This is a genomic window from Hungatella hominis (genome assembly GCF_014288005.1).
Lineage (GTDB): Bacteria > Bacillota > Clostridia > Lachnospirales > Lachnospiraceae > Hungatella > Hungatella effluvii.
Window position 1 is genome coordinate 57,672 of sequence record NZ_JACOPB010000021.1, and the last position, 49,332, is coordinate 107,003.

General features: G+C 43.9%; 48 protein-coding genes and 1 tRNA gene (1 of these 49 cut by a window edge). 24 read left to right on the top strand and 25 right to left on the bottom strand.

Going from position 1 to position 49,332, the window contains the following annotated elements:
• Both H8S75_RS27795 and nudC read left to right on the top strand, forming a co-directional pair.
• A protein-coding gene (locus H8S75_RS27795) for a biotin transporter BioY (RefSeq protein WP_243005010.1) crosses the window boundary here: on the top strand, nt 1-418 show its 3' portion. The gene continues 173 nt to the left of window position 1, outside the view; 418 of the gene's 591 nt are visible here — the last part of the coding sequence; its start codon lies off the left edge, out of view; it ends in the stop codon at nt 416-418.
• A gap of 113 nt (nt 419-531) precedes the next feature.
• Complete coding sequence (gene nudC, locus H8S75_RS27800; protein WP_187024306.1) at nt 532-1,374, top strand: NAD(+) diphosphatase; 843 nt, start codon at nt 532-534, stop codon at nt 1,372-1,374.
• On the opposite strand, the gene H8S75_RS27805 is transcribed toward nudC, so the two are convergent.
• From H8S75_RS27805 to H8S75_RS27825, 5 genes are all read right to left on the bottom strand, one after another.
• On the bottom strand, nt 1,371-2,480 hold the full coding sequence (locus tag H8S75_RS27805; RefSeq protein ID WP_187024307.1) for a Gfo/Idh/MocA family protein: 1,110 nt from the start codon (nt 2,478-2,480) through the stop codon (nt 1,371-1,373). The genes nudC and H8S75_RS27805 overlap by 4 nt on opposite strands.
• 50 nt (nt 2,481-2,530) lie before the next feature.
• Entirely contained in the window at nt 2,531-3,379 is an 849-nt protein-coding gene (locus H8S75_RS27810) for a carbohydrate ABC transporter permease (protein WP_349769004.1), read from the bottom strand.
• Nucleotides 3,376-4,272 (bottom strand): carbohydrate ABC transporter permease, encoded by an 897-nt coding sequence (locus H8S75_RS27815; RefSeq protein ID WP_187024308.1) that lies wholly within the window; start codon nt 4,270-4,272, stop codon nt 3,376-3,378. Before H8S75_RS27815 ends, H8S75_RS27810 begins: the two co-directional genes overlap by 4 nt.
• Before the next feature lie 61 nt (nt 4,273-4,333).
• Nucleotides 4,334-5,722: an ABC transporter substrate-binding protein gene (locus H8S75_RS27820; protein WP_187024309.1), complete on the bottom strand. Its 1,389-nt coding sequence runs from the start codon at nt 5,720-5,722 to the stop codon at nt 4,334-4,336.
• 130 nt (nt 5,723-5,852) lie between these two features.
• On the bottom strand, nt 5,853-6,761 hold the full coding sequence (locus H8S75_RS27825; RefSeq protein ID WP_187024310.1) for a helix-turn-helix domain-containing protein: 909 nt from the start codon (nt 6,759-6,761) through the stop codon (nt 5,853-5,855).
• A gap of 118 nt (nt 6,762-6,879) precedes the next feature.
• Between H8S75_RS27825 and H8S75_RS27830 the strand changes: the two genes are divergently transcribed.
• Nucleotides 6,880-7,818: an acetylxylan esterase gene (locus H8S75_RS27830; RefSeq protein WP_110322567.1), complete on the top strand. Its 939-nt coding sequence runs from the start codon at nt 6,880-6,882 to the stop codon at nt 7,816-7,818.
• 61 nt (nt 7,819-7,879) lie between these two features.
• Here the strand turns inward: H8S75_RS27830 and adhE are convergent, their stop codons facing one another.
• Both adhE and H8S75_RS27840 read right to left on the bottom strand, forming a co-directional pair.
• On the bottom strand, nt 7,880-10,495 hold the full coding sequence (gene adhE, locus H8S75_RS27835) for a bifunctional acetaldehyde-CoA/alcohol dehydrogenase (RefSeq protein ID WP_187024311.1): 2,616 nt from the start codon (nt 10,493-10,495) through the stop codon (nt 7,880-7,882).
• A gap of 209 nt (nt 10,496-10,704) precedes the next feature.
• Nucleotides 10,705-11,415 (bottom strand): Crp/Fnr family transcriptional regulator, encoded by a 711-nt coding sequence (locus H8S75_RS27840; protein WP_002605390.1) that lies wholly within the window; start codon nt 11,413-11,415, stop codon nt 10,705-10,707.
• Between the two features lie 265 nt (nt 11,416-11,680).
• Here H8S75_RS27840 and H8S75_RS27845 point away from each other — a divergent pair, with 265 nt between their 5' ends.
• From H8S75_RS27845 to coaW, 6 genes are all read left to right on the top strand, one after another.
• Complete coding sequence (locus H8S75_RS27845; RefSeq protein WP_187024312.1) at nt 11,681-11,884, top strand: cold-shock protein; 204 nt, start codon at nt 11,681-11,683, stop codon at nt 11,882-11,884.
• A 268-nt stretch (nt 11,885-12,152) separates the two neighbouring features.
• On the top strand, nt 12,153-12,983 hold the full coding sequence (locus tag H8S75_RS27850; protein WP_002605392.1) for a DUF3100 domain-containing protein: 831 nt from the start codon (nt 12,153-12,155) through the stop codon (nt 12,981-12,983).
• A gap of 15 nt (nt 12,984-12,998) precedes the next feature.
• Nucleotides 12,999-13,445, top strand: a complete 447-nt coding sequence (locus H8S75_RS27855) for a hypothetical protein (RefSeq protein ID WP_110322563.1) — start codon at nt 12,999-13,001, stop codon at nt 13,443-13,445.
• A gap of 96 nt (nt 13,446-13,541) precedes the next feature.
• Nucleotides 13,542-14,891, top strand: coding sequence for an amidohydrolase family protein (locus H8S75_RS27860; protein WP_187024313.1), 1,350 nt, complete (start codon nt 13,542-13,544; stop codon nt 14,889-14,891).
• A complete protein-coding gene (locus H8S75_RS27865; RefSeq protein ID WP_187024314.1) occupies nt 14,879-15,667 on the top strand; it encodes a sulfite exporter TauE/SafE family protein in 789 nt (262 codons plus the stop codon). Before H8S75_RS27860 ends, H8S75_RS27865 begins: the two co-directional genes overlap by 13 nt.
• 69 nt (nt 15,668-15,736) lie before the next feature.
• Nucleotides 15,737-16,582, top strand: coding sequence for a type II pantothenate kinase (gene coaW, locus H8S75_RS27870; protein WP_187024315.1), 846 nt, complete (start codon nt 15,737-15,739; stop codon nt 16,580-16,582).
• A 71-nt stretch (nt 16,583-16,653) separates the two neighbouring features.
• Here coaW and H8S75_RS27875 read toward each other — a convergent pair whose 3' ends face one another.
• From H8S75_RS27875 to H8S75_RS27885, 3 genes are read right to left on the bottom strand one after another with little or no spacing between them, the layout of a single operon-like run.
• Nucleotides 16,654-17,157: a DUF4446 family protein gene (locus H8S75_RS27875; protein WP_002605398.1), complete on the bottom strand. Its 504-nt coding sequence runs from the start codon at nt 17,155-17,157 to the stop codon at nt 16,654-16,656.
• 26 nt (nt 17,158-17,183) lie between these two features.
• Nucleotides 17,184-18,125 (bottom strand): ParB/RepB/Spo0J family partition protein, encoded by a 942-nt coding sequence (locus H8S75_RS27880; protein ID WP_187024316.1) that lies wholly within the window; start codon nt 18,123-18,125, stop codon nt 17,184-17,186.
• A 2-nt stretch (nt 18,126-18,127) separates the two neighbouring features.
• A complete protein-coding gene (locus H8S75_RS27885; protein WP_002605400.1) occupies nt 18,128-18,898 on the bottom strand; it encodes a ParA family protein in 771 nt (256 codons plus the stop codon).
• A 241-nt stretch (nt 18,899-19,139) separates the two neighbouring features.
• Here H8S75_RS27885 and H8S75_RS27890 point away from each other — a divergent pair, with 241 nt between their 5' ends.
• On the top strand, nt 19,140-20,090 hold the full coding sequence (locus tag H8S75_RS27890) for an alpha/beta fold hydrolase (RefSeq protein WP_187024317.1): 951 nt from the start codon (nt 19,140-19,142) through the stop codon (nt 20,088-20,090).
• A gap of 636 nt (nt 20,091-20,726) precedes the next feature.
• Here the strand turns inward: H8S75_RS27890 and H8S75_RS27895 are convergent.
• The 10 genes from H8S75_RS27895 to H8S75_RS27940 all read right to left on the bottom strand — a co-directional run bounded on the left by H8S75_RS27895 (nt 20,727) and on the right by H8S75_RS27940 (nt 29,607).
• Nucleotides 20,727-21,266, bottom strand: a complete 540-nt coding sequence (locus H8S75_RS27895) for a CDP-alcohol phosphatidyltransferase family protein (RefSeq protein ID WP_349769005.1) — start codon at nt 21,264-21,266, stop codon at nt 20,727-20,729.
• A gap of 83 nt (nt 21,267-21,349) precedes the next feature.
• On the bottom strand, nt 21,350-22,081 hold the full coding sequence (rsmG, locus tag H8S75_RS27900; protein WP_187024318.1) for a 16S rRNA (guanine(527)-N(7))-methyltransferase RsmG: 732 nt from the start codon (nt 22,079-22,081) through the stop codon (nt 21,350-21,352).
• Nucleotides 22,065-24,071: a tRNA uridine-5-carboxymethylaminomethyl(34) synthesis enzyme MnmG gene (mnmG, locus tag H8S75_RS27905; protein ID WP_187024319.1), complete on the bottom strand. Its 2,007-nt coding sequence runs from the start codon at nt 24,069-24,071 to the stop codon at nt 22,065-22,067. Before mnmG ends, rsmG begins: the two co-directional genes overlap by 17 nt.
• Nucleotides 24,072-24,088: 17 nt before the next feature.
• Complete coding sequence (mnmE, locus tag H8S75_RS27910; RefSeq protein ID WP_187024320.1) at nt 24,089-25,468, bottom strand: tRNA uridine-5-carboxymethylaminomethyl(34) synthesis GTPase MnmE; 1,380 nt, start codon at nt 25,466-25,468, stop codon at nt 24,089-24,091.
• Nucleotides 25,469-25,537: 69 nt separating this feature from the next.
• A complete protein-coding gene (gene jag, locus H8S75_RS27915; RefSeq protein WP_055657735.1) occupies nt 25,538-26,206 on the bottom strand; it encodes an RNA-binding cell elongation regulator Jag/EloR in 669 nt (222 codons plus the stop codon).
• A 12-nt stretch (nt 26,207-26,218) separates the two neighbouring features.
• Complete coding sequence (locus H8S75_RS27920) at nt 26,219-27,505, bottom strand: YidC/Oxa1 family membrane protein insertase (protein WP_187024321.1); 1,287 nt, start codon at nt 27,503-27,505, stop codon at nt 26,219-26,221.
• A 54-nt stretch (nt 27,506-27,559) separates the two neighbouring features.
• On the bottom strand, nt 27,560-27,775 hold the full coding sequence (gene yidD / locus H8S75_RS27925) for a membrane protein insertion efficiency factor YidD (protein ID WP_187024322.1): 216 nt from the start codon (nt 27,773-27,775) through the stop codon (nt 27,560-27,562).
• 4 nt (nt 27,776-27,779) lie between these two features.
• Complete coding sequence (gene rnpA, locus H8S75_RS27930; protein ID WP_187024323.1) at nt 27,780-28,127, bottom strand: ribonuclease P protein component; 348 nt, start codon at nt 28,125-28,127, stop codon at nt 27,780-27,782.
• A gap of 143 nt (nt 28,128-28,270) precedes the next feature.
• On the bottom strand, nt 28,271-28,405 hold the full coding sequence (rpmH, locus tag H8S75_RS27935) for a 50S ribosomal protein L34 (protein WP_039891277.1): 135 nt from the start codon (nt 28,403-28,405) through the stop codon (nt 28,271-28,273).
• A 281-nt stretch (nt 28,406-28,686) separates the two neighbouring features.
• Nucleotides 28,687-29,607, bottom strand: coding sequence for a hypothetical protein (locus H8S75_RS27940; RefSeq protein ID WP_243270498.1), 921 nt, complete (start codon nt 29,605-29,607; stop codon nt 28,687-28,689).
• A 416-nt stretch (nt 29,608-30,023) separates the two neighbouring features.
• Between H8S75_RS27940 and H8S75_RS27945 the strand changes: the two genes are divergently transcribed.
• Nucleotides 30,024-31,034, top strand: coding sequence for a Gfo/Idh/MocA family protein (locus H8S75_RS27945; protein ID WP_187024324.1), 1,011 nt, complete (start codon nt 30,024-30,026; stop codon nt 31,032-31,034).
• A 90-nt stretch (nt 31,035-31,124) separates the two neighbouring features.
• Here H8S75_RS27945 and H8S75_RS27950 read toward each other — a convergent pair whose 3' ends face one another.
• Entirely contained in the window at nt 31,125-31,754 is a 630-nt protein-coding gene (locus H8S75_RS27950) for an ECF transporter S component (RefSeq protein ID WP_002605410.1), read from the bottom strand.
• 500 nt (nt 31,755-32,254) lie between these two features.
• Between H8S75_RS27950 and dnaA the strand changes: the two genes are divergently transcribed.
• The 9 genes from dnaA to H8S75_RS27995 all read left to right on the top strand — a co-directional run bounded on the left by dnaA (nt 32,255) and on the right by H8S75_RS27995 (nt 44,440).
• Nucleotides 32,255-33,637: a chromosomal replication initiator protein DnaA gene (gene dnaA / locus H8S75_RS27955; protein ID WP_055657739.1), complete on the top strand. Its 1,383-nt coding sequence runs from the start codon at nt 32,255-32,257 to the stop codon at nt 33,635-33,637.
• A 273-nt stretch (nt 33,638-33,910) separates the two neighbouring features.
• Nucleotides 33,911-35,032: a DNA polymerase III subunit beta gene (gene dnaN / locus H8S75_RS27960; RefSeq protein ID WP_002605412.1), complete on the top strand. Its 1,122-nt coding sequence runs from the start codon at nt 33,911-33,913 to the stop codon at nt 35,030-35,032.
• 28 nt (nt 35,033-35,060) lie between these two features.
• Nucleotides 35,061-35,270, top strand: a complete 210-nt coding sequence (locus H8S75_RS27965) for an RNA-binding S4 domain-containing protein (protein ID WP_002605413.1) — start codon at nt 35,061-35,063, stop codon at nt 35,268-35,270.
• A gap of 9 nt (nt 35,271-35,279) precedes the next feature.
• Nucleotides 35,280-36,365, top strand: a complete 1,086-nt coding sequence (recF, locus tag H8S75_RS27970) for a DNA replication/repair protein RecF (protein WP_187024325.1) — start codon at nt 35,280-35,282, stop codon at nt 36,363-36,365.
• A 9-nt stretch (nt 36,366-36,374) separates the two neighbouring features.
• Nucleotides 36,375-38,285, top strand: coding sequence for a DNA topoisomerase (ATP-hydrolyzing) subunit B (gene gyrB / locus H8S75_RS27975; protein WP_187024326.1), 1,911 nt, complete (start codon nt 36,375-36,377; stop codon nt 38,283-38,285).
• Between the two features lie 36 nt (nt 38,286-38,321).
• Nucleotides 38,322-40,844: a DNA gyrase subunit A gene (gene gyrA, locus H8S75_RS27980; protein WP_187024327.1), complete on the top strand. Its 2,523-nt coding sequence runs from the start codon at nt 38,322-38,324 to the stop codon at nt 40,842-40,844.
• A 411-nt stretch (nt 40,845-41,255) separates the two neighbouring features.
• The gene (locus H8S75_RS27985; protein WP_187024328.1) at nt 41,256-42,587 is read left to right on the top strand and encodes a hemolysin family protein; all 1,332 of its coding nucleotides are present in this window, start codon (nt 41,256-41,258) and stop codon (nt 42,585-42,587) included.
• A 34-nt stretch (nt 42,588-42,621) separates the two neighbouring features.
• Nucleotides 42,622-43,758 carry a sodium ion-translocating decarboxylase subunit beta gene (locus H8S75_RS27990; RefSeq protein ID WP_187024329.1) on the top strand — a complete coding sequence of 379 codons (1,137 nt, stop codon included), beginning with the start codon at nt 42,622-42,624 and terminating at the stop codon, nt 43,756-43,758.
• A 265-nt stretch (nt 43,759-44,023) separates the two neighbouring features.
• Complete coding sequence (locus tag H8S75_RS27995; protein WP_002605420.1) at nt 44,024-44,440, top strand: RrF2 family transcriptional regulator; 417 nt, start codon at nt 44,024-44,026, stop codon at nt 44,438-44,440.
• Between the two features lie 162 nt (nt 44,441-44,602).
• Here H8S75_RS27995 and H8S75_RS28000 read toward each other — a convergent pair whose 3' ends face one another.
• From H8S75_RS28000 to H8S75_RS28010, 3 genes are read right to left on the bottom strand one after another with little or no spacing between them, the layout of a single operon-like run.
• Nucleotides 44,603-45,412: a hypothetical protein gene (locus H8S75_RS28000; protein WP_187024330.1), complete on the bottom strand. Its 810-nt coding sequence runs from the start codon at nt 45,410-45,412 to the stop codon at nt 44,603-44,605.
• On the bottom strand, nt 45,406-46,104 hold the full coding sequence (locus tag H8S75_RS28005; protein WP_110322544.1) for an ABC transporter ATP-binding protein: 699 nt from the start codon (nt 46,102-46,104) through the stop codon (nt 45,406-45,408). Before H8S75_RS28005 ends, H8S75_RS28000 begins: the two co-directional genes overlap by 7 nt.
• Entirely contained in the window at nt 46,101-46,472 is a 372-nt protein-coding gene (locus tag H8S75_RS28010) for a GntR family transcriptional regulator (protein ID WP_002605423.1), read from the bottom strand. The genes H8S75_RS28005 and H8S75_RS28010 overlap by 4 nt, the downstream gene beginning before the upstream one ends.
• A 181-nt stretch (nt 46,473-46,653) precedes the next feature.
• Between H8S75_RS28010 and H8S75_RS28015 the strand changes: the two genes are divergently transcribed.
• From H8S75_RS28015 to H8S75_RS28030, 4 genes are all read left to right on the top strand, one after another.
• Complete coding sequence (locus H8S75_RS28015; protein ID WP_187024331.1) at nt 46,654-47,496, top strand: fumarate hydratase; 843 nt, start codon at nt 46,654-46,656, stop codon at nt 47,494-47,496.
• Nucleotides 47,497-47,533: 37 nt separating this feature from the next.
• A complete protein-coding gene (locus H8S75_RS28020; protein WP_055657755.1) occupies nt 47,534-48,085 on the top strand; it encodes a Fe-S-containing hydro-lyase in 552 nt (183 codons plus the stop codon).
• Between the two features lie 43 nt (nt 48,086-48,128).
• Nucleotides 48,129-48,842, top strand: coding sequence for a lysophospholipid acyltransferase family protein (locus tag H8S75_RS28025; RefSeq protein ID WP_187024332.1), 714 nt, complete (start codon nt 48,129-48,131; stop codon nt 48,840-48,842).
• Nucleotides 48,843-48,927: 85 nt separating this feature from the next.
• A tRNA-Ser gene (locus H8S75_RS28030) sits at nt 48,928-49,015 on the top strand.
• Here the strand turns inward: H8S75_RS28030 and H8S75_RS32480 are convergent.
• On the bottom strand, nt 48,997-49,332 hold a 336-nt coding region (locus H8S75_RS32480), incomplete at its 5' end, for a hypothetical protein (protein ID WP_207729239.1). The two genes, H8S75_RS28030 and H8S75_RS32480, sit on opposite strands and share 19 nt — an antisense overlap.

Consider the following 49,332-nt stretch of genomic DNA (forward strand, 5'->3'; position numbering starts at 1 on the left):
TGTCACATTTGGATGGAGACTGGGACTTTACGGCTCTCTGGTCTATATACTCCTTGGCGCTGCAGGTCTTCCTATCTTTGCAAACTTCCGCGGTGGTTTCTCCGTTCTGGTTGATTTCACAGGAGGATATATCTGGTCCTGGCCGATCATGGCTGCATTATGCGGCCTTCATATTAAATCAGAAAATAAGAAACTGGAATCTGCGTCTATTTTTCTTTTTTCATTTATTGGACTGGTTATTAATGAGACAGCCGGCGGGATGCAGTGGGCAGCTCTGGCCGGTGACATGTCTGCATGGGGAGTATTTACCTATTCTATGACAGCATTTGTACCAAAAGATATTGTACTTACCATTCTGGCAGTTATCTTTGGTATTCAGCTCCGTAAAACACTGAAACGTGCAGGTATAACCAGATAAGTAACAGTTCAGGCGATATCATCCATTGACTTTCCGCTCTGCATCTGCTATGATTTCCTGAATACAACCGTGATATAGTTCATGATTATAGATAGAAAGAAGGCTTTTCACGCATGATTCAGGAAATTGCACCCCACCGCTTCCGGAACGAATTTTATATTAAAACTCCATCTCCGGACAGTTATATTCTATATTTCCAGGATGGTTCCATCCTGCTAAATCATACTGATTCATTAAAGATCCCTAAATTTTCCGAACTTATGGCTGCGGATGGCGACTCCGTATCCGGCCACTGCGACTATCTCTTTTCCATCGATGATAAAGAATACTTTTTGATTGATGAAACCGCCATATCTCTGTCCGGAAACGAGACACTGGCGCTCTATCCCACTTCGGTAATCCGTGATTTAGAACCGCTGTGGATTTCATTTGCAGCTGCCAACGGCGCAGAACTCCACCGATTCTACCGCAATAACCGTTTTTGCGGCCGCTGCGGTACAGCAAACATGAAAAGTAAAAAAGAACGTTCCATGGTCTGCCCTTGCTGCGGCAATACCGTCTATCCCAAGATTGCACCGGCCGTCATTGTTGCTGTCACTGATGGTGATAAGCTTCTCCTCACCAAATACGCTGGCCGTGAATATACCCGCTATGCCCTGGTAGCCGGCTACACGGAATTCGGTGAAACACTGGAGGAAACCGTCCGGCGCGAGGTCATGGAAGAAGTCGGACTGAAAGTAACAAATATCCGCTATTATAAAAATCAGCCATGGGCTTTCAGTGACTCCATGCTGGTTGGTTTTTTCGCTGAGCTGGATGGTTCTCCACAAATTCATCTGGATGAAACAGAATTATCCACAGCAGTCTGGATGAAACGCGAAGATATCCCCGGAGACTACACGAATGTAAGTCTGACTCATGAGATGATTCTTTTATTTAAGAACGGGCTGGCTTAGCCCTTAATCTCCTCAACTTTTACTTTTCTGTCTTCCCGCAGGGAAAGTGTCGCTGCATCTGCTGTTGCAATCGCCGCCCGTGCAGCTTCTCCTGTCAATAACGGTTTATATTCCTCGGAAGCCTCCTCACCATGCATAATACCATTAAAAAACTTCATCTCTTTTTTCATGATGCTGTGCAGCCACATAGGAGGTTTCTTTCCCGGATGACCATACATAATAGCACCATCCATCTCCAGACCGTTGTATATCCGTGTTCTGTCATCATCCTCCTCTCTGCTTTCATGCACCAGAAAATACTCCTCTGTTCCGTCCGCATGCTTTAAGGTCATCTTCACATTTGCCATATCGATTCTGATCGCGCCTTCTGTTCCCTGAATCATCAGATAATGCTCCGGCCAGTGGAATGCAGAACCGTATTCCATAAAAGCATACGTATTATTTCCAAACTCCATGGAAATAAGAAGCATATCATCCTCATCCCCAAACCGAGGACCGCTATGTGCCACATTTCCTCCCGTCATCGTAACTTCCGTTGCAGGCCCCATTATGAATTGAATACAATCAAGTTCATGAATATGGTGATAGAGATGCCCCCCCGATTTTGCGCGGATCTTTTTCCAGCTGATGCTCTCCTGCGGCTCTTCCCAACCATTTCTGGCCGCATGACAGTACAGTACCCTGCCGATTTTTCCCTCGTGGATTAGCTGTTTCGCTTTATGTACACCATTGAAAAAATTCATTACATGACCGGCCATAAATACAATGCCGCTGTCCTGAGCCGCTTTTACCATCTGATCACAATCCTGATAAGACAGTGCAATCGGTTTCTCACAGAACACATTCTTTTTGTAGCGTGCCGCCATCAGAACCGGATCGCGGTGTAAATAATTGGGTGTTGCCACAATTAACGCATCCACATCAGGGCGTGCACACAGTTTTTCCAGGTCTGTTTCTACATCACACCCTAATTCCTCTGCTGTCTGTACTGCATTTTCAGGATCAAGTACTGCCGCAATCCTGGCTCCTTCCTGATCCTTCATAATTCTGGCCAGTTCCGCCCCAAAATATCCGGTACCTACAATTCCATATCCAATTGTATCCATAATTGTTACTTCCTCCATTCATTTATTTTAGTATCCCTGTAAACTTAACCCTACTTAATCGACCCTTGTGAAAGTCCGCCCGCAATTTTTTTCTGAATCAGCATAAAGAAAATAATGGATGGCACTACTACGAGAACAGAGGCTGCCATCATGGTTCCCCAATCCAGAATTTCCTGGCCTTCTAATGATTTTAAGGCTATGGAAACCGTCATTTTACTGGTACTGTTAGTCATAATCAAAGCATATAACAGCTCATTCCACGCATTAATAAACGTATAAATCGCCACAGCAACAAGTCCCGGTGCAACAATAGGAAGCGCTACATTGACAAATACCTGTATTTTATTTGCTCCATCCACCCTGGCTGCTTCCTCAATCTCTAACGGAACCGTTTGAAAAAAACCTACCAGAAGCCATATTGCATAGGGAACGGAAAATGACAAATATACGATTACAAGTCCAATACGCGTATTCATAAGTCCCGCTTTTCCCATAATAATAGAATACGGTACAGCCAGCAATATTGGGGGAAACATATAAGTTGTAATTAACACCCTTGTCATAAGCTTACCGAAACGAGGGTAGAACCTTACAATTCCATAAGCTCCCAAAGCAGAGATGGTAATGGTAATCAAAGTAGATGAAAATGCAATTATTATACTGTTTCCAATATTGTTTAAGAAACCAAGATTTATCAGCACATTCTTAAAATTATCAAGTGTAACGGCACTGGGAATCAGTTTGGTCGGATTGCTTAAAAGCTCTCCCTGTTTTTTAACAGAGCAAAGCACAATCCAAAGAAGTGGAAACACTGCCATCACAGAAAGAACCGACAGATAAAGATAACTTATTGTATCGCCAACCCATCCACTTTTTAAACGTTTGTGCTTTTCCATCATGCCCCCTCCTTATCCCATTTATCAAGCAGCTTAAAATATAAAAGGCAAATTACCAGAAGGAACATCAGAAGCAGTACTGTAACCGCCGATGAGCGTCCTAACTGCTTAAGCCCCCACCCCACATTATAGGCATAAATCGGAACCGTCTCTGTTAAGTTTGCAGGTCCGCCGCCTGTAATTAAAAATATTGTGTCAAAATTATTGAAAACCCATATCGTCCTGAGAACCACCAAAAGCCCTACAACTACACGGATGTGAGGAATCGTAATATGCAGAAAGGACTGCCAGGGCGCTGCACCGTCTATCTGTGCTGCTTCATATTGATCCCTGGGAACCGTTTGGAGGGCACTTAAGACATTTACCATAATAAGCGGTGCTCCAAACCAGATATTGATCATAACCAAAGTACCAAATACAAGGGATTCATTACTTAGAAACTGAGGCGTAGACTGACAGATTCCAATCTGTACCAAAAGATTGGGAAGAAAACCGTATACTCCGCTTAAAATCCATTTCCATGCAAGTGCAATAACAATAGAGGGGAATGCCCATGGAATAATAAGTGCTGTCCGGAACAGACCCTGACCCTTTTTTATCCGATTTAGAGCCAGCGCTGCTGTAAATCCCACTCCAATCTGTCCAAGCAGAGAAAACACCGTCCATTTAATTGATGTCAGGAATGCTCCTGTAAATTCTTTATCTGACAGAATTTTTATGTAATTATCAATTCCAACAAACTTGTAATTCTGCTTAATCAGATGCTTGCTGGTAAAGCTATAAAAAACACTTGATAAAACAGGATAGAGCAATAACCCTATAACGACTGCAAGAGCCGGCAGTAAAAACAGGAAACCGGATATCCGATTCCAGTTCAGCAACTTTTTTTTCTTCATGGCAACGCTCCTTTAAGATAAATCGGGGCGATGTATCCGCCCCGTTTCATCAACTTGTTAATCATTCCAATGTTTCAAAAAGCTCGTTCAGCTTATCTTCTGCCGCTTTAGCCGCTTCCTCCACAGGCGTTCCCTTCAGTATAATTTCCTGGAACATATTCTCAATTACACCCTGACTTGTAAGCAGACCTGCCTGCGGCTTAGGACCGTATTCCATTCCGATTGCAGTTCCGGTTCCAACCGCATCTGAGATTACCTTCATTTCATTAGAAAATTTCTGAATCATCGGATCAGAAAGAAACTCTTCATTTGATGCAATGTCCTTAAGTGCAGGCAGCATGCCTACAGGAACAGACTGAAGGAACGGAACGTAGTATTCCGGCTGATACAGAAACTTAATAAATGCTTCGCAAATCTCGGGATGCTTTGAATTTTTCCATATTACCATAGGAATATTAGAGGTTTCATATCCTCTCTGCTCATCACCCTTGTTTATTGTTGGCATTGGAGCGCACGCTACATAATCCAACAGCTCCGGTGCATTAGTATCAACACCGCCAATCTGGAAACCGGAATTAAAATCAAATGCATTTTTTCCAGTATAGTACAGTGTGGCATGATCCAAAACGTTATAGTTAATTGATTCAGCCGGCGAACATTCTTTATACATCTTAACCCAATAATTAATGCCGTCTATTGCTGCCTGGCTAGTTAAATTAGCGGTTCCATCCTCTTTAATAAGAGTTTCATTCGCGCTTCTAACATAAAAATTCAAATAACGCGTCGCCATCATATCATTGGTACCCAGAGGAACCGAACAGCCGTAGACCGATCCGTTTTCTCCGTCTGAAATGGTTTTCGCGGCTGTGTATAATTCATCCCAGGTAGTAGGCACCTCAAGATTATACTTATCAAGTATATTGGTAAAATACCACATTACCTGCGCATGAGAATAGATTGGAATCGCATAGCAACTGCCGTCCACCGTCATTTCCTTAATTGGTGCTTCATAAAAACGATCTCTACCTATCTTATCAATCAGATTATCCATCGGTAAAATGGCATCCGCATCAATCATTTCTACAACATGGTTCGGAAGAGCAGTACTCATATCCGGCACATTACCCGATGCAAGACCGGTTGTCCATTTTGTATAAAAATCCGGCCAGGAAAATGTCTCAATCGTGATTTTAACATCTGGATTTTCTTTCATAAAATCATTCGCGGCTGCCTGAATGGTATCCAGGCGTCCCCCCTGTGTAAAGGAATGCCAAAACGTAATCTCACCTTTTAAGGGTTCATCTCCTGGATCTTCTTTCACTGTTTCTGCTGTTTCCTCTTGTTTTGCGTTGTTTTCTGCCGTTGTCGCAGGTGTTGAGGTGTTGCTGCTGCAAGCTGCCAGACAGGCAATAATCGGGAGTGTCAAGAGCAACGATAATGACTTTTTCATAATTTTCTCCTTTTTTATTTATTTTTTTTGTGCATTTTTATGTATTTATCATAATCTATCTTGGCACCTGCATACAAGATGTAAATCGCTTAAAATTAGCATAAAACAATTAATATTTAAACGTATGTGGCTATTTTCTTTTAAATTCTACCGTACTGCCTTCTCTGGATACCTTACGATATTCCTGAGGAGAAATTCCGAAAACCGAATGAAACGTACGGGTAAAATAATTGGGATCATTATAACCCAGGTCATATGCAATATCTGATATTCTTCGTTCTGACGCCAAAAGTTCCCGGGATGCAGTCAGCATGCGGAGCTCTTTAATATAATCTCCAGGAGATTTTCCTGTTTGTATTTTAAAAAGACGACGCAGTGAAGATTCACTGACTTCCGCAATACTGCAGAGAAGCTTTAAATCCAGAGGATCCTTTGGATGTGCTACTATATAATCCTCTACAGCCTGTATTCTTGGATCCCTGCTGACATTACCAGACTTTCTTGCACGCTGCTGCAGTTTCTCAATTGTATATGCAGTTGAATTTAGTTCAAGTTGAGACTGCTGCCTTTTTTCCCCCCGCTCTGTCAGCCATGCAATAATCAGCTCTAGATATCCTCTAATTTTAAACATTTTCCCAATGCTTTTATTAAAGCTTGCAGTCTCATAAATCTCTCTGAAATAAGACAAAACCCTTTCATCTTCCGCCTCTGTCACATCCAACACATTAAAATAGTTCGATAAAAAATCATTATTCTTAAGTTGTATAGTCGTTACAAAACGGATACTCATAAATTTAAAATCATCGGTAAATGCTTTACAGTCAAGAGTTGTCCCCTGTGGGATATAAACTACCTGATTAGGTTTTACATTATGTCTTCGTCCATCCAGAACAAATTCACCTTCGCCTGCCAGAATATAACGAAGCAGCCCATATGGCAATACTGTTGTAGGGTAGATCCACATTCGTGTGAATGAATATACATCAACATAAATAAAGTTAAAACGAAGTGAATAGATAAGTGAATGATTCTCCTCCATTGTACCTCTCCTTAATAATTCGATTGAAATATAGTTGTTTTGTCTTGATTATAATCAAAATATTACTATCGGTAAAGTTATTTTATGACTATAATAGTTTAAAAGGAGGTGTGCTATCATGCCAAAAGAACTATTTTCAGAAGCTCAAGCCTTTTCTTGTTATCCATCATCACATGAAATTGACAAATGGGCCTCTGATTTACTAAAGAAAAGTCAGAATATGAAAACGGAAGTGTCCATTTTACCAAACTCACCAATCCGTATCGAGTTTGGTAACAACCCCTGTACTCTTCAGAATAAATTTATTCAATTTAAAACTGAAGAAAAACGACGTACTTTTTATGGTTACTGGCAGCCATCTATAAGCTCTCCTGCCCCGCTGCTAATAAACCTGCCGGGTTACGGAGGTTTCATAAACCTTCATCCACAGCTTGCAGACATGGGGTACCATATACTTCACATATCGCCTCAGGGTTATGTTAGTCCCTCCGGTCCAGATACTTCAAAGACAGCACCGGATGGAAACTGGCCTGTACTTCATAATACAATAACGGGCAAACCGGGAGGTTACGAAGACTGGCTTACAGACTGTTTACTGGCAATACGCTGGGCAGTCTTGCAGCCTGATGTCCTTCCTGACCGGCTCTCTGTCTTTGGAACCAGCCAGGGCGGAGGAACTGCCCTTTTACTGGCATCTATTTTGGGATCGGCAGTTCGATGTGTCTGCGCAGACATTCCTTTCCTGACTAATTTTCCGTCCTCCAGGCTGAAAGGAAACGCTTACGGCATATTAAGTCCATATCGTCAATCTGTACCCGAGGATATCTTCTGGAATCGGTTGGGATATATCGATACGCTTTCTCATGCCCATCGGCTGCATATACCGGTCATGCTTTCAGGAGGCGGTCAAGATGAAGTTTGTCCTCCCGATACGGTAGAAAGCCTGTTTACAAAACTATCATGTACCAAACAGTACACACGTCTCGAACATGGGGTTCATACTCATTCTCGGGAAAGTATGGTTTTATTTGGAGCTTGGCTTCGGTTATTTGCTTAATTTATATAACACAAAGGGCCGCCCCGCGAATCGGGTACGGCCCTTTGCCACCTATTTAAACTTATTTACCGTAGTAAGCCTTTAAATACATCTCTTTGAGCTCGCTCATCAGCGGATATCTCGGGTTAGCCCCGGTACACTGATCATCAAATGCCTGCTCTACCATAGCATCTAACGTATCTAAGAAGTACTTCTCATCTACACCATACTCTTTGATCGTCTTCTTAATTCCTACTGCCGCTTTTAATTCTTCAATCTTATCGATAAATTTCTTCAATACTTCAGCATCATTCTTTCCCTGAATTCCGCAGAAACGTCCGCATTCCGCGTATCTTGCAAGTGTATGCGGATATTCATACTGCGGGAAAGTGCCCATCTTGGTTGGTACTTCAGATGCATTGAATTCCATAACCAGAGTGATTAACAAAGCATTTGCAACACCGTGTGGAAGGTGATGGAATGCCCCCAGTTTATGAGCCATGGAGTGGCATACCCCCAGGAATGCGTTATTAAATGCCATACCAGCCATACAAGAAGCATCAGCCATCTTGCATCTTGCCTCAACATTAGATCCGTCATTATAAGCTGTCGGCAGGTATTCCAGTACATTCTTCATAGCCTTTAACGCAAGGCCGTCTGTATAATCAGAAGCCATAACAGATGCATAGGCTTCCAGAGCATGAGTCAGAACATCGACACCGGAAGCGCTTGTTAAGCCCTTCGGCTGGCTCATCATGTTATCTGCATCGACAATAGCCATCTTAGGCATTAATTCATAGTCAGCCAGCGGATATTTAACGCCTGTATCCTGGTCTGTAATAACTGCAAAGGAGGTAACCTCGGAACCAGTACCGGAAGAGGTCGGGATCGCGATGAAGTATGCTTTCTCACCCATCTTCGGGAAGGTGTAGACTCTCTTACGAATATCCATGAAACGCATAGCCATATCCTGGAAGTCTACTTCCGGATGCTCATACATAACCCACATGATCTTGGCTGCGTCCATAGCGGAACCGCCGCCCAGGGCAATGATGGTATCCGGCTGGAATGCTCTCATAGCCTTTGCACCTGCCTGTGCGTTGGCAAGCGTCGGGTCTGGCTGTACATCGGAGAATACCGTGTATACGATGCCCATTTCGTCTAATTTATCTGTAATCGGTTTTGTATAACCGTTCATGTAAAGGAAGGAGTCTGTTACAACGAATGCTCTCTTCTTGCCATATACATCCTTTAATTCGCTCAGTGCAACAGGCATACAGCCTTTTTTGAAGTAAACCTTTTCAGGATTTCTGAACCACAGCATGTTCTCTCTCCTCTCGGCAACGGTCTTGATATTTAACAGATGTTTTACACCTACGTTTTCAGATACGGAGTTTCCGCCCCAGGAACCACAGCCTAATGTCAGGGATGGAGTCATCTTGAAGTTGTAGATATCACCGATACCGCCATGAGAAGATGGAGTGTTGATCAGGATACGGCACGTCTTCATAGCCTCGGCATGCTTCATGATTTTCTCATGCTCGTTTACATTTACATAAAGGGATGCCGTATGTCCATAACCGCCGTCAGCAACCAGCTGAGCTGCTTTTGCAAGCGCCTCGTCGAAATCCTTTGCCTTATACATGGCAAGAACCGGAGACAGCTTCTCATGTGCAAATTCTTCATCTATATGAACGGAATCAACCTCGCCGATTAAGATCTTGGTCGCTTCCGGTACCTCGACACCTGCAAGCTTTGCAATTGTGTAAGCCGTCTGTCCAACAATCTTGGCATTTAAAGCGCCGTTGATGATGATGGTCTTACGAACCTTCTCAATCTCATCACCCTTTAAGAAGTAGCAGCCTCTTGCCGCAAATTCTTTTCTCGCTTCATCATATACCTTTTCCAGAACGGTAACGGACTGCTCGGAAGCACAGATCATACCGTTATCAAAGGTCTTGGAATGGATAATGGAGTTTACTGCCAGTTTAATATTAGCTGTATCGTCGATGATAACCGGTGTATTGCCTGCGCCTACGCCCAGTGCCGGTTTTCCTGAAGAGTAAGCAGCCTTAACCATTCCAGGGCCGCCTGTGGCCAGAATGATATCTGCGCTTCTCATAACTTCGTTTGTTAATTCCAGTGAAGGAACATCAATCCAGCTGATGATGCCTTCCGGAGCGCCGGCCTTAACAGCTGCCTCTAAAACTACCTTTGCTGCTGCAATAGTACAGTTCTTAGCACGCGGATGTGGGGAAATGATAATCGCGTTTCTTGTCTTTAAAGAAATCAGTGTCTTAAAGATCGCGGTTGAAGTCGGGTTTGTTGTAGGAATAACAGCCGCTACGATACCGATCGGCTCTGCCAGCTTCTTAATTCCGTATGCCTTATCTTCTTCAATAACACCGCAGGTCTTTGTATCTTTATAGGCATTGTAGATGTACTCGGCTGCGTAGTTGTTTTTGATAACCTTATCTTCCACAACACCCATGCCGGTTTCTTCCACTGCCATCTTGGCGAGAGGGAGTCTCATTTTATTGGCTGCACTAGCTGCTTCATAGAAGATCTTGTCCACCTGTTCCTGTGTGAAGGTTGCAAATTCTCTCTGAGCTTCTCTCATTGCTTCCATCTTTGCAACCAAAGCGTCTACATTGTCAATGATTTCCGGAACTTTTACCTGTTCTTCTTTCTTTGCCATCCTGACTTACCTCCAGTTTTTTTAATAAGTTTAATAGGTTTTTTTTATGTTCGATATTTTTTTAACGAACTTTGTAGTATCATTATATGATTTCGTTAAATAATTGTCAATAATATATTTGACAAAAAAATAACAATATCACCCCCGTTTTTATTCAAATCTAATAAATACTTTTATACTGATATATTTTCCAGATACAGCCAGCCGTTTTACCAGTGATTTGCCCCCTTTCTCAGCACAGCCAGCTCCGCAACGGCCTTGTTATACTGCTCTTTATCAAAGGTCAGCTTTCCTTTCGTGATCCCGATCATGCCGGTATCCTTTAACTTCTTAACAGTTCTGTTCAAGGTCTTAATATTGATTCCCAGTTCCTCCTCCAGCTGATTCCTGGTAAATGGAACTGTAATGCTCGTCTTATTTCCCGTCATATGCTTATCGGCGTACTGTACCAGATACTCCAGAAGCAGAAAGTTCGGCGGATAGAACAGCGTCGCCCCATTCTTCGACGAGGAACGGTACAGCTTAAACGCCACCTTGCTGGCTATTAAATAGAGAAGATCAATATCTTCCTTAATCCACCGCTCAAAATCCTTCCTCGGCATCTGGAGGAGAACACATTCCGTAATGGTCTCCAGGGTGACAGAGGTCCGCTCCTGCCCCGCCAGGATTGTTACCTCGCCCACAAAATCTATGGCCTCGTTCTTCTCAATCATATATACGTTACCGTTTTCAAATTCATTGATGGCCCGGTGATCTCCGCAGCAGACAAATGCAAAATAGTCCAGCTCGTAATTCTTCTGGTGGATAATCTGTCCCGGCGGTATCACCTTAATGACACTGCGGGCCTTGATATCCGGCGGCATATGTTTGATATACGCCTCAAGCTTTGGCGCTCGTTTCAGCAATTCCTCCCAATTCATGTTCCGGCTCCTTTTCCGATGTTTTTGCTTCTTTTATTATACAGCGCGAAAAAACAAATGTAAAATATTGATACCAAAAACAGAAATAAAATAATTTTCAGAATTGCTTGACAATTTTTTCGTACTATGATATCATAATAGAGTATTTTAATGAGATTTTGATTCACATATTTTTGTAAGTCATTATTTGTTAATAATGCTTTACAAAAATATGTGATTTTTAGTTTCAGAACAAATATAATAATATTATATTAGGAGGTACCTCATGAATAAGGGTACAGTAAAATGGTTTAACAGCTCAAAGGGTTATGGCTTCATCACAAACGACGAGACAGGAGAAGAAGTTTTCGTTCATTTTTCCGGAATTATGACAGATGGTTATAAGTCTCTGGAAGATGGCCAGAGAGTTACTTTTGATACCACTCAGGGCAACCGTGGAATCCAGGCTGTCAACGTATACGCAGCTTAATCAGTTTCAGATTCTGAACTGATTCAAAAAAGGTTTGTACAGAGCAACGGGTACTCCCCGTTATCTGTACAGACCTTTTTTTTATTGCCTGTTTATTCATCAAATCTCCTACAATTTAGTACTATCTTATAATTATAAAAACATTTTCCCCTATTTTTGTGCAAAATATCTCATTTGTCCTTTTTTATCTGCTTCTCTTCCGCTAGAATGAAGCTATCAAACATATTTGAAGCGAATGTTACCATTTTACCAAAAGGAGCGTAAGTGTATGAAAAAAGAAACCTTCCAGTATTCCTCCCTAAAGGAGCGGATCAAGACAGAGTACCGTGTGTACATCATAGCCTTTATCTTTATCCTGATTGCAGACAGCATCGGCCAGATTAAGATTCCTCTCGGCCCCGGAATGCTGATCCTGTTCCCGATCTTCTACTCTCTCTTCATGGGTATTTTATCAGGACCGCAGATATTAAAGGTCATGAAAGAAAAAGAAGTAACCGCAGCGTCAAAGCTGGTAATCGTGGCTATCTGCCCCTTTATCGCAAAGCTCGGCATCAATGCAGGCGCCAGCCTTTCAACGGTTATTCAGGCCGGTCCCGCTCTCTTACTGCAGGAAATCGGCAACCTGGGAACGATCTTCCTCGCTCTGCCATTTGCACTTCTCCTCGGCTTAAAGCGTGAGGCAATCGGAGCAACACATTCCATCAACCGGGAAACCAATCTGGCCCTGATCACAGATATGTACGGACCGGATTCACCGGAAGCCCGCGGCAGCCTATCCATTTACATAGTCGGCGGTATGATCGGAACCATTTATTTCGGATTTATGGCTACCATGGTAGCGGCTTTAAATATTTTCCACCCATACGCACTGGGAATGGCCTCCGGCGTCGGCGCCGGCATCATGATGGCGTCAGCTACGGCCAGCTTAACAGAGATTTACCCGGCTATGGCCGATAAGATTTCGGCGCTTGCCAGCACCAGTGAGACCCTTTCGGGAATCACCGGTATCTACGTTGCTATATTTATAGGAATTCCGCTTTGCAACAAGCTGTATGCGTTCCTGGAACCAAAGATTGCACGTCTGCGCGGAGAAAAATAAGGAGGACTGACGATTATGAGATATAAAGAATGGGGATTTTTACTGGTTATTGCCTGCCTTGGCATCATGACGGCAAACTTTGTTGGATTTAAGGTAGCATTTCTCGACTCTCTGCCGGGTGTATGCGTGCTCCTTGTCATCTCCTGCATCGGAGTTGTATTAAGCAAGATTATACCGTTAAAGCTTCCTATCGTGGCCTACTGCTCGATTGTGGGACTCTTAGCGGCATGTCCGATCTCACCGATCTCTTCCTTTGTAATTGAGTCCGCCAACAAGATCAATTTCACGGCTCCTCTGACCATGGTTGGCGCGTTTGCCGGTATTTCCATCGGAAATGAGATTAAGGCCTTCGCAAAACAGGGCTGGAAGATGATAATCATCGCTCTACTCGTCATGACAGGAACATTCTTCGGCTCCGCCCTGGTTTCTAACATTGTTCTGTCTCTGACTCACGCAATTTAGACGTTGTAGTTCACAGACCGGGAAGCAGAGACCGACCGGGCTGTGAACTGCAACATTTAATTTGTTACAACTCGTATGAATTTTGGAGATTATTATATGAAAGAACTCATCTATGATATATTGATTCAAAATACGCGCATCCTGACACCGGATATGACCATTCGCTCCGGTGTAGATGTCGCCATAAAAGACGGTATGATTTCCTCGATCTGCTGCTCTGGCTCCCTCTCCTGCCCGGAGGCGGAGCAGACTGTAGACGGGAGCCGCCTCCTCTGGATGCCTGGCCTGACAGACGGTCATATGCACACCTGTCAGCAGCTGCTTCGCGGAAAGATTCTGGATGCTCTGCCGATGATCTGGACACGGATTATGCTTCCCTTTGAAAGCACGCTGACTCCGGAGGCCGTATCCTTAAGCGCCGCTCTCTGCTCCCTGGAAATGATCCGCGGCGGTACTACCTCCTTCCTCGATGCGGGAGGAATTCATATGGATGAAGCAGCCAAAATTTACATAAAATCTGGTCTGCGAGGCGCACTTACGCTGTCTACCATGGATGATACGAAAGTTCCTGATTCCATGAGGGCTGACGCGGCAGAATCCATTTCCCGTTTAAATGAGTACTACAACACCTGGAACGGCTCCGGCGACGGAAGGCTGAGCGTTTACTACTCTCTCCGCTCCCTGATTTCCTGTTCCGAGGAACTGATTCGCGGTGTATTTGAGGCGGCCTCAGAGCGCAGCGCCATGGTGGAAGCTCATATGAACGAATATCCGAATGAGATCAACTACCACCTGGAGCGCTATCAGATGCGGCCTTTGGAGTATTTAGACAGCCTCGGAGTGCTTTCAGACCATTTTGTCAGTGCACACAGCCTCCTGCTGTCAGAGCACGAGATTGAGGTTATGGCTGCTAACGGAGTTAAGGCAGTCCACTGCCCGTTCAGCAACTGCGGAAAAGGTGTCCCCAACACCCCAAGACTTCTGGAAAGCGGAATATCCGTGGCATTTGGAACGGATGGAACCGCACACGGAGGCATGAGCCTTTTCCAGGAGATGAAGATATTCCGCTCTATCATGAACATCCGTTACGGTGTCCCGGAATCCAACCCGGTAATTATGCCTGCAGAGACGATTCTCTCCATGGCTCTGGAAGGCGGAAGCTGTGCGCTCGGTTTACATAAAAAATCAGGTCAGCTGAAAGAAGGCTTCTGTGCCGATTTAATTGCGGTTGATTTAGATCAGCCTCATCTTTACCCTACAAATAATCTGGTACACACCCTGGTAGAAAGTGTTTCATCTCAGGATGTAATCCATTCCATCGCCGCAGGGAAATTTCTGATGAAGAACAGAGAAATTCTCACGCTGGACGAAGAAAAAATACGCTTTGAAGCGCATTCCTGGCTTACGAAAAACCATCTTATGGAGGACGAATTATGTTACCGGTAATAGCTGTAATGAACCTGATTGTTGGCACCCTGGTAGGAGTCTCCGGCATCGCCGGATTCCTGCTTCCCATTGTATTCACTGGATATTTAGGCATGGATTTAAGCCTCTCTCTGGCCTTGAGTTTTATCTCCTTTCTCACCTCGGGAATCATCGGTTCCTACCGCTATCAGAGGCAGGGACAGATGGATCTAAAATTTGGTGTTCTGGTGGGAATCGGAAGTATCGCGGGGGCGGTGCTCGGCGTCAAGCTGAATTTTATGATTCCTCTGACTACCGCTAAGATGTTTCTTTACCTGGTGGTGCTGGCGTCCGGCCTCTCTATCCTGGTTAAGAAGGATAAACCGGAGGCTGCTTCCTCTGGTGATTCATCTGCTGTTTTACCGTCCGGCTCTCCAGTTTATACCGGATTACTTGGCAACAAGCCATTCGTACTGCTGTTTGGTTTTATCACAGGCGCCATCTGCGCTCTTTCCGGTGCAGGCGGGCCGATTCTCGTCATGCCTATACTGGTTACGCTTGGAATGCCGGTTCGGACTGCTGTGGGTGTCAGCCTGTTTGACTCCATTTTTATTGCTCTTCCTGCCTGCGTGGGATATCTCTCCAATTGCCCGAAGGAGGGACTTCTCGTTCTCTGTCTAATCAGCTTTGTATGCCAGGCCATCGGCGTTTTCTTCGGAGCAGGACAGGCGGGACGAATAAATGTAAGGGTTCTTAAGAAGGGCGTGGCTGTTTTTTCAATTGCTATCGCGGTTTATATGATTATTGGATTGATTTAAGAACTTTGCATTCCTGCTAATCTATGATATACTAGGGTCACTGTAATCAATCAAAGGAGATTCTTGACCATGGGAATTATCATAGGAATTGACATCGGAGGAAGCACCACCAAAATTGTTGGTTTTGAGAATAATAACCTGAAAATTCCAACATTCGTGAAAGCTAATAATCCTATCGCATCTCTTTTCGGCGCGTTTGGGAAATTTATTTATGACAATGCAATACAGTTAAGTGATATAGAAAAGATCATGATTACAGGAGTCGGAAGCGCTAATGTGGAACAGCCGCTTTATGGCATCCCTACTTTCAAGGTAGATGAGTTTACCTCCAATGGTCTGGGAGGCCGCTACTTTACCGGTATGAATGATTTAATTGTGGTCAGTATGGGTACCGGCACCTCTTTTGTCCAGGTAAACGGCGATAAGATCGTACATACCGGCGGTATCGGTATCGGCGGCGGAACTATCATCGGATTATCCAGTTTACTTTTAAAGACACAGGAGATCAGCAAGATCATGGAGCTGGCCAGCGGCGGCGATTTAAGCCACGTAGATTTACAGATCTGTGATATATCCAAGGAAGCGCTTCCTGGACTCCCACTCACCGCTACGGCCTCTAACTTTGGCAAGGTAAGGAGTCAGGTCAGCGAAGAGGATATTGCCATTGGCCTCATTAATATGGTACTTCAGGCAATCGGAAAATCCGCCATTCTCTCCTCTCTCAATAGTGCGATTAACAACTTTGTTATGATAGGAAACCTCGCTAAGTTTCCTCAATGTAAGGATATTTTCTGTTCACTGGAGACGATGTTCGATGTACATTTTATTATACCGGAACAGGCAGAGTATGGCACTGCGATCGGAGCCGCTTTGACAGAGTCGCATCATGCGAATATGTCTCAGATATTGTTATGATATATACAATTACAAAACCCCATTTCATTTGTGAGGAACAATCTCCTCCTAAATGAAATGGGGTTTTTGCTTTAATGATATCCCAGTGCCTGCTCCAAAGCGTCTTTCTCTTCACTTCCCAGCAGCACATCTGTTTCTCCCCGCTCTACTTCTTTGATATAGACGTAGCAGCCTTCTCTGCTGTGTACAGAGTTTAAGACGAATCCAGTGTTGGTATAATCGAGAAGTGCCATGGCAAAACTTAAATTTCCGCCCATACCTTTGAAAGCATTGTATTTCACGAGACCAAATTTCTGGAAAGCGCTTCTGTAATTCTTATTCGTATTGCGGATTGAGTCTTTATTCGCACGGTCTTCCGCCTTCAGCGCCTCGATATCTCCCATCTGTTCCATGATGATTTCCTCAAGGGTTTCCGCGTCTTTCCCTCTCATAAAATAATCGTATCTGCGGTAAAGCCTTCTCATCTGAATCAGGCAGATGATTACGATAATCAACAATATTAGTGTAAGTACAGCCAACCCCAGAATAATATAGCCCGGGTCGACCGGCCATAAATCCATCATACTGTTATCCATTTCTTTCGTCCTCACTTCCATTACTACTATCTTATGGATTCTATCAATTCTACTATTCTTTCCAATTCTGACTCAGAATAGTACTCAATTTCTACTCTTCCTTTATTTTTATCTTTTCTGTTGATGCTTACTTTGGTGCCCATTGCTGATTTCATCCGCTCTTCCAGATCACGGAAAATCAATGCCAGACTCTCATCTTCCACATTCTTTTCCTTCGGATTTTTCTTCTTAGACAGTGATTTGACGATCTTTTCTATCTCACGGACGCTTAAGTTTTCAGCAATAATCTTGCCTGCCAGCTTATATTGAAGCTCGCCATCCTCTACAGTTAAGAGTGCGCGCGCATGACCTCCGGTTATCTGATTCTGAATCAGCATTTCCTGTACACGTTCATCCAGCTTCAGCAATCTCATACTGTTCGTAATGGTAACGCGGCTCTTACCGACTCTGGCTGCGATCTCCTCCTGCTTCAGTTCAAACTCCTGGATCAATCGCTGGTATGCTTTCGCTTCTTCAATAGGATTTAAATCTTCACGCTGTACATTCTCAATGAGAGCAATCTCCATTGTCTGCTGTTTCGTATATTCGCGGATAACGACCGGAACTTCTTTGAGACCAGCCAGTTTAGCGGCTCTCCAGCGGCGTTCACCTGCGATTATCTCGTAATAATCACCCTTTTTCTGTACGAGCAGAGGCTGTAAAACTCCATATACTTTCATGGATTCGGCCAGTTCCCCCATTGCTTCCTCATTAAAGTCCTTTCTGGGCTGTTCACGATTCGGTTCTATGGATGTTACCTTCACCATTAATTCCCTGCCAATGTCGCTGTCTTCTTCTTTTTTCTCCGGTTCCTGAGCCTTTTTACTCTTTGCCTGATGTTTTGCTTCCTGCTCTTCTGCCGCAGATTCCATCACTTCATCTCCAAATATTGCTCCAAGACCCTTTCCTAATCCTGTTCTTTTCGCCATAGCTATATATCTTCCCCTCTGCTAATTACTTCGGCTGCCAACAGCCGGTAACTCTCCGCACCTGCCGATCTGGAATCGTATAAGTTAATCGGCATTCCATGGCTCGGCGCTTCTGCGAGTCTGACGTTCCTCGGTATAATTGTTTTGTAAATATTTTGATTCAGATTATTTTTCACGCTTTCCACGACTTCCAGTGACAGATTTGTCCTGGCATCATACATGGTAAATACGACTCCTTCCATCTCCAGAGAAGGATTTAACTTCTTCTTAACCAGGTTGACTGTTTTAAGTACCTGATTTAGCCCTTCCAATGCATAATATTCGCACTGAATGGGAACCAATACAGTATTGGCGGCCGTCAGGGCATTGATCGTTAATAAGTTTAATGATGGTGGACAGTCTATGATGATAAAATCATAGTTGTTCTGGATTTTAGAAAGATATGTCTTTAGAAGAGATTCTTTGTTCTCTATTTCTAACAGCTCTATTTCAGCTCCTGCAAGATCTACATTGGAGGGCAGTAGATCCAAATTTTCCTGCATATTAGAAATGAGACATTCCTCAATATCACACTCTCCAACCAGCAAATCATAAACTGTTTTATCTATTTCGCCCTTCTCTATTCCAAGGCCGCTAGTGGCATTTCCCTGCGGATCGAAATCAACAGTTAGTACTTTCTGTCCTGATTCTGCCAGACATGCGGACAGATTAATTGCGGTCGTCGTCTTACCGACACCGCCTTTTTGGTTTGCAATTGCAATAATTCTACCCATTTTTATATTTCCTCTCCCTGTAACAACCGGAAATTACGGTTCAAAATAGAGTATAGCACATTTCAATTCTTTTTCCTATGCTTTATACGAAAAAAATAGAGAAATAGGATAAAAATGTTTCACGTGAAACATTTTGCCTAAGATTAAGAATTTTTTAATATGTTCCCCGTTGTAACTGGGATTCTATTATATTATAATAGGAATATATCTGTGCGGACTGGTGCACTGAATGGAGGAAATCATGAAAGCAAAAAATAAATTACTCACACTGCTGACTCTGGCAGCCGGTGCTGCTACTGCTACTGCGGTGATAAATAAATGTATTAAAGTATCTGCCACCTCCAAAAATCTTCTGGCAGAATCAAAATCTCTTTGCTATAAATGGCGTTTTGGCAATATTCATTATACAAAAACCGGCACTGGAAAACCCATTTTATTGGTTCATGATTTGACTGCATTTTCCAGCGGCTACGAATGGACACAATTAGTTAACTATTTGAAGGATCAATATACGGTGTATACGATTGACTTACTTGGATGTGGACGCTCTGAGAAGCCAGATTTAACTTATACGAACTTCCTATACGTACAACTGCTATCGGATTTTATTAAGTCTGAGATCGGGCACCGGACTAATATTATCGCTACAGGTGCCTCCTCTGCTCTCGTGATTATGGCCTGTAATCAAGCTCCGGAACTGTTTGACCAGATCATGCTGATTAATCCGGACAGCCTTGTCACATGCAGCCAGATACCGAATAAGCATGCAAAGCTTTATAAGTTTATTCTCGATCTTCCGATTATTGGTACTTTGCTGTATCATATAGCCTCCAGTAAACAGGCGATTACGGAGGAATTTACAAGAGACTATTACTGTAACCCGTATTCGGTCAAGTCGTCTTATGTAGATGTCTATTATGAAGCCGCACACCTGGGTGAGTCTCCGAAATCGTTGTATGCAAGTGTGAAGTGTAATTATACGAAATGTAATATTGTAAATGCATTGAAAAAAATAGATAATAGTATTTATATTGTTGGTGGAACTGCGATGGACTCGATCAGGCAGTTAATTGGAGAGTATCATGAGTACAATCCGGCTATTGAGAGTTCATTGATTAGTGAATCGAAGTACTTACCACAATTAGAAAATCCGATGGAGCTGTATAAGACGATACAGATGTTTTTTGTTTGATGCATCTAAATCAAGATTAGAATATAGATATTGTTGAGTGGGTGAGGGCGAAAGGAAGAAAAGAGTAAATGGCTTCTTGCTTTAGTTTCTTTTTTGGAGTCAGGAACTAAAGCAGGAAGTCAGAAAAGTCTAAAACTTGTGCTTTTTTTTAACTTTTAAAATACACATCTTTTATGTTTGTTTAAATCAAGCTTTGATACAAGATTTCACTACTCTTCTTTCTTCTGTCCTGCTACATTTACTATGAACCGTGAAAAGAAAACGGTTTATTCTTCCGCTTTTCTCACAATATGTAGAATTACTGAGTTTTCTTTTTCTCTATTAAAATAAGCATTATTAGTTTTTTGATAAATAATTTATCTCCATATTCAATAGTATAGTTTTTATATAATTCTTAATGATTTAACTTTTTTGACAAAACCACCAATTAATAAAGATAAGATGGTTACCATATAGTAATCTTATTTTGCCAAATAACTAAATACTCAACTATTATTTTCGTGCTGTCTCTATACATATTATAAATCAAATATTCTACACTGCTTCCCAAACTCCAATATCATTACAAATTCGTCTAATATAATACGTTATAATACAACATAGAAAAAGAGATAGCACAGTTTTTTTATAACTATGCTATCTCTCTTCCCTCAAAAATAATCCTTTGCAATCCCTATCCAACCTACTACTTTTCATAGTAATCATTAATTCTTCAACTGATGCAGCAAATGATACGAAACACACAATACCTCCAGCAACATCCAACTGCAAAATCACATATAATACTGGAAACATAAATATCAACAATCCCGAAGCTTTATTAAAGTAAGTATGCAGTGAAGAAAACGTACGATATTTATAAAATCCTATACTATATGTAATAATACGAATCAGGAAAATCAAACTTATAAAGCACCAAAACCTTAATGGCAAAAATATACTTTTAAGTACTATTATAAATATTGAAACAGCAAAGACGAAATCTGCTATACTATCAATTTTTGCTCCTTTTTCACTTTGCTGATTTAAAGTTCTGGCAACGAATCCATCCAGAAGATCACTTAGGCCTCCCAGAAAATAACATATCCAGAAGGCTGTCGAAAATGGTTTTATATATAGAATTGCAATGGCAAAGACAATGCGTGAGGATGTTATAATATTAGCCAGGTTTTTAATGACTCTCTCTCCTTTCTATTTTCTGGATGGTTTAGTATATTAATAGCCGGATGTTTCACGTGAAACATCCGGCCATGGTTTGATTACTTTAAAGGTTCTTTAGCAGGTACCCCTGCTTTGCGTGGATATTTTTTTGATATTTCATTTACCTTCTCTATTTTAACTAAGGTACGCTCTGCGTCTGCTCCATCCAGTGTAAAGCTTTCAACGCCTGATACTTTACCACTTAAAAGAAAAATCGCATGTTTTGCCGATGTAAGTTCTTCTTCTATTTTTCCTGATTTGTATGAGATAAAGTAGCCGCCTGGTTTTACAAAAGGCATACAGTATTCCGAAAGCGTTGATAAATTCGCAACTGCTCTGGAAACTGAAAGATCGTATTTCTCACGATACTCTTTTTCTCTTCCCAGATCCTCCGCTCTGCTGTGAACTGCCTGAATCTGCTTTAGTTCTAATTTTTCAATAACCTCGTTTAAAAATTTAACCCTTTTATTCAGAGAATCCATCAGCGTTACTTTTAATTGTGGAAATGCAATTTTTAATGGAATTCCAGGGAAACCAGCTCCAGTGCCAATATCAATAATACGATAAGGATTAAGTGATATCTCTTCTACTGATTTTATTAAAGCAAGGCTATCGACAAAATGCTTTGTAATCACTTCATTCTGCTCTGTAATCGCTGTCAAATTCATTACCTTATTCCACTCAACTAATATTTCGTAATATTCGTAAAATTGAATTATTTGTGAATCTTCCAATTTTATTGAAAATTGATTTAATTCTTCATTTAATCTATCTTTAAATTCTACTGTCATCTGACACATCCTTCCCTGTCATCTCTTCTGTTCCCCTAGATGACGCCAGTCTCTCTGCCTTTCGATCAAGCTCTGGTTCTGGCTCTGACATGGAATCCATTTCCATTCGCTTCTGATAACGCAGCTGCTCTAAATGAACAAGAAGAACCGAGATATCGGCAGGGGATACTCCTGAGATTCTTGAAGCCTGTCCAATGGACATGGGTCTGTATAAATCCAGCTTTTGAGCGGCTTCTTTCCGCAGACTCTTTACACTGCTATAGTCAAAATTCGCGTCCAGCTTTTTATTTTCCAGCTTTTTATATTGGGCCACCTGTTGTTTTTGGCGGCGGATATAGCCGTCGTATTTTATATTTATGTCAACCTGTTCAATTACATCGGTTGGTAACTCTGGTCTTTTAGGATCCAAATCAGTTAACATAACATAGTTCAGCTCTGGTCTTCTGATCAGTTCAGCCAATGTAGTTCCTGTCTTTAAGAGTGTGCTCCCATTTCTCTCCAGAAAATCCTGAACTTCTTTAGAAGCTCCTATATTAGTGCCTTCCAGACGCTTTATCTCGGCTTCAATGGCGGCTTCCTTCTTCTGAAGCTTCTCGTACTGTTCGTCAGTGACAAGTCCTATTTCATGACCGATTCCCATCAGTCGCAAATCCGCATTATCCTGACGTAAAAGCAGACGGTACTCCGCACGGGAAGTCATCATGCGGTACGGCTCATGGCTTTCCTTCGTTACCAGATCATCAATTAAAACGCCGATATAAGCCTGGGACCGGTCCAGAACAAAGCTCTCTCTTCCCAATACCTTCATAGACGCGTTTACACCGGCCATAAAGCCCTGAACTGCCGCTTCCTCATAACCAGAACTGCCGTTGAACTGACCGCCGCTGAACAGGCCGCTGATGGCCTTAAATTCCAACGTAGCATTCAGCTGACGGGAATTAATACAGTCATACTCGATCGCATATGCATTTCTCACAATTTTTACATGCTCCAGTCCCGGTACAGTCCGGTACATGGCATGCTGCACATCCTCAGGAAGGGAACTCGACATACCGCCTAAGTACATTTCATTCGTATACAATCCTTCCGGCTCCACAAAGACCTGATGTCGGTTCTTATCCGGAAATTTTACCACCTTGTCCTCTATAGACGGACAGTATCTCGGTCCCGTCCCCTCAATCGCACCGGAAAACAGCGGTGAACGATCAAGATTGGCCCGGATAATCTCATGGGTCTTCTCGCTGGTATACGTAAGCCAGCAGGATACCTGCTCCTTCTGGATGGTTTCAGGATCCGTGGAAAAGGAGAACGGTACTATTTTCTTATCACCGAACTGCTCTTCCATCTTGGAAAAATCGATGCTCCGCTTATCCACTCTCGCCGGGGTTCCCGTTTTAAAGCGGTACATCTCAATCCCATGTGCCTTCAACGATTCCGTCAGATAATTCGCCGCCTGAAGACCATTAGGCCCTGTGGCATTGCTCACATCGCCGTAAATACATCTTGCCTTTAAATACGTACCTGTAGCCAGAACAGCCGCCTTACAGTGATATACCGCTCCGGAAAATGTCTTTACTCCTGTAAGCACTCCATTTTCCACAATAATATCAGAAACCTCTGCCTGGCGAATCGTAAGATGATCCGTATTCTCCAGTGTATTTCTCATCTCTCTGGAGTAATTCTGCTTGTCCGCCTGCGCACGCAGGGAATGGACGGCAGGCCCCTTCGATTCATTCAGCATTTTAGACTGAATAAAAGTTTTGTCAATATTTTTCCCCATCTCGCCGCCCAGAGCATCCAGCTCTCTCACCAGATGGCCCTTGGAGCTTCCTCCTATATTGGGATTACAGGGCATCAGCGCAATGCTGTCCACGCTGACTGTAAACATGATGGTCTCAAGGCCCAGTCTGGCTGCCGCCAGCGCCGCCTCGCAGCCGGCGTGCCCGGCTCCAACCACCACAATGTCATATGATTCTTCTAAATTTGGCATAACAACCTTCCTTCTCTCTATTTACCCATGCAGAATTTACTGAATATCTCATTGACCAGATCATCTTCCACCGCTTCTCCTATAATCAGGCCCAGCTGCTCATAAGCATCCATCAGATCGATGGAATAAAAGTCTTCCGGCATAGCGTTTTCGATGCTCTGCTCCACCATTTCCAGGCTTCTGTATGCCTGTTCCAAAGCATTCTTATGTCTGACATTTGTAATTGTAACTTCATCATTAAAATCAATCTCACCATGGTAAAACATGGCCTTAATCTCATCTTCCAGATTCTCAATCCCCACCCGCTCCTTCGCAGAGATGGCGATAACCCGGTGTGTCGTCCTGGATGCCAGCATTTCCGCGCTGATCTCCATCGTCAGATCCGATTTATTCAAGAGGACGACTGCCCTTCTCTCCCTGATAAAATCCAGAATTTCATCGTCATTTCCATCGAGAGGACAGGAACCATCCACCACATAGATGATTAAATCGGCGGCATCGGCGGCATTTCTGGCCTTCTCCACGCCGATTTTCTCCACAATATCGTCTGTGTCACGGATGCCTGCCGTATCGATCACATTCAGAGTGATGTCTTCCAGCCGGATGGTTTCCTCCAGCGTATCTCTCGTGGTTCCCGCCACATCCGTAACAATGGCGCGCTCTTCTCCCACGAGAACATTCATCAGGGAAGATTTCCCTGCATTTGGTTTTCCCAGAATGACTGTCTTGATTCCCTCCGTCATCACTCTGCCGTTATCAGCCGAGCGAATCAGCCTCCATAAGCCTTCTTTCATCCCCCTGATTGCGGATAAGAGTGACTCTCCATAACCATCCAGAGAGATGTGTTCCGGATCATCCAGCGCAGATTCAATAAATGCAATCTGAAAGATAATCTGCTCCCGAAGCGCCTTTACCGCCTTCGAGACCGCGCCATCCAGCTGGCTGACAGAAGCCTTTAACGCATAATCATTTTTGGAATTGATCACGTCGATGACCGCTTCCGCCTGGGCCAGATCCATCCGCCCGTTTAAGAACGCCCTCTTCGTAAATTCTCCAGGCTCCGCAGGCCGGGCTCCATATTTTAATACCGTTTCCAATATCTTTTTCGTAATCAAAACGCCGCCGTGACAGTCAATCTCAACCGTGTCCTCGGCCGTAAAACTCTTCGGTCCTCTCATTAACATGACCAGAACCTCATCGATGATCTCATCCCCATCGGCAATATATCCATAATGGATGGTATGGGAAGGTGCCTCCGATAATTTTCTGCTGTTTTTTCCTTTTCCTCTGTAAATCTTATCTATAATTGTAAATGCCTCGTCTCCACTTATCCTGACGATACCGATTCCCGAACTGCTCATGGCAGTGGCAATTGCTGCAATTGTATTCATCTTCATATTTTTCACCTGAAAAAGAAAAGGGGTGAGGTGCCTTCCGACAGCCCCAACCCCTCAATCGACGTTACTCTATTTATCTCTGTTATCCTGATAGCGTTCCTTCTTCGAATAATCCTTCTTTAAAGAAATGACTACGTGACGGAATGGCTCCTCGCCCTCGCTTCGTGTTACGACATACTTATCATTCTGAAGTGCAGAATGAATAATTCTTCTTTCATACGGATTCATAGGTTCCAACGATACGGAACGTCTCGTTCTCTTCACTTTATAAGCAATATTCTTAGCCAGTGTCTCAAGTGTCTCTTTTCTTCTCTCCCGATAATTCTCTGTATCCAGCTTCACCCGGATATAATCTTCGCTCTCCCGGTTTACGACAAGGCTTACGAGATACTGCAGAGAATCTAAGGTCTGACCGCGCTTTCCGATCAGGATTCCCATATCGTCGCCTTCCAGATTGATGGAAAGTTCTTTCTCCTCCTGATTAAAAGCGGTCTCGATATTCACCCCCATATCCATCGCGCCGAATACCTCTCCGAGAAATGCAATCGCTTTATCATCAATAGTCTCTTTCTTTCTTGCACGAATGATGGCCGGTTTGGAACCGATGAATCCCAGAATTCCACTGTTTCCTTTATCAACAATCTCATACTCCAGCTTGTCACTGGTTGTTTCCAATTCGATTAATGCCTTTGTAATTGCTTCATCTACGGTTTTAGCTGAAACTGTAATCATATCCATCCGGAACCCCTCCTATTTACTGTGCTTTTCGTTATATTTCTGAACCATGCGGGCCTTTGCAGAAATACTGTTAGGATTAGCTGCTCCGCTGCTGTAATAATCATTGGATGCCTTCATCTGCTCCTGTGTCTTCTCAATCTTTTCCTGTCTCTCAGTCTCTTCTCTCTCATTCGCTGCCTGGATGCTCTTTAAGTTGGCAGTTGCATTCTGAGAAACCTTCTGCGGAGGAAGTCCCTTTTTGGCACGTTTCTTGTTTGCCTTCTCAACGTTCTGCTTAACCATTTCATCTATATCAATTCTATCCATATAACGGTTCACCAATAACTGCTGGATTACCTGGAACACACTGGATGCAATCCAGTAGATACCAATACCGGAAGCAAAGGTGAAACAGAAGAATACGGACATAAGAGGCATCATGGTATTCATCATCTTCATGGACTGAGCCATGGAATTCCCATCATCATTACCGGCTGACGGCTGATTAACAGTCATTAATTTTGCACTTAACCACTGAGACAAACCTGCAAGAATCGGGATTAAAATCGCCAGGCTGAAGTTAAAGCCGCCTGTAAAGCCATTGGGGAACATGACACTGAACGGTGTGCTCGCCAGGTTAATGCCCAGGAAAGAGTTCATATGCTCTATCTTAGCAGCATTTTCCACGATTGTTCCCTGTATGCTTGGGAATAAGTCCTGAAGTGCAGCCCACTGAGTCGGGTTCAGCTGATAAAGAAAGTCAACAAGGCCATTATTAGTAGCTATGTCCTTTACCATCGCCATATTTACCTTATTATCTGTTGCAAACTGAGTCAGCATTCCCACATGATCCACACCGAGAGACGTAATCGATGTTACTACGTTCATGAATACATCCTTAACGCTGGATACATAGGCCGGAATATGGTAAATAACCTGATAGAGAGCAAACAGAATCGGCATCTGAATAACGAGCTGTAAACAGCCGCCTGTCATGGATGTGCCGTATTTTTCATATAAAGCCTGGATTTCCACATTTTGCTTCATCATGGAATCCTGGTCTTTTTTTCCTTTATACTTTGCCTGAATGGCGTTCAGTTCCGGCTGCATAATACTCATCAGCTTGGATGATTTCTGTTGTTTTAACGTCAGTGGGAACATAAGAAGTTTTGTAACGAGTGTAAATAAGATAATACATAAACCAATGTTCTGAATACCGAAAATACTGGTCAGCTTAAACAGCCAATCCATAATGATTCCCAGAACAGTTGCGAATGGCCCCAAAATGCCTCCGACTTTCGTGAGTACTAAAAATTCCAATGAACTACCTCCTCATTTTCCCCTGTGCGAATACGGTGGGGACTTTCCTGTCTGTTACGGAACTGGATCATAACCGCCTTTTGCAAAAGGATGACACCGAAGTATCCTCTTACAAGCCAAAAATGTACCTTTGAACACGCCGTACTTCTGCAGTGCCTCAATGGCGTATTGAGAACACGTAGGCGTGTATATGCAGTGAGTTCTTACTTTCAGCGGGGAAAGGAATATCTGATATCCCCGAATCAACAAAATCATGATTTTTTTTACCATAAGATCACTTCGATTCTTTTTTTAAAATGTTATGCAGTCCGCACAAGTGCAAATATGCACTCTCGATCGTTTTATAGCTTTCTTCTTTTGCTGCCGCTCTGGCGACAACCACGATGTCTAACCCGGTCTCTGTCATGTCTTCATGAAGCCTGAAGCTTTCTCTCAATAATCTGGTTATATGATGCCGGACCACACTGTTGCCAACTTTTTTGCTGACCGAAATCCCGATTCTGGTTTCCGGCCTGTCCGTCTTTTTCACATACATGACAAGTAACTTGTTTGCATAGGATTTCCCAGTCTGGTAAACATCCTGAAAATCCCGGTTTTTTTTAATCGAATTAAAATGTTTCATGAATTTCCTCACTCCTCGCTGCTCACGGAAATGAAGAAAAGAAAAGGCCACAATTACTTGCGGCCTGGTCCATCATTTCCCCTGAACGCATGTGAAGGGGCTTTCCATGATTCCCCTGTACAGATGCGAGGGGCTTTCTTTCCTTAAGCTGATAATTTCGCTCTACCTTTTGCTCTTCTGGAAGCTAAAACTTTTCTTCCGCCTGGAGTGCTCATTCTGGCTCTGAAACCATGAACTTTAGATCTCTGTCTATTCTTCGGCTGAAACGTCATCTTCATATCTACGGACACCTCCTCTTATTACAATAGCTTATCATAGCAATATGAATAAACATATTGAGACTATTTTAGTTAAACATCGTTTCAATTATATAGAAGAAATAAAGGTTCGTCAAGCTAAAAATGCGATTTTTTCTTATAAAATAAGGGTTATACCATAAAATGTAGCTACTCATAAATTCATTTACTACATTTTGTATCAAAAAAATGCAGGCGGCCTTTCTATTTGCTTCCGGCCGCCTGATTTTCTGGGATTTTATAATATTTTTTGTTTTATTTCGTTACGATCTCATGATTTCTTCCATCCGCTCCATAGATATATGCAGGATTTCGGCAGTCTCTTCCGGAGACTTCCCCTGCAAAAGGAGCTTTAATGCATCAACTTCCTCCTGCTTCTTCTTCATCTCTTTTTTATGTTCCAGCTCAATAATATCAATATCCAGAATCAATGCCTCTTCCACTGCCTCACTCACCCCTTCATCCGCTACTTCCTGATATTTGTCGTAGATATGATGATATAACTGCAGAGTCAGACTCTTTAATTTACGTCCGTCAGTCGGTGTAATATTACCTGCCTCCACATTCATTGCTATGGAATTAATTATATCATGTGTGACCAGGTATTTCAACGCCTTCAGGTTTTCCTCAGTTCTCTCTTTTTCAATTTCCTTCCTGAGTTTTAAGAGTTGGAACGGGATTAAAATAATCATATTTTTTTGATGCAGTTCTTCCTGAGACAGGGCAAGATACTTGATCACCGGAACCTTGTAATGATAGACACCTTGATTTCCGAACCGAATTTCCAGTGTCTTCTCTGCCGGCACTGCTTTCGCCTCATAGAGACAGATCAGAATCGGCTCCGGAAATTCCAGAACCGCCTCATCCTTCTGTTTTTTTATAGCATGATTAAATCCATATTCCAGAATTCGAAACGTAATACTTCCATCCTCCGACATCTGAAACTCCAGATGGTAACTGCTGATTCCCCCAATTGTAATTATTGTATCTGCCAGCGTCTTTCTCAAATCATCATCTTCATGTTCCGTCCAGTTATACGTTACTTCACTGTCCAGAGGATGGTTTACCTCGTAAATGCCATTGATAAACTGAATAATTGCACGGTTTGACAGCATCAAACACCGCTTAGCCATCCGGTCATACATGTCGTGATACTCATTCATCCGATCACTTTCCCCTTTCATCAATACTTCGCCTTTTTTGCAGCACAAAAAAACATCACCGCCACGCATTCATACGCATCCGCCGCCTTTCCCTTTACTGCCCGTATAAAATTAAAAATTTGCTGAGAATTTTCGGAGGAACCTCCATGGAATTCCCTGACAACCGGTTTTGACTAGCCTAACCGGCGATTTGATCAGATGTTCTTATGAAAGAACAGATTAACGTTAAAATTTCTCTGTAGTACTGCCTGATAATCATACCACATTCCGTCTTTATCGTAAACACAAAAAGCTTTATATTCCTGCACCCTTTCCAATCAGCCACTGTATGCTCCTGCTGGTTTAGAACGGAGTACGGAAATGTATCCCTTTTCATCTTCTTTCAATTATTATAAGATAAGAACATCATAAACTTAACAGGAAAGGGGAAAGCTGCAATGCAAAAGAAATACAGAGCCGCTCTGATCGGCTGCGGCGGCATGGGGGAGGCTCATATCCAGGAAAATTACTACAAAGACGTGGTACATTTTACATATGTATGCGACTGTGATATCCAGAGGGCCCTGCTGTTTCAGAAAAAGTACGGTGTTGACCATGTTACCGATGACTACCGGGAATGTGTATCTTCGAATGAAGTTGATATTGTTATAATTGCCACCAGGCCCAAAAGCCATTTGGAGATTCTGCAGGCCTGCATTCAATCAAAAAAACATGTACTCTGCGAAAAACCGATTTGTGATACCCTGGAATCCGGTCGTACCTTCATGGAACTTGTCAAAAAGCATCCAGAAATCAAAGTATTAATTGGCCATCTCCTGCGCTTCAACAAAACGTATCAGCATGCGGCAGAGATGATTCAAAATGGCGCCATTGGTTTTCCCATCATCTTCCGGATGGTTCAGAACCATCACACCATGAACTGGGAACGCTACTTATCCATGCTTCGTGAAGTATCTCCTCTCATAGACTGCGGCGTCCACTATGCAGATGTGATTCACTGGTTTACCGGCGCCAAAGTAACGGATATACAGGCTATCGGCACCCGGAGTGAACCGGATGTTCCGGAGGGCCAATATAATTACGGTCTCGTGACCCTGTGTATGTCGGACGGCTCCATCGGATATTATGAAGCAGGCTACAGCAACACCCTGTCCGCCCAGAATATCAAGGAATTTATGGGTCCAAAAGGAAGAATACGCCTGATCTTCTCCAAAGACAGGCACGAGCATCAGGAGGAAGGCGATTTCATCGAGTATTACCAGTACCCTCAGAAAAAATATGAAGTAATTAATGTCCCCTGCAAACGAAAGCCCACCGGAGAACAATTCGATTATCTGATCCGTATGATTGAAGAAGATCTGCCGCCTGTCCCCAGCATGGAGGAGGTAATGGATGCTTTTGAAACCATGCTTACTGCGGATTCCATGATAAAACAGCATTTATCATAGCATCTATATAAATGCTACGATTTCAAAAAAAGAACGCCGGCATCCGCCGGCGTTCCAACATAAATTATATCTTATCTTCCATTATTTCACTTATCTTTTCATCGCCTTAAACAGCGCCTGCGTAATGGCCACAGTCAAAACTCCCGCCACAATGGCCTCGGGAACGCCATTCATACAGATGATTCCCAGGATAACTGCATAGATTCCCTCAGACAGTCCTCTCGCCGCTGCTCCATACTCTTTTCCAAAACATAAGTAGATCAGATTCATTACCAGAAGTGTGTTGGTTAATGATCCGGCAACTGCCGCCGCAGCCAGAGCGATGCTTCTTCTTGCCTTGTTCGCTTTCAGGGTCCTCATAATACCTCTGAATACGTAATACGCCACGATTCCAATCAGAATTCTCGGCACCAGGCAGATCACCAGGCTCCAAAAATTCCCGCCGTACTCTCCGATCTTAATAAATGGAGAGAAGACAAACGATGTGGCATTCGGCATGTACGTGTTTTTCCACAGACTGGTCAATCCGAACACCAATCCTAAGAATCCGCCATATTTTGGTCCAAGTATAATGGCTCCAATTATGACCGGAACGTGAATGATGGTGGCATTCATGAATCCCAGCGGGATATACCCGAAAGGCGTAAATGCCATGATGATGATGATGGCCATAAAAACTGCGGCCAGTACCAGGTTGCGGGTTTTGTTCTCAATATTCATTTTTTTCCTCCTGTGCTACTGTTCTTTTCTCAAGATACAATGCAACGGTTACAAGCGCATTATACCGAGCGGAGGCCGCCGCGTCAATGGTCTTATGTGTACTTTTTCACATGCATTTTGTTAATTTACATAATGTTATCCCCAAAATGTGGATAAGTTGTTGATAACTCTCTGGATAAGCTCTGGATAACCTGTTTTTTGTTCACACCCCGCATTCAGAAGGCCTCTTAGATTCAAATCTTTCTGTCTGTGTATAAATGAACTTAGAAATATCCTCATTTTTGTGGACAACTCCCCTTCAAAATAATTATCAACACACCATAAACAACAAATTCACATGTCTTACACATACTTATCCACAAAAATTTTCTATTATCATTGAAAATTGTTCCGAAATAGTATAAAATGGTTTTAGATTGGGCTAATGCGCACTATTCCCCCAAACAGGTGTGAGGGGGACTTTCCGTTATTTGCATTTTGATAGATGTAGGAGACTTGAGATGTTAGAAAAGTTAAAAGAAAAATGGGACGAAATCTTACTGAATTTGAAGGAAGAGCACGAAATTACTGATGTTTCCTTCAAAACCTGGCTTCTCCCACTGAAAGTACATTCCATAAACGGAGACACCGTAACGGTTACCGTCCCGGACGTGGAATTTTTAGGGTATATCCGTAAAAAGTACGGTTTCCTTTTAAAAATTACCATTGAAGAGGTAACAGGATTTGAATGTAACGTGGACTTCGTTGTGGAAAACCAGGTTCCGCAGGAGGAAGTTCCAAAGGCCCAGACCGGGAATACGCTGATTAACAACGCGCTTAACACGGTCAGCCAGTCGGCCATCATAAACGCCAATTTAAATCCGAAATATACATTCGATACCTTTGTAGTCGGTGCCAACAACAATCTGGCCCATGCTGCATCTTTGGCGGTTGCCGAATCCCCGGGAGAAATCTACAACCCGCTTTTTATCTATGGAGGCGTGGGACTCGGAAAAACGCATCTGATGCATTCCATTGGTCATTTTATTTTGAAAAATAACCCGAATGCAAAGGTTCTTTATGTAACGAGTGAGAAATTCACCAACGAGCTGATTGATGCCATCCGTAATAAGAACAACTTCTCTCCTACTGAGTTCCGCGATAAGTACAGGACGAATGACGTTCTGCTGATCGATGATATTCAGTTCATTATCGGCAAGGAAAGTACACAGGAAGAATTCTTCCACACGTTCAATGCATTATATGAATCCAAAAAACAGATTATTATCTCCTCAGATAAACCGCCGAAAGAAATTGAGACGCTGGAAGAACGTCTCCGTTCCCGGTTCGAATGGGGCCTGACCGTAGACATCCAGTCTCCGGACTACGAGACGCGGATGGCCATCCTCCGGAAAAAGGAAGAGATGGAAGGCTACAATATCGATAACGAGGTAATCAAATACATTGCCACCAACATTAAGTCCAATATCCGTGAGCTGGAAGGCGCCCTGACGAAAATCGTTGCTCTTTCCAGACTGGACAACAAGGAAATCACCGTGGAGCTGGCAGAAGAAGCCTTAAAGGACATCATTTCCCCTAATGACAAGCGGGAAGTAACGCCGGAACTGGTCATCCAGGTAGTAGCGGACCATTACGGAATCACCCCCCTCGATATCTGTTCCCAGAAACGGAACAAGGAAATCGTCTATCCGCGCCAGATTGTCATGTACCTATGCCGCGAGATTGTTGGAACGCCGCTCCAGATGATCGGAAAGTATCTGGGAGGCCGCGACCATACGACTATTATCCATGGAATTGAAAAGATAAAGGCCGATATTGGCAAGAATGATTCCAATTTAATAAACACTCTTGATATCCTCAAGAAAAAACTCAGCCCACAGTAGCTTCATCCACAATTTCATGTGAATTGGATGTTGATTACCTGTGGATAACCAAGGGGTTCTTTTCCTTTCTCAGGCTCATGTGGATAACCTGAGAGTTTTCCTGAAGTATTGTGGACGTTATTCACACTCTTATTCACAGGGAAAAGCCTGTCCCCCTCGAAGGTTTTAAGGCTTTTACACAAACCCACAGCCCCTACTACTAATACGACGGAATTTATCTATATATCTATCTATAAAATTCGTGAATTTACTGAAAAGGAGTTATCAACAATTATGAAGCTGACATTTCAACAGGATGCCATTTTAAACGGCATCAACATCGTTTTAAAAGCAGTTCCATCCAAGACAACCATGTCGATCTTAGAATGCATCTTCATCGATGCCAGTGGATCAGAGATCAAACTGACAGCCAACGATATGGAACTCGGTATTGAAACTAAAGTAGAAGGAACCATCCATGAACGCGGAAAGATTGCTCTGGATGCCAAGCTGTTATCCGAAATCGTTAGAAAGCTTTCATCGGCAGGTGACTCTGTTGTTACCATTGAAAGCGATGAGAAATTTACCACCACGATTTCCTGCGAAAAATCCGTATTCCATATTCAGGGACGTGACGGAGAAGAATTCGCATACCTTCCCTATATAGAAAGAGATAATTACATCTGCCTTTCCCAGTTCACACTGAAGGAAGTCATCCGCCAGACCATTTTCTCCATTGCTCCCAACGACAGCAATAAGATGATGACCGGTGAATTATTCCAGGTATCGGGAAGCCAGTTAAAGGTCGTTTCTCTGGATGGCCACCGTATTTCCATCCGGAACGTGGAATTAAAAGATACGTACCATGATATAAAAGTCATCGTTCCTGGCAAGACTCTCAGTGAGGTCAGCAAGATTCTGGGCGGCGACAACGAAAAAGAAGTGCTGATATTCTTCAGCAGCAACCATATTTTATTCGAATTTGACGATACCATCGTGGTATCCCGACTGATCGAGGGCGAGTATTTCCGGATTGACCAGATGCTCTCCAGCGATTACGAGACTAAGATCACGGTCAATAAGCGGGAACTCTTAGACTCCATCGAGAGAGCGACCATCCTGATCCGTGAGAACGATAAGAAGCCCTTAATCATCAATGTGGTGGATCAGGAGCTGCAGCTTAAGATGAATTCCAGCTTCGGATCCATGAACGCCGAAGTGACGGCCCATAAGACAGGCAGCGACATCATGATCGGCTTTAATCCAAAGTTCCTGATTGATGCGCTCAGAATTATTGATGACGAAGAAGTAACTCTTTATATGCTGAATCCGAAATCCCCATGCTTTATCAGGGATGAAGAAGGAAAATATATCTATTTAATTCTTCCGGTCAACTTCAACGCCGCATCCGTTTAGGATTACGGAGTGAAAAAAAGGAGAAATAATGGAAATAATCAAGTTAAGAGATGAATACATCAAGCTTGGCCAGGCCCTGAAAGCAGCGGGTCTGGTCGGCTCCGGCGTGGATGCAAAATACGTAATAGAGGAAGCCTTAGTCAAAGTAAACGGCAGGACTGAGCTTCAGCGCGGCAAAAAACTGAGAGCCGGAGACATCGTCGAGTACGACGGAAAGACGATTAAAATCGAGGAATAAGAAAAGTCCATGATTATCGAGTCAATAGAGCTTAAAAATTACAGAAATTACGATAAACTACATATGGATTTCAGTCATGGGACCAACATCCTTTATGGAGATAATGCCCAGGGGAAAACCAATATCTTAGAAGCAATCTATGTCTGTGCTACGACAAAATCCCACAGGGGAAGCAAAGATAAGGAAATTATACAGTTTGACAGGGATGAGTCGCATATCAAATTAAACGTCAGAAAAAGAGATGTCCCATACAGGATCGATATGCATTTAAAGAAAAACAGAGCAAAAGGCGTGGCGGTCAACGGCGTTCCGATTAAGAAGGCCAGTGAGCTGTTTGGGATTGTCAATGTTGTATTTTTTTCTCCGGAAGACTTAAATCTCATAAAAAACGGCCCCGCCGAAAGAAGGCGGTTTATTGACTTGGAGTTATGTCAACTAAATAAACTGTATGTTCATTCTCTGGTACAGTACAATAAGATTGTGACTCAGAGAAACAAGCTGTTGAAGGACATCATGTTCCGGCCGGACTATGAGGAGACACTGGATATCTGGGATATGCAGCTGGTCCAGTACGGACGGGAGGTAATCCGGTGCCGGGAGTCCTTTGTAGGCCAGTTAAACGATTTGATCGGCGGCATCCACCGGCAGCTGTCAGGAGAAAAAGAATCTTTACATATCAGCTATGAGCCAAATGTCACAGTCGATATGTTTGAAGATACATTAAGAAAAAGCAGGCCTTCGGATTTAAAGCAGAGGACGACGCTGACTGGACCACATAGAGATGATTTAAGCTTTATCATCAATGATATTGATATCAGGCGGTTTGGTTCCCAGGGACAGCAGAGGACGGCTGCGTTATCTCTAAAGCTTGCAGAAATTGAACTCGTCAAAAAAATAGTAAATGATTATCCAATCCTTTTGCTGGATGATGTGTTATCTGAGCTGGATGGCAGCAGACAGAATCACTTGTTATCGGGAATTAATCATATACAGACCATGATCACCTGCACGGGGCTGGAGGATTTTGTCAATAACCGGTTCCGGATCGATAAGATATTCAAGGTTGTGAGTGGTGAAGTTTACAGTGAGAATTAGGAGGAAAATATGAGCGAAGAATATGGTGCAGATCAAATCCAGATATTAGAGGGGCTTGAGGCGGTCAGAAAGAGACCTGGTATGTACATTGGCAGTACTTCCGTAAGGGGACTCCATCACCTTGTATATGAGATTGTCGATAATGCGGTGGATGAGGCTCTGGCCGGCTACTGTGATACAATTTATGTAACCATTAATGAAGACAATTCCATTACAGTTGTCGATGACGGCCGGGGCATCCCTGTAGGCATCCAGAAAAAAGCCGGAATACCAGCGGTAGAGGTAGCATTTACCATCCTCCACGCGGGCGGTAAATTCGGCGGTGGGGGATACAAGGTGTCCGGCGGCCTTCACGGCGTTGGTGCATCCGTCGTAAACGCGCTGTCCAACTGGCTGGAAGTCGAGATCACTCAGGATGGAAAAACGTATAAGCAGCGTTATGAAAAGGGAAAAACCATGTATCCCTTAAAGGTCATCAGAGAGGCAGGACCGGATGAACATGGTACGAAGGTTACCTTCCTTCCGGATGAAACCATTTTCGAGGAAACCGTGTTTGATTATGATACTCTGAAGATTCGTCTGAGGGAGACCGCGTTCTTAACAAAGAACTTAAAGATTATATTGAGAGACAACCGGGAAGAGAAGCACGAGCATGTATTCCATTACGAAGGCGGTATCAAGGAGTTTGTCACTTATTTAAACCGTGGCAAGTCTGCGCTTTACGATCAGGTATTTTATTGTGAGGGATCCAAGGACGGTGTGTACGTGGAGATATCCATGCAGCACAACGACTCCTATACAGAGAATATCTACAGCTTTGTGAACAACATCAATACACCTGAGGGCGGAACCCATCTATCCGGATTTAAAAACGCCCTTACCAATACACTGAACGACTATGCGAGAAACAACAAGCTGCTGAAGGAGAGCGAGGCCAACCTTTCTGGTGAGGACATCCGGGAGGGATTAACCGCCATCATCAGCGTGAAGATCGAGGAACCTCAGTTTGAAGGCCAGACGAAGCAGAAGCTGGGCAACAGTGAGGCGAGAGGCGCCGTGGACAGTATTTTAAGGGAGCAGTTTACGTATTTCCTGGAGCAGAATCCGACTGTGGCCAAGACGATCTGTGACAAGTCTATCCTGGCTCAGCGTGCCCGTGCGGCCGCGAGAAAGGCCAGAGACTTGACGAGAAGAAAGACGGCACTCGAGGGCATGGCACTTCCGGGCAAGCTGGCAGACTGTTCTGACAAGAATCCGGAAAACTGCGAGATTTATATCGTCGAGGGAGATTCCGCCGGCGGTTCCGCAAAGACGGCCCGTTCCAGAGATACCCAGGCCATCCTTCCACTTCGAGGCAAGATTTTAAACGTGGAGAAGGCCAGACTGGACCGTATTTACTCCAATGCGGAAATTAAAGCAATGATTACAGCGTTCGGTACCGGAATTCATGAGGATTTCGACATCTCGAGGCTTCGCTATAACAAGATTATCATCATGACCGATGCCGATGTGGATGGAGCGCATATCAGTACGCTTCTTCTGACCTTCCTTTACCGTTTCATGCCGGAGTTAATCAAACAGGGCCATGTCTATCTGGCTCAGCCGCCGTTATACAAGGTGGAAAAGAACAAGAAGGTATGGTACGCGTACAGCGATGAAGAGTTAAATAACATCCTGAAAGAAATCGGACGTGACACCAATAATAAGATACAGCGTTATAAAGGTCTGGGAGAGATGGATGCCGAGCAGCTCTGGGAGACGACCATGGATCCTGAGCGCAGGATTCTGCTTCGTGTTGCCTTCGACGAGGAGACTGCATCGGAGATTGATCTGACATTTACGACACTGATGGGAGATCAGGTAGAGCCAAGACGTGAATTCATCGAGGCCAACGCCAAGTACGGCAATCTGGATATATAAAAAACAATTAATATTGCGTTATAAAGGAGAAGAAATATGGAACCAAATATCTTTGATAAGGTTCATGAGGTAGATTTGAAAAAGACCATGGAAAAGTCGTATATCGACTACGCCATGAGTGTTATCGCTGCCCGTGCGCTTCCTGATGTAAGGGATGGTTTGAAGCCGGTTCAGCGAAGAGTCTTATTCTCAATGATCGAACTGAATAACGGACCAGATAAACCCCATCGTAAATGTGCCCGTATCGTCGGTGATACCATGGGTAAATACCATCCGCACGGCGACAGCTCTATCTACGGAGCTTTGGTAAATATGGCGCAGGAGTGGTCCACCAGATATCCTCTGGTAGACGGCCATGGCAACTTTGGTTCTGTCGATGGTGACGGAGCGGCGGCCATGCGATACACGGAGGCGCGTCTGAGTAAGGTCTCCATGGAGATGCTGGCTGATATCGGCAAGAATACCGTTGATTTCACGCCGAACTTCGATGAGACCGAGAAGGAACCGGTTGTACTTCCGGCCAGATTCCCGAATCTTCTGGTCAACGGAACATCGGGTATCGCGGTAGGTATGGCGACTAACATCCCGCCTCATAACTTAAGAGAAGTGATCGGCGCTGTTGTTAAAGTTATTGATAATCAGGTAGAGGAAAACAGAGAGACCGAGATGGAAGAGGTCCTTGAGATCATCAAGGGGCCGGATTTCCCCACAGGTGCAACCATCCTGGGAAAGATGGGGATCGAAGAGGCTTACCGCACAGGACGCGGAAAGATAAGAGTCCGCGCCGTGACGGATATCGAGACGCTTCCCAACGGAAAGAGCCGTATTATCGTAACAGAACTTCCTTACATGGTGAATAAGGCCCGTCTGATCGAAAAGATGGCGGAGCTTGCAAAAGAGAAGAAAATCGATGGAATCACGGATTTACGAGATGAGTCTGACCGTACCGGTATGAGAATCGTCATTGAACTTCGCCGTGATGTCAATGCCAATGTTATTTTAAACCAGCTTTTAAAACATACCCAGTTACAGGATACATTCGGCGTCATTATGCTGGCGCTTGTCAATAACGAGCCTCGTGTCTTAAATCTGATGCAGATGCTCAAGCTGTATTTAGCGCACCAGAAGGAAGTCGTAACCAGAAGGACCCAGTACGATTTAAACAAGGCGGAAGAGCGCGCTCATATTTTACAGGGCTTGCTGATTGCTCTTGATAATATCGATGAAGTCATCAGGATTATCCGTAATTCGCAGAACGTTCAGATTGCGAAGGCAGAACTCATGGAGCGCTTTGGCTTAAGTGATGTTCAGTCCCAGGCGATCGTGGATATGCGTCTCCGTGCTCTTACAGGTCTGGAACGTGAGAAGCTGGAGAACGAATTTAAGGAACTGGAAGCGAAGATAGAGGAGTTGAGAGCCATTCTTGCAGATGAGAAGAAGCTTCTTGGCGTAATCCGGGAAGAGATTATGCTGATCTCCGATAAATACGGGGATGACAGAAGAACCTCCATCGGATTCGATGAATTTGACATGTCCATGGAAGACTTAATTCCGGATGAGAGCACCATTGTTGCCATGACAAAGCTGGGCTATATCAAGAGAATGTCCGTGGACAACTTTAGGAGCCAGAACAGAGGCGGTAAGGGAATCAAGGGAATGCAGACCATCGATCAGGATTATATCGAAGATCTGATTATGACCACCAACCACCACTATATTATGTTCTTTACCAATACAGGACGTGTATACAGGCTTAAGACGTATGCGATTCCGGAGGGAAGCAGGACGGCCAGAGGCACGGCGATTATCAATCTGCTTCAGCTGCTTCCGGGAGAGAGCATTACCGCCATCATCCCGATGAAGGAATACGACGACGACAAGTTCTTATTTATGGCGACAAAGAACGGTATGGTAAAGAAGACCCCGATGATGGAATACGCCAATGTCAGAAAGAACGGACTTCAGGCCATTGTACTCCGCGAGGATGACGAACTCATCGAGGTAAAGGCAACCGATAATTCAAAGGATATTTTCCTGATTACGAAGATGGGACAGTGTATCCGTTTCAATGAGACCGATGTCCGTGTAACGGGACGTGTATCCATGGGTGTAATCGGCATGAAGCTTAACGATGATGACGAGGTCGTAGGCATGCAGATGGATACGCAGGGTGAGAAGCTGTTAATCGTATCCGAAAACGGTATGGGCAAACGTACCCCGATCGACGAATTTACCCCGCAGAAGAGAGGCGGAAAGGGCGTACTCTGCTATAAGATCACAGAGAAGACCGGTATGATCGTGGGAGCGAAGCTGGTGCATGACGATCACGATATTATGATTATCACTAATGAGGGAATTGTAATCAGAATTACCGTGGAAGACATCTCCGTAATCGGGCGCAACACCTCCGGTGTGAAGCTTATGAATATCGATCAGGAATCCGATATCCGCGTGGCAAGTATTGCCAAGGTTCGTGATGACGGAAGCAAATCAGAGGGCGAAGGCATGGAAGATCTGGACCTGGAAGATGAAGAGAGCGCTCCGGAATCCGAAGAATAAAAGGCTGCAGCAGAAAACTTAACATTTTTTTAATAGAAATTTTTTGCTCTTTATATTATAATAATACTATCAATAAAGGGGAGTAGCCGGCATAACCTTATGGATTCCTGTGCGTCAGTACGATTAATGAACGCTTTAGCGTGGATTGAAAAACAAATAATCCGCTGGGAATTGAAATGGCAAGACTTTTATTGCAGTGTGGAATAATCCATGCTGTAATAAAAGTCTTTTTTTGTAAGAGGAAAGTGTTACTCTTACAAAAAAGCCCTCCGGGCAGGAGGCGCCCTCCGCGAGGGTCAAATACCCCGCCGCTCGCGGCGCTGCAAATTTGATACCCCGTTGCTTGCGGCGGGGGTTTTGACTTAGAGGAAAATGCCGGAATACCCAACCCAATTAAAGGAGGAATTAAGCTTGGACAGTGACCCAGGCGCGGCTGCGATAGCCGCACAGATTTTACTATTAATAGCCCTTACCATGATGAATGCATTTTTCGCAGGGGCAGAAATGGCAGTTGTATCTGTCAACAAAAACAGGATCCGGATGCTCGCCGACAATGGCAATAAAAAGGCGGCCCTGATTCAAAAACTATCAGAAAATTCCACAGGATTTCTGTCAACCATCCAGGTGGCAATCACATTTGCCGGATTCTTTTCCAGTGCATCTGCGGCGACTGGTATTTCACAGATACTGGGAAACCGCATGGCGCAGTCAGGAATTCCCTACAGCCAGAGCATAGCGATGGTGGTGGTTACGATCATCCTGTCTTATTTTAACCTGGTATTTGGTGAACTGGTTCCGAAAAGGGTTGCGCTGCAGAAGGCGGAGGCCTTCAGCCTGTTTGCCGTTAAGCCGATTTATATCATTTCTAAGATCATGGCCCCGTTTATCGCCCTGTTGTCCGCGTCCACCAACGGAATATTAAGGCTTCTGGGACTTAAGACGGAGAACCTGGAAGAGGAGGTTTCTGAAGAAGAGATCCGTTCCATGCTCCAGACCGGCCGGGAAAGCGGCGTGTTCAATGAAATTGAACAGGATATGATAACCTCCATCTTTTTATTTGACGATAAGAAGGCGAGAGAAATCATGACTCCGCGCCAGGACATGATTGCCGTGGATTTAAGTACGCCTCTGCTGTCCAGCATCGACGAAATACTAAGCAGCAGACACTCCAGAATCCCGGTTTATGAGGATGAGATTGACAATATAGTGGGAATCCTGTTTATGAAGGATTTTATCATAGAAGCGAATAAGAAGCCCGTCAGGGAAATCGATATTCGCGCCATCATGCAGAAACCGTATTTTATTCCTGAAAACAGGAAGACGGATAAATTATTTCAGGAGATGCAGAAGAACAAGCTAAAGATGGCTGTGCTCGTCGACGAGTACGGCGGCGTGTCGGGGATTGTGACCATGGAAGACTTAATCGAGGAGATTGTGGGCGATTTACACGACGAGTATGAAGACGTGGAGCCGGAGCTTGTGGAGGTGGAACCCCATGTGTACCAGGCGGCCGGAAGCATCCTCCTGTACGATTTAAATGAGGTCCTTCACGAGGAGATCGAGAGCTCCTGCGATACCCTGTCAGGCTATCTGATCGAATGTCTCGGATACATACCGAACGACAAACAGATGCCTATAGAGCTGTATGAGGATGGCATCCATTACACCATCCTTAAGATGAATGAAAAGGTTATAAAGGCAGTAAAAATAGAACTGAACCGGGAAAAAGAAAAGGGACACTAAAAATTAGGACAATAGAGAAAACAGGAGGATGAAAATGGAATTCTTATTAGAGGGAATTATGTCTGTTACTTGGCAGCAAATACTCATGTATCTGGTGGGAATTATCCTGATATGGCTTGCAATTAAAAAAGAGTATGAACCGGCACTGCTTCTGCCCATGGGATTCGGTGCAATTCTGGTGAATCTGCCGAATACAGGGGTTATTAATCAGGTGCTGGCCGGTGTCGGCGACACCAACGGAATTATAGAATGGCTGTTTCATGTGGGGATCGAAGCGTCTGAGGCGCTTCCCATCCTCCTGTTTATCGGAATCGGAGCCATGATTGATTTTGGCCCCTTGCTGTCCCAGCCGGTGATGTTCTTATTTGGTGCGGCCGCTCAGCTGGGAATCTTTATCGCGATCTGTGCGGCGGTACTGCTGGGATTTGATTTGAAAGACGCAGCATCCATCGGAATTATCGGCGCGGCAGACGGACCCACCTCCATCCTCGTGTCCCAGATTCTCCATTCTAAATATATTGGAGCCATAGCGGTGGCCGCCTACTCCTACATGGCCCTGGTGCCGATTGTACAGCCATTTGCCATCAGGCTGGTCACGACAAAGAAGGAAAGAACCATCCATATGGAGTATAAGCCTGCGGGCGTTTCGAAGGCCATGAGGATAGCATTTCCAATCGTTGTAACTATCATTGTAGGCATGATCGCCCCGATGTCGGTGGCTCTTGTGGGATTCTTAATGTTTGGCAACCTGTTGAGGGAATGCGGTGTTCTCGGCAATCTTTCCGACACGGCTCAGAACGGGCTCGCCAATTTAATCACCCTGCTACTGGGAATTACGATCTCCTTCAGCATGCGTGCGGATGCGTTTGTGAGAGTCGATACGCTGATGATCATGGGTATTGGCCTGATTGCCTTTGTATTTGACACCATTGGCGGCGTGCTGTTTGCCAAAATATTAAATCTGTTCCGTAAAGAGAAAATCAACCCGATGATCGGCGCAGCCGGAATCTCCGCGTTCCCCATGTCTGCCAGAGTAGTACAGAAGATGGCCCAGAAAGAGGAGCCGGGAAATATTATCCTGATGCACGCAGTCGGCGCCAATGTATCCGGCCAGATCGCCTCAGTCATAGCAGGCGGCCTTGTCATCAGCCTGGTGACAAGGTTCTTATAGGAGGGAAAGACGATGATGGAAAATTTCTTAATAGCTCTGGAAATCATGGGAAAAGGGATGGGCGGAATCTTTGTATCCATCCTGATCATTATGGGCTGTGTTGTAATCATGGGTAAAATATTAAAATAAATTTGTTTGAAAATTCTTTTGGTTTGGACTTGACAAAAAAAACTGTAACTGATAGTATTACGATATAAACTGAAACAATAATAATTACAGATTGAAGTTTCAGGGAAGAGTATGAATCAGACAGGGGGCGAATCACATGACAAGTGAATTTGCAATAGCGGTCCACGCCTTGGTATATTTGAATCACCGTCAGGAAACCATATCCAGCGAGGCGCTGGCTTCCAACGTATGCACCAATCCGGCCAGAGTGAGAAAGGTCATGGCCAAGTTAAAAAAGGCCGGGATCATTTCAACAAAAGAGGGGCTGGAAGGCGGATACCATTTTGAAAAAGACTCATCCTGCGTGAATTTAAGGCAGGTATGCGATGCTCTGGAGGTCGATTTTGTATCGGCTTCATGGAAATCAGGCGATAAGGAAATGGACTGCATGATCGCATCCGGTATGGCGGCCATCATGGATGGAATCTATGCGGATCTCGATGAATTATGCCGGAAGCGGCTGGAAAGCATTACGATCGCTTCGATTGAAGCGAAGATATTCAAGAAGGAATAACAAGGATTCAAAATATGGTTTGAAAGAAGAGCCAGGATTGAGAACGCCGGATATAAAAATAAAAAACGTGGTAATCCCGATAGGATCAACAGCCTTTAATCGGAATTACCACGTTTTTTATCTGTTCCTTGTTTTTTATCTGTTCCTTTCACCCGAAAGATATTACTCCAGATTAAGCTTCCTGGTAAAGATATAATCTGTTATTGCATAAAATCCCGCTGTGCAGGCCACGCAGAAGATGGTGGTGAACAGCATATAATTCTTAACCGTCTGAACGGCGTACTCCGAATTGCTGATTAGAGGAGAGGAGTAACCGCATATGGAGAAATACACGCTGCTGATAATCTGCATTACCACATAGATAACAAAGTAAGAAATTATAGCCCAGAGGACTCTGTGTTTCCGGAATAAGTGACCAAGCGCAATCGCCGCATACAGCATCAGAGGTCCGGAAATGAGACCGGCGATGCAGGTAATGGTGACTTCAATCAGGAAAATCGGCATATTTAAGTAATTTGATGCCTCCCGATAGAGAGTCCCAAAATCACGGAGCAGCTGCTGGAGATCAGTCAGATGCAGGTGTCCGGTGAAAAAAATGAAAATAGATAAGATAAACAGCACGCCGGCGATAATCTCCCACAGGACCGCTGACAAAAGCTTTGCATTGATCAGAGTGCTCATCTTCACAGGAAGTGTGTTGGTTAAGTATCCCTGATCACTCACCATGGTTTTATAAAAGTGCATGACGATAAAGACGGAAGTCATGACAAACAGGGCGATGATATAAATGAAGTACAGGACGAAAAAGATTGCTGTAATCGTTTCCATCAGCCGGCTGTTTCCCAAAAATGCGCTGTAGCTGCTTTCAAATGTAAATTTGCACAGAAGCGTAATGGCAATGAATCCGATCATCAACGGTAAAAATAATCGGGATGTGGATTTCATTTCATGTTTGAATACTTTACCTAGCATTTGAACACCTCCCTGAACAGAGCATCTACAGATTTACCGTTTTCTTCCCGGATTGCATCGACGGAACTGGTCAGAACAATCTTTCCATCCTTGATAAAGATGATGTCATCCAGAACTGGTTCAATATCGGAAATTAAATGGGTGGAAATAATAATGGAACCCTGTTCATTGTAATTCGATAATATGGTATTTAAAATATAGTCTCTGGCCGCCGGGTCGACACCGCCGATCGGTTCATCCAGAAGATAAAGATCGGCGTTTCGGCTCATGACCAGAATCAGCTGAACCTTTTCCTTCGTTCCTTTGGATAGCGTTTTCAGCCGGCTCTTCGGATCGATGTTCAGACGTTTTAACATCTCGTAAGCCTTGTTTAAATCAAAATTGTCGTAAAAATCGTGAAAATAGTCGAGAATCTGGTTGATTCTCAGCCCGTCATTTAAGTAATTCTTATCAGGCAGATAGGAGACTCTCCGTTTCGTCTCGACACTGACCGGAAGATCGCAGATGGTGATGGTTCCGGTTGTCGGCGTTAACAGGCCTGTGGCCAGCTTGATAAATGTAGACTTGCCGCTTCCGTTAGGACCCAGAAGCCCTACGATTCTGCCTGGTTCGATGGTGAAATTCACATCATCGAGAGCCGTTAAAGAGCCAAATTTTTTTGTAATATGGCTGCACTGTAGTATAGAATTCATTGACTCATCTCCTTTGCCGCTTTTTCTACTAATTTCAGTGTATCCCCCGGTTTCAGGCCAAGGCTGTTCATGACCTTAAAAAATTCTTTGATTTTTTCTTCTGCAATCTCTTCTTTTACATGTTCAATCATTGCCGTGTCCTCCGTGACGAAACGTCCCGATGTTCTTTGAGAATAGATAATACCGCTTTGTTCCAGCTCCGATAATGCCTTCTGCATCGTATTGGGATTCACAGAAGCGTCTGCCGCCAGTTCCCTGACAGATGGCAGGCGGCTGCCTGCCGCATAGATGCCTGATATAATCCGAAGACGTATCTGCTCCAAAAGCTGAGTATAGATTGGTCTGTCATTTTCAAAATGCCATGTCATTCGCTCACCTCCATTTGTATTACTGTACTAATTACTTAATACAATAATACACCACGATCCATCCATTGTCAAGAGTAATTACAAAAGAAATAACACATGATTATACTTGATTTCAACGGATCAATCCCTTATAGTTAGTAAAAGAGAGTGATGGATTTCATCATTTATATGGAGGAATCGTATGATAAGAACCATTCAGGCCGAAGAGATAACAAGAAATATTAAAGAAATGTGTATAGAAGCAAACCATGTTCTGTCAGACGACATGAAGAATGTATTCTGCGATGCGGTAAGACGGGAGAGGTCGCCGCTGGGAAGGCAGATATTAGAGCAGCTGGAGGAAAATTTAAAAATTGCGGGGGAAGACAGGATTCCCATCTGCCAGGATACTGGTATGGCTGTCATCTTCCTGAAAATAGGACAGGACGTACATATAGAAGGAGGCAGCCTGGCCGACGCGGTGAATCAGGGCGTGCACGACGGATATGTGGAAGGTTATCTTCGTAAATCCGTGGTAGAGCCAGTAGACCGGATCAACACAAAGGACAACACTCCGGCTGTCATCCATTATGAGATCATGGATGGAGACCAGATTGATATCACCGTAGCTCCTAAAGGCTTTGGAAGTGAAAACATGAGCCGTATTTTTATGTTAAAGCCGGCGGATGGAATCGAAGGGATTAAGGAAGCCGTACTTACGGCAGTCCGTGATGCAGGTCCCAATGCCTGTCCCCCTATGGTAATCGGAGTGGGAATCGGCGGAACCTTCGAAAAATGTGCGGAGATGGCAAAGCATGCCCTGACCAGAAACCTGGAGGAGGAGCCTCCGGCGGGCTATGCAGGAGAGCTTGAGAAGGAACTGCTCGAAAAGGTCAACCGCCTTGGAATTGGGCCGGGCGGACTCGGCGGAAGCGTCACAGCTCTGGCGGTAAACATCGAGACGTACCCCACCCATATAGCGGGCCTGCCTGTGGCGGTCAATATCTGTTGCCATGTAAACCGCCATGCGCACCGGATTATATAAGAGTACTCTAAGAAAGAGAAGGAGGGTTTACCACAGTATGGACCGTTATATGAAAGCACCAATTACCAAAGACGACGCAGCCGGCCTTTTAGCGGGCGATTACGTTTATTTAACAGGAACCATCTATACGGCCAGGGATGCGGCACATAAGAGGATGCAGGAGACACTGGACCGGGGCCAGGAACTGCCGTTTGAAATCAGCGGCAGCATGATCTATTACATGGGTCCATCCCCTGCAAGAGAAGGAAGACCCATCGGATCGGCAGGTCCTACGACAGCCAGCCGCATGGACCGGTATACGCCTCAGCTTCTCGATATGGGGCTTGGCGGCATGATTGGAAAGGGAAAGAGAAGTAAAGAGGTGGTGGATGCCATTGTCAGAAATGGTTCCGTCTATTTTGCTGCAGTAGGAGGGGCGGGAGCGCTTCTGTCTAAGCGGATTCTTTCCTCAGAGGTGATCGCTTACGATGACCTGGGCACAGAAGCGATCCGCCGTCTGGAGATAGAAGATTTCCCTGTGATAGTCGTTATCGACAGCAAAGGAAACAATCTATATGAGACAGCGATAAAAGAATACAGGGAAGAATAGTTTTTCTGTCCAATTACAATACAGAGAAACGCAGGAGGAAATCATGAACCGTATTGCATATATGGTGCTTCGGAATTTTTTTCGGGCTCCAATATGGTTTTATCATATATGGAAGCTGGGGAGATCAGGGGACACCCACACAGAACAGCAGCGATATGATTATATTAGGAATGTAGTGAAAACGGTAAACCGCACAGGCCGTGTGGAAGTAGAAGTCCACGGAATTCAAAATCTGCCAGAAAAAAACGGTTTTATCCTGTTTCCCAATCACCAGGGCCTGTTTGATGTTCTGGCCATTATGGAGAGTTGTCCCAATCCGCTGGGGATTGTCGTCAAGAAAGAGGCCTCTAATATTATATTAATCAAGCAGGTCATTGCGGCCATGCACGGCATGTCCATAGACCGCCAGGACGTAAAAGCATCCTTAAAGGTCATCACAAAGATGACGGAGGATGTGAAGCAGGGAAGAAATTACGTGATATTCGCCGAGGGGACCCGGAGCAGGGAAGGAAATCATCTTCTCTCTTTTAAAGGAGGAACCTTCAAGAGTGCGGTAAATGCCAGGTGTCCAATTGTGCCGGTTGCACTGATTGACTGCTTCAAACCTTTCGATGTTAATTCTATAAAGAAGCAAAAGGTCCAGGTACGCTTCCTGGAACCGCTGCAGCCGGAACAATATGTTGGGTTAAGGACAATTCAAATAGCAGATATAGTACACGACAAAATTCAACAGGAAATAAATGAAAATATGTGTTGACAATCGAAATATTCTCTAGTATAATTGTCAATGCGTCTGGGAACAATCTTGTTGCAGGACGAATCATATGGAGACTATGAACTACGGAGAAATACTCAAGAGGCCGAAGAGGCGCCCCTGCTAAGGGTGTAGGTCGGGTAACCGGCGCGAGGGTTCAAATCCCTCTTTCTCCGCTCTTTTCCAAATGATTATTTTTTTGCCCTTTCGTGGAGAAAAAAGTAAAATTATGGTTGACAGAGATAAGCCGTTGTGCTATACTGTAACTCCACCGCGAAAAACGGTGAAAAAGCAAGAAAAAAGAAATTAAAAAAGTTGTTGACAAAACAGAAACGATGTGATAGAATATACGAGTTGCTGTTGAGAACATAACAACACAAAGCACTTTGAAAACAGAAGATTGAACAGTATGTAAAACCCTGAAAATTCTAATAAAATAAGCCATTGTTTGATGGCTTTGAATGAGAAAATTCAGAACGAATACAATTATTGT

Bases quoted from the DNA above. Each gene is read 5' to 3' on its own strand.
- coaW (WP_187024315.1), top strand. From the start codon at position 15,737: ATGGGAATTATCATAGGAATTGACATCGGAGGAAGCACCACCAAAATT.
- recF (WP_187024325.1), top strand. From the start codon at position 35,280: ATGATTATCGAGTCAATAGAGCTTAAAAATTACAGAAATTACGATAAA.
- H8S75_RS28020 (WP_055657755.1), top strand. From the start codon at position 47,534: ATGGACCGTTATATGAAAGCACCAATTACCAAAGACGACGCAGCCGGC.
- jag (WP_055657735.1), bottom strand. From the start codon at position 26,206: ATGGATATGATTACAGTTTCAGCTAAAACCGTAGATGAAGCAATTACA.
- gyrA (WP_187024327.1), top strand. From the start codon at position 38,322: ATGGAACCAAATATCTTTGATAAGGTTCATGAGGTAGATTTGAAAAAG.
- H8S75_RS28005 (WP_110322544.1), bottom strand. From the start codon at position 46,104: ATGAATTCTATACTACAGTGCAGCCATATTACAAAAAAATTTGGCTCT.
- H8S75_RS27990 (WP_187024329.1), top strand. From the start codon at position 42,622: ATGGAATTCTTATTAGAGGGAATTATGTCTGTTACTTGGCAGCAAATA.
- H8S75_RS27855 (WP_110322563.1), top strand. From the start codon at position 12,999: ATGAGATATAAAGAATGGGGATTTTTACTGGTTATTGCCTGCCTTGGC.
- dnaA (WP_055657739.1), top strand. From the start codon at position 32,255: ATGTTAGAAAAGTTAAAAGAAAAATGGGACGAAATCTTACTGAATTTG.
- H8S75_RS27820 (WP_187024309.1), bottom strand. From the start codon at position 5,722: ATGAAAAAGTCATTATCGTTGCTCTTGACACTCCCGATTATTGCCTGT.
- H8S75_RS27890 (WP_187024317.1), top strand. From the start codon at position 19,140: ATGAAAGCAAAAAATAAATTACTCACACTGCTGACTCTGGCAGCCGGT.
- H8S75_RS27810 (WP_349769004.1), bottom strand. From the start codon at position 3,379: ATGATGGAAAAGCACAAACGTTTAAAAAGTGGATGGGTTGGCGATACA.
- H8S75_RS27840 (WP_002605390.1), bottom strand. From the start codon at position 11,415: ATGAATTGGGAGGAATTGCTGAAACGAGCGCCAAAGCTTGAGGCGTAT.
- H8S75_RS28025 (WP_187024332.1), top strand. From the start codon at position 48,129: ATGAACCGTATTGCATATATGGTGCTTCGGAATTTTTTTCGGGCTCCA.
- H8S75_RS27860 (WP_187024313.1), top strand. From the start codon at position 13,542: ATGAAAGAACTCATCTATGATATATTGATTCAAAATACGCGCATCCTG.
- H8S75_RS27995 (WP_002605420.1), top strand. From the start codon at position 44,024: ATGACAAGTGAATTTGCAATAGCGGTCCACGCCTTGGTATATTTGAAT.
- dnaN (WP_002605412.1), top strand. From the start codon at position 33,911: ATGAAGCTGACATTTCAACAGGATGCCATTTTAAACGGCATCAACATC.
- H8S75_RS27850 (WP_002605392.1), top strand. From the start codon at position 12,153: ATGAAAAAAGAAACCTTCCAGTATTCCTCCCTAAAGGAGCGGATCAAG.
- H8S75_RS27845 (WP_187024312.1), top strand. From the start codon at position 11,681: ATGAATAAGGGTACAGTAAAATGGTTTAACAGCTCAAAGGGTTATGGC.
- H8S75_RS27880 (WP_187024316.1), bottom strand. From the start codon at position 18,125: ATGGCGAAAAGAACAGGATTAGGAAAGGGTCTTGGAGCAATATTTGGA.
- H8S75_RS27830 (WP_110322567.1), top strand. From the start codon at position 6,880: ATGCCAAAAGAACTATTTTCAGAAGCTCAAGCCTTTTCTTGTTATCCA.
- adhE (WP_187024311.1), bottom strand. From the start codon at position 10,495: ATGGCAAAGAAAGAAGAACAGGTAAAAGTTCCGGAAATCATTGACAAT.
- yidD (WP_187024322.1), bottom strand. From the start codon at position 27,775: ATGGTAAAAAAAATCATGATTTTGTTGATTCGGGGATATCAGATATTC.
- mnmG (WP_187024319.1), bottom strand. From the start codon at position 24,071: ATGCCAAATTTAGAAGAATCATATGACATTGTGGTGGTTGGAGCCGGG.
- H8S75_RS27865 (WP_187024314.1), top strand. From the start codon at position 14,879: ATGTTACCGGTAATAGCTGTAATGAACCTGATTGTTGGCACCCTGGTA.
- H8S75_RS27950 (WP_002605410.1), bottom strand. From the start codon at position 31,754: ATGAATATTGAGAACAAAACCCGCAACCTGGTACTGGCCGCAGTTTTT.
- H8S75_RS28010 (WP_002605423.1), bottom strand. From the start codon at position 46,472: ATGACATGGCATTTTGAAAATGACAGACCAATCTATACTCAGCTTTTG.
- gyrB (WP_187024326.1), top strand. From the start codon at position 36,375: ATGAGCGAAGAATATGGTGCAGATCAAATCCAGATATTAGAGGGGCTT.
- H8S75_RS27965 (WP_002605413.1), top strand. From the start codon at position 35,061: ATGGAAATAATCAAGTTAAGAGATGAATACATCAAGCTTGGCCAGGCC.
- nudC (WP_187024306.1), top strand. From the start codon at position 532: ATGATTCAGGAAATTGCACCCCACCGCTTCCGGAACGAATTTTATATT.
- rnpA (WP_187024323.1), bottom strand. From the start codon at position 28,127: ATGAAACATTTTAATTCGATTAAAAAAAACCGGGATTTTCAGGATGTT.
- rsmG (WP_187024318.1), bottom strand. From the start codon at position 22,081: ATGACAGTAGAATTTAAAGATAGATTAAATGAAGAATTAAATCAATTT.
- H8S75_RS27805 (WP_187024307.1), bottom strand. From the start codon at position 2,480: ATGGATACAATTGGATATGGAATTGTAGGTACCGGATATTTTGGGGCG.
- mnmE (WP_187024320.1), bottom strand. From the start codon at position 25,468: ATGAAGATGAATACAATTGCAGCAATTGCCACTGCCATGAGCAGTTCG.
- H8S75_RS27940 (WP_243270498.1), bottom strand. From the start codon at position 29,607: ATGAAAGGGGAAAGTGATCGGATGAATGAGTATCACGACATGTATGAC.
- H8S75_RS28015 (WP_187024331.1), top strand. From the start codon at position 46,654: ATGATAAGAACCATTCAGGCCGAAGAGATAACAAGAAATATTAAAGAA.
- H8S75_RS27945 (WP_187024324.1), top strand. From the start codon at position 30,024: ATGCAAAAGAAATACAGAGCCGCTCTGATCGGCTGCGGCGGCATGGGG.
- rpmH (WP_039891277.1), bottom strand. From the start codon at position 28,405: ATGAAGATGACGTTTCAGCCGAAGAATAGACAGAGATCTAAAGTTCAT.
- H8S75_RS28000 (WP_187024330.1), bottom strand. From the start codon at position 45,412: ATGCTAGGTAAAGTATTCAAACATGAAATGAAATCCACATCCCGATTA.
- H8S75_RS27885 (WP_002605400.1), bottom strand. From the start codon at position 18,898: ATGGGTAGAATTATTGCAATTGCAAACCAAAAAGGCGGTGTCGGTAAG.
- H8S75_RS27825 (WP_187024310.1), bottom strand. From the start codon at position 6,761: ATGGAGGAGAATCATTCACTTATCTATTCACTTCGTTTTAACTTTATT.
- H8S75_RS27815 (WP_187024308.1), bottom strand. From the start codon at position 4,272: ATGAAGAAAAAAAAGTTGCTGAACTGGAATCGGATATCCGGTTTCCTG.
- H8S75_RS27875 (WP_002605398.1), bottom strand. From the start codon at position 17,157: ATGGATAACAGTATGATGGATTTATGGCCGGTCGACCCGGGCTATATT.